A 57,671-nucleotide genomic window follows, 5' to 3' on the forward strand; every position below is an offset into this window, starting at 1 on the left:
GGCATCACCACACCACAACTCGCCACCACCTAGCCACACCACAACCCCAACCACCACCCAGACAGGAACACCCTTCCCGAACGACATCACTCACCACCAGCCGCCCCCGTAAAACGCAACAGGCTGTATAGCGACGTGAAACCGGCAACGATCACCGGGGTGGGAAGCGACTCGAACAAGGGGGAGGAACGGGGGAGGAGGGGTCCGTCGGCGAGACCATCATCGGACCATCAGCCGATCGAAAGCCGTTGCCTGCATGGTGGATCCAGGAGTCCGACGTCACCGAGGAGGATCTCGAATGGAATCCGCCACACCAGTCTTCACAGTCGACGAGACCACCCGTGCACGTATGGATCGGCGACTCACGACGGAGTCGATCATCTGGCTGACGACGGTCCGACGCGATGGGCAGCCGCAGTCGTCACCGGTTGGTTACCTGTGGGACGGGGTGAACATCCTGATCATCAGCAAACCGCAGGATCCGAAGGTCCGCAATGTGCGTCGCAACCCGAAGGTCTCCCTCCATCTGGAGCTCGACGAGAACGCCACCGAGGACGGTGGGGTGCTGTCGCTTGAGGGTGAAGCTGTGCTGACGGAGGGACCCCTCAGTGGTTCGGAACGGGTAACCTACCTGGACCGATACAGTGACGAGATCAGCGGCTTCGGGGTATCTCCCGACGAGCTACTGGCGATGTATTCCGCTGTGCTCCGGGTGGTGCCTACTCGGGTTCGACTCTACTGACGTCACAACGGTAGGCGGTGCCCGTGCGCCTCGACGAGCGCCTCGGGTGCGGTCAACCGCCACGCCTCGAAGGTCAACTCGGCCAGTTCGTCTACCTCGATGCCAGCTAGATGGACGACGACCCAACCGAACTGGCCGGCCGTGAACTGGATCTCGAACACGGCCGGCCGTTCGGCCACGAGGGCGAGTTGTTCGGCGATGGTCTGCTTGAGGCCGACTGTTTCGGTGGCCGGCCACATGTATCCGAAGGTTTTGTCGTGAACCTTGAAGGCGGTGTAGTTGGCTGACTCGGCGTGACCAACATCGGGCAGGCGATCGACCATCTGGACGAATGCGGCAATGGGTACGGCCATGAACCACATCCAATCAGGTCCTGGGAACGCTGGTCGCGGGCGGTTCCTTTGGCCCGCGGCGCCTCCTCCCATCCATCGTGGTGTGTGGTGGGTGTGGGAGCACCCCACACCCACCACGAAACACGGTCCACGTCAGTGTGGTGTGGCGGGTTCGGCGTCCTTCCCGGTATCCGCGGCGGGCTCCGCCTCGGCGTCGTGGCCGATTGGGCGGATGTGGCGCAGCAACACGACGGTTATGGTGGCCAAGGCAATCAGAAGGCCCGCGCTGACGGCAGCCGTGACGTTCATCCCGGCGGTGAAGGCGGCCCTGGCCGCGTCGGTGAGTTCGGCGCGGGCCGCCGCCGGCAGTTGCTCGGCCGCGACCAGCGCGCTGGCCAGCCCCTCCCGCGCGAGCTCTGCTACGTCCGGTGGCAGGCCGTCCGGCAAGGTGTCGGATAGCTGGTTGACGTAGATCATCGTGCCGACGCTGCCGGTAGTGGCCACCCCCATCGCGATGCCGAACTCGCCGCTCACTTCGGGTAGGGCGGCTGCGGAACCCGCCTTCTCCGGTGGGGCGGAGGCGATGACCAGGTCGGTGCCCAGCACCATCATGGGTGCGGTGCCGAGGAAGACCACGAACACGCCGGACAACAGCAGTGCCAGCCCAGGGGCGCTATCCACCTGCGTGAGCACCAGGAATCCGCCCGCCATCACGGTTAGCCCGGTGGCGACGAGGTACGGCGGCGGCAGCCGGCGGGCTACCAGGGGGACCAGGACGGCGACGATCATCTCGAGTACCGCGGCCGGGGCGATCCGCAGGCCAGCTTGTAGTGGTGAGAGCCCTTCGACGAGTTGCAAATACTGAGTGATGAACAGGTACACCCCGGCGATGACCGCCATGCCGACGAGCATGATGCCCAGCGCCGCGCTGAACGACCGGTTGGTGAACAGGCGTAGATCCAGCAGCGGGTCGCGGAGCCGGAGCTGACGGCGGGCGAACACCACCCCGAGCGCTCCACCTGCGATGATCAGCGCGACCGGCGCCAGAGCCAGGCCGTCTTTGGCGAGCTCCTTGAGACCGTAGATCAAGGGCAGGATGGCTCCCAGCGACAGCGCGACGCTGACGACGTCCACGCGGCCCGCGTCCGGGTTGCGGTACTCGGGAAGGAGCACCGGTCCAAGCATGAGGAGCAGCACCATCACCGGTACTCCGAGCAGGAAGACCGATCCCCACCAGAACCATTCGAGCAGGACACCGCCCACCACCGGACCGAGGATCGCTCCGCCGGAGAACGCGGCCATCCACACCCCGATCGCGAAGGCACGCTGCTTGCGGTCCTTGAACATGTTGCTGATCAAGGCGAGGCTCGACGGCATCAACGTGGCGGCGGTGATACCGAGCAGCGCTCGGGTGACGATCAGCATCTCGGCCGATGTCGAGTAGGCGGCGGCGAGGGAGGCGAGTCCGAAGGCCGCGGCGCCGATCAGGAGCAGCCGGCGGCGGCCGATGCGGTCGCCGAGGGTACCCATGGTGATCAAGAAGCCGGCGATCATGAATCCGTAGATGTCCATGATCCACAACATCTGGGGGCCGGTGGGCTGCAGGTCCGCGCTCAGATGTGGCAAGGCGAGGAACAGCACTGTGTTGTCCAGTGCCAGCAGCAACACGGGCAGGAACAGCACGGACAGCCCGAGCCATTCTCGCCGGCCGGCGCGTTCGCCGGACGCTGGCTCGTTGGTGACCGACATGTCGAGACTCCTTCGTGCGGTAGATGGATCCTGGTTCACGACAAAACGAATTCGGCGGTTCGCGGTCCCGCCCGCCGGATTCTGGTTCCGGGGATCGGCGCGGTCGGGTGCTCGGTGCGACCAAGGCTCAGCCGTCGTTGGTCGTGGCGCGATGCTGGCGGAGGATGCCGGCCCATTGCCCGAGCTCTCCGAGCATGGTGCCGACGGCGGCGTCGACACCCGAGGAGATCGAGTCCGGCCGACTGGTGCAGGCGGGGTGGGTGTCGGCGAGGCTGACCCCGGCTCGGACCGGCACGGCACCGACGCAGGTGAAGACGAGGCGCAAGTGGGCGACGGCCCGCAGGCCCTGAGCTGGCCCGCCGTAGGAGATGAACCCGACGGGTTTGTTCACCCACTCGGTGTCGAACCAGTCGATGGTGTTCTTGAGAAGTGCGGGAAAACTCCCGTGGTGTTCGCCGGTCACGATCACGAAGCCGTCGGCCGCGGCCAGCCAGGGCGCCAGATCGCACACGGCGCGTGGACGCTGCTCGCGGTCTTCGGCGATCAGTTCGGGCGTCACGTCTGGTAGCCAGGTGCGGGTCAGGTCGATCACGTCGAGTTCCACGCCGCCATACCGGGTGGCCTGGACGGCGAACCAGTTGGCCACGGATCGTCCGGTGCGTGCACCGCTGACGATGTTCACCAGGCGGATCGTGTCCTCGGACATCGTGACGTCCTCTCATCCGTACGAGCGGGCCTCGACGCGTGGCCGGTGGTGCTTCTTCGGCACCGACTCCAGCGGTCTCCCGATCAGTCTCGACGGCGGGGATGCCGGTTCACTGTGGGTTGGCTGTCGATCCGCGGTAGTGGCCGCGCCAGTCGTCGTCGATCCTGCTCACCGGCTCGGTTAGCGTGATGGCATGCGGTTCGGAATCCTCGGTCCATTGGCGGTGTGGTCCAGTGCTGGGCACCCGGTCACGGTGCCGGAACTGAAGACCCGGGCCCTGCTCGCCGACCTGTTGGTGAATGTCGGGCGGGTGGTGTCCGCCGAGCGGCTGATCGACGACGTCTGGGGTGCGCAGTTGCCCGAGAACCCGGTGAACGCCCTGCACGGCAAGGTGTCCCAACTACGGCGTACGCTCGAAGCCGTCGAGCCCGGTGGGCGCCATCTCGTCGTGTCACGAGCACCCGGGTATCTACTCGACGTCGACGACGAGGTGCTGGACGCGAGCCGGTTTCAGCGGCTGATTTCCCAGGCTCGAGAGCACGTCAACCCACGTGACCGGGCCGCCTTGCTCGCCGATGCGCTCGCGCTGTGGCGTGGCCCGGTCCTGGCCGATTTCGCCGACGCCGAGTTCGTCCGACCGGCAGCGACCGAGCTGGACGAACAACGTCTGGTTGCGGTCGAGGATCAGGCCGCCGCTCGGCTGGAACTCGGCGAGCACCCGCTCCTCGTGGGGGAGCTGAGCGACTTGGTCGACCGCCACCCGCTGCGGGAACGGTTACGTGAATTGCATATGCGCGCCCTTTATCAGTCCGGCCGGCAGAGCGAGGCCCTGGCCAGCTTCACGCAGCTCCAGACTCGACTACGCGAGGATCTCGGAGTCGACCCAGGGCCGGCGGTCACGGGTTTGCACCAGGCGATCCTCAGACAGGACGAGTCGCTCACCACGGCGGCGGTGCCGTCGACGGCGCGATCGACCATTCCCGTGCCCCTCACGGAGCTCATCGGCCGGTCCGACGAGGTCGCCGCGGTGAGTGCGTTGTTGCGGGCACACCGGCTGGTGACGTTGACGGGTCCAGGAGGCGTGGGCAAAACCCGGCTTGCTGTCGAGATCGCCAGGGAGTCGTCGACAGCGTGGACGGATGGTGTTCATGTGGTTGAGCTGGCCGCCGCCGACCACTCCGCCACTGACGCATCGACGCGGGATCCGAACCCGGCCGGGATATCGGTGAGCGAGCTGGTGGCGGTCACCCTGGGCATCCGCGAGGGCGGGACGGCTGGTGGGACTACGCGGGGCAGATCCGGCGGGCCGGTCGACCGGCTGGCCGAGGCCCTGGCCGGGCAGCGGTTGTTGCTCGTGCTCGACAACTGCGAGCAATTGATCGGACCGGTCGCGGAGCTGGCCGAGCGGTTGCTCGCCGCCGCACCTGGGGTACGAATCCTGGCCACCAGCCAGGAGCCGCTACGCGCACACGGGGAGGTGGTGTGGCCGGTGCCGCCCCTGGCACTGCCGGATCCCGCCGAACCGATCGACCCGGCATCGTTGGGCCGCTACCCAGCGGTGGATCTCTTCGTGGAGCGGGCCACCGCCGCCACCCCTGGGTTCACCCTCGACGCGGGCAACGCCGATGCCGTCGTCACGATCTGCCGGCGGCTGGACGGTGTCCCGTTGGCGCTGGAGCTGGCGGCGGCGCGGGTGCCCGCCTTGGGGGTACACGACCTCGCAGCACGCCTCGACGACCGCTTCCGGGTGCTGACCACCGGACGCCGGCAGGCACCGGGCCGTCAGCAGACCCTTCGCGCGGTGATCGACTGGAGCTGGGAGCTGCTGACGGACCCCGAACGTGCGCTGTTGCGGCGCCTGGCGGTGCATCCGGCAGGGAGCACGTTGGCGGCGGCCGAGGTGGTAGGAGCTGGTGGTGACGTCGCCCGGGAGGACGTGGCCGATCTTTTGGCTCGGCTCGTCGACCGATCGTTGGTCATGGTGGTGGATCCGGGGCACGGCGAACGCCGGTTCCACCTTCTGGAATCGGTCCAGGCGTATTGCCTGGAGCGGCTTCTCGAGGCGGGCGAACACCTCGACGTCCGCGGTCGCCAGCTGCGTTACCAGGTTGAGCTGGCCGAGCGTGCGGAGCCGCATCTGTACGGCCCGCACCAGCGCGAGTGGATGGAGCGGCTGGACGCCGAGTCCGCCAACATCCGGATGGCCCTCGACACCGCCGCTCAGATGTCGGCCGCAACGCTAGCGCTACGGCTCGGTAATGCGCTGACCTGGTATTGGGTGGTACGAGGCCGGATTGGAGAGTTGCTGCGGTCGCTGGGGCTCGCGCTGTCGGTGGCCGGACCGGCTCCCGAGGCCATCCGGGCGCGCGCGGTTGTCTGGCGGGCCGCGCTGACCTTCGGCGCTGGCGACCACACCGACTGGGCGGAGCTGAGCCGCACCGCGCTGCCGGCGCTGGAGCAGCTCGACGATCCGATCGAGCGTGCTCGTGGTGAGTGGGCGCTGGGTTACTCCTTGGTCAGTGTTGGCACCGATGCCGAAGCGGAGGGCGCTGAGCTGCTGGAACGGGCGTGGGGAACGTTCCGCTCGGCGGGCGACCGGTGGGGTATGGCGACGGTGCTCGCCGTGCGTGGGGCACACGCGCCGCGCCGGCAGGATCTAACCACGGCTATCCGCGACAGCGAACAGAGTCTCGTGTGGTTCCGCGAGGCGGGGGATCAGTGGGGGCAGGCGATGGCGGGTTCCGCCCTGGGGGACCTGGCCCTGCGGACGGGGGACTATGGTCAGGCGGCACGTCACCTGCGCGCCGCGCTGCGGATCTCCGAAGAGCTCGGGTTGTGGGCGGACGCATCGTTCGTCCTGTCCAGCCTGGGCCGGGTCGCATTGTTGACCGGCGACACCACCACCGCGGAGGAACTGTACGGGCGGGCCCGGCGGTTGGCCGTCGAACATTTCATCCCGGTCGCCGTCGAGCTCGCCGAGGTTGGCCTCGGAGCGGTGGCCCGGCGCAACGGTGATCTGGAGGCGGCCGAAGAGCGTTTCCATACCTGGCTCGGCTGGAACCGCGATGTCCACGCCCACGACCGGGTGGCGGAGATCCTGATCGAACTTGGGCGGATCGCGGTGGCACGTCAGACACCCGACAGCGCGGTAGCGTTCTACGAGGAAGCCTCGACCAGCGCGGCCGAGGCAGCTGATCCGTGGCTACAGGCGCTGGCCATGGAGGGGCTTGCCGGGGTGTACGTGGACACCGGGGCGCACCATGAGGCCGTGCGATGGCTGGCCGAGGCGGCCGCACTGCGGGCAGCCACCAACGTGCCGCCACCACCTGCCGAACGGGACGAGGTGGATCGCCTCGGTGCCGAGGCTGTAGCTGTTCTCGGCACCGAGGTGGTCGCGGGGGCCTACCGTGCGGCAGGTGCGCCGCACCCGCCCGGTGGAGCGTCCGGCGCCCAGATCACCCCTTGACCGCGCCCGTGACCAGGCCGGTGGTCAACCGTTTGTGGACGAACAGGAAGAAGACCACCACTGGCAGGGTGAACAGCAGCGATCCGGCCATGATGGCGCCATGGTCCACCCGCTCCTGTTCGACGAAGAACGCGAGACCGACCGGCAGCGTGCGCAACGATTCGCTGCGCACGAAGGTCAGCGCGAACAGGAACTCGTTCCAGGCGGCGATCCACGCGAAGATCGACACAGCCGCGATGCCTGGCCCCGCTAGAGGCAGGATCACCCTGCGCATGGCGCCGAACCTGGTACATCCGTCGATCAGGGCCGCTTCTTCCAGTTCGTTGGGCACGGAGAGGAAGAATCCTCGCAGGATCCAGATCATGAGCGGGGTGATGAACGCGAGGTACGCGACGACGAGCCCCCACAGGCTGCCGGTCAGCCCTAGGTTGCGCATCACGATGAACAGCGGGATGAGCAGTACCACGACCGGGAACAGCTGGGTGGCCAGGACCACGAGTGCGAGGTACTTGCGCAGCGGGATGCGGAAGCGGGCCAGGGCGTAGCCGGCCATGGTGGCGACGATCAGCCCGATGATCGTGGTGGACACCGCCACCATCAACGAGTTGCGCAGGTACCGGCCGAACCCGCGATCCAGCACCTGGGGGAATCGGTCCCAGACGAACTCCGACGGCCACCAGACCGGTTCCGGGGTGATGATCTCGGACTGGGGTTTGATGGCGGTTACGGCCATCCAATACAGCGGGAAGACCGAGAACAAGGCGACCGCCGCGGCTGCGAGGTAGAGCAGCGTGCGGGTGATGATCCGCCGGCGGCGGACCTGGGCCGCGGTGCGGTACCGGAAGGTGGACGGGGGAGCGCCGGGGGGCGGAGCCAGCGAGGTAGTCATGAGATCTGCTCCTCCTCCCGGATCAGCTTGATGTAGATGATCGTGATGACGATGAGGATGAAGAAGAGGACCATCGCCAGGGCCGACCCCATTCCCCACTGGCTCTGCGTGATGCCCTCCACGTAGGTGCTCACGGAGAGCACCTCGGTTCGCCGTGCCGGACCACCACCGGTGAGGACCCACACCTGGTCGAACATCTTGAAGTCCCAGATGGTGGAGATGACCACGAGCACCAGGAGTAGCGGTTTGAGCATCGGTAACGTGATCAGCCGCAGACGTTGCCACGCCGTGGTGCCATCGAGTTTGGCCGCTTCGATGACGTCGTTCGGAATGGTCTGCAGCCCGGCGAGCAGCGCCAGCGTGACGAACGGGAACGACTGCCAGATCACCACGATGCCCACGACGGCGAAGGCCGTGTAGAACTGCGTGAACCAGGAGAAGTCCTCGAATCCGGAGAAGCCGAGCTTGGTCAATGACCAGTTGACGACTCCGTACTGCCCGTTGAACAGCCACTGCCAGACGAACGAGGCCGCGATTTGCGGTATGGCCCAGGGCAGCAGCACCAGGACGCCGAGCACCTTGCGCCCCCGGAACGGCTGGTTGAGGAGCAACGCCACCGCGATGCCGAGGATCATCGTCCCGACCACGCAGATCAACCCGAAGACCACCGTGGTGATGGCGGAGCGGCGCAGGATCGGGTTGGAGAAGATCTCGATGTAGTTGGCGAACCCGATGAAGTCCATCTCGCCCTCGGTGAGGGCGCGGATGCCGGACGCGTCGGTGAACGACAACCAGGCGGTCCGGACAACCGGATATCCCACCAGGCCGATGATGAACAGCAGCGCCGGCGCGATGAGCAGCAACGGGAATAGCTTGTCGTCGAAGATGCGCCGCCACGAGCGTGCGGGTGGCCGGGCCGGTGACCGGTCGGGAGTGTCGGGGCGCACCGGGCGGGGGACGAGGGAACGGCCTCGGCGCCCGCCCGGCATCGCGGGTTCGGTCAACGCGCTAGTCCTCTACGCGGCTGCGGATCTCGCTGTCGAGGTTCTGTGCCGCTTCCTCGACCGTGAAGTTGCCGGCGATGAGCTCTTGCAGGGTGTCCTTGACCACGGTGGCACCCTCCATCGCTCCCCACCATCCACCAACCGGGTAGGCACGGGCGTGGTTGATGAACTGGTCCGCGGCGACGGGCGAGAGCCAGTCGGACTCGTCGACGGTGGCTTCGGCCTCGGCGACGGTGCCGGGGAAGAACCCGGTGGTTTCGGCGAACGACGTCGCCTGTTCCGGCGCGATCATGAACTCAGCCAGGGCGGCGGCCAGTTCTTTCTGCGGGGAGTCCTCGAAGACGACGAGGTGGCTACCGCCGGCCAGGGTGTCCCGGCTGCCGCCGGGTCCTTCGGGCATGATCACCGCGCCGAGGTTGCCCTCGAGTTCGGGGTTGTTGTCCACGATGCCGGTCACCTGCCACGGCAACGCGATGAGCATCGCGGACTGTCCGTTGGCGAATTCCTCGGCGAGGCTCAACGAGGTGAAATCGTCGGTCTGGGCATCGGCCGGGCTCCAACCGGTCTCCCAAAGGTCCTGGAAGAACTCCAAGGCGGCATGGCCGGCTTCGGTGTCATACCCGGGCTCCCAGGAGTCGCCGTCCTGTGCGGCGATCTCCCCGCCGGCCTGCCAGACGAGTGGCAGGAAGTAATGCTGGTTGTTGGCCGCGACCTGGAACGGCGCGATGTCGCCGACCTCGTTCTCGATGGCCTGGCCGACCTCGAAGAGTTCGTCCCACGTCTGCGGTGGCTCCACTCCGGCCTGGTCGAGGATGTCGGTGCGGTAGAGAAGCACCCGGGAACCGCCGTACCAGGGGTAACCGTAGGCGGCCCCATTGATGGTGGCCGACTCCTCCAGCACGGGTACGTACTCGGCGCCGCTGAGGTCGACCGGAGCTAGCACCCCTTCCTCGGCGAAATCGGCGGTCCAGGTGTTCCCGGATTCGGCGATGTCGGGCATGTCACCGGCGATGATCGCGCTGGTGTAGTGGTCTTTCCCGGCTGTCCACGGCACGTATTCGACGGTCACCGAGACGTCCTCGTGTTCGGCCTCGAAGGCGGCGACCATCTCGTTGACGCTGTTCCCGACCGGGTCTCCCGCGTCTCCCATGATCCACATGGTGACCTCACCGGAGTACTCGCCGTCGGGGTCGGGAGCCACCGCGCCATCGCCGCCATCGTCGGTCGCGGCCGGACCGTCGTCGTCGCTGCCACACGCCGTGGCCACGAGGGCCAAAGCCGCGGCGACCGGGAGCCACCTGAGGGCCTTCGTGGTGCCAGTTCTCATGTCCTTGACCTTCCGTTCGCTGGTGTACGTATCGTCGTTGATGTACGTATCCGGGGGCCCGGTGGTTCCGTGGATTCACCTGCACCGACCGCGGTGGCCGGCCGGTTCTCGGGCCGCAGGTGTCGGGTGCGATCGGCGACGGGGCCGGGTAGGTCCCGCCAACGAGGCGCGGCACCGCATTGGCCGGTGTGCCGACGTGGCGTGCCCGGCTGGTGGTCGGGACCACGACACAACGTCGGCCAAACGCCCACGAGGCCGCAACCTCCACATGTCCGACGGGTAGTCATCCTAACGAAAGGTACTCCCTTTGGAAGGGATCGTGATGTAACCGCAACGTGGCGGTTGTGCCGGGGCTGGGCGGCCGCTGCCGCCCCCACCGCGACAGCGGCTGCCGCGCCCGGATCCGAGCGTGGTGAGTATGGAGGCTGGTGACCTCCGGGGCGGGTGGGGCCCGCGGTGGGCGCCGGGTCACGGTGACGAGCACGTCCGAAAACGCCGGTCGGAGGCGGTGTGACGACACGGCTCGGGGGCGGGTGCCAGGCACCCGCCCCCGAGGGTCTCCCCGGACTCGCGGCATTCCTCCTTTGTTTCTCTTGTCGGGTCGGTGTTTCGAGCTGCTACTGGGTGACGAGCCTGAGGTTCCAGCTGCTCAGCATCGGGTTCACCGGCTGGAAGTACGTGCGCGGTGTTTGGCCGGAGCCGCAGAAGCCGGAGCCGCCGGAGGTGACACCCTGAGCGTTGATGCCGGCTGCGATGAACGAGCCGCCGGAGTCACCCGGGCGGGCGCACGCGCTGGTCAGCGTCAGGCCCCGCACGGGACCCTGCGAGTAGTTGACCGTCTGGTTGTAGGCCAGGATCTCGCCGCACTGGTAGCCGCTGGTTCGGCCGGACCGGCAGGTGGCGGCCCTGAGCGGCGCTACGGCCGAGCCGTTCACCGGCGCGAACGTACCGTTGTATCGGGAGACGAGGGCGCGCGGTGTCCAGTTCGCGTTGACCGAGACGTACGCTGCATCCGCGCCCGGGAACACCGAGCGCTCGAATACACCCTGCTGGGCGCCATTGTGGCCGGTGGTCCGGGCGCCGACGCGGCCGCAGTGGCCGGCGGTGACGAAGCCGCGCGGCTGTACCGCGAAGCCGACCGAACATCCGGACCCGGGGATGTTGTATGCGTAGCCGCCGATCACGTCATACAGCGTCTCGGGTGCTTGGTTCGAGATCTCCAGGCGCACCGAGCGAGGGTCGATGCCGGCCTTGGCGACCCACGAGCGCGCCTTGCCCAGCGAACCGCGGGCGGCTTCGACGACGACGGTGTTGTCGATGAGGTCGACGTGCCAGCCGTGGACGTCGGACGCGTCCGGCGTTGGTGCCGCGTTCAGCGTGTCGACGACGTCGTTGAGCTCCGCTTCGCTGTGGGTGACCAGTGTCGGGGTCGCGCCCGCGGCGCGGACCTCGGCGGCTTGGCTGCTGTCGGTGATGCCGACGACGAGGGTGCCGTCTTCGATCCAGCTGCCGCCTAGGGCGTCGCCGAAGGTCTCGTTGAGCTCCTCATTGATCTCGATGGCCTCGAGGTCGCTCTGGAACAGCTCGATGGCTTCGGCCCTGGTCAGGTCGAAATCGCGCTGCGCGGCCTCGAGCATCTCCGGGGTGGCCAGGCCGGCGAGGTCGACGTCGTCGGCGGCGTCGTTGGCGCCCGCGCTCGAGGTGGTGGCGAGGGTGACGGCCAAGACCGCGGGCAGGGTAGCCACGGCCAGTCTGGTGATGCGTCGATCCATGTGGATCTCCTCATGGGGGTGTGATGGTAGGAGGCGGAACCTCCAAGGGGGTATCCGTACCGTAGGAGCGACCGCGGCTTTTCGGGTACATAACAAAAAGGTCATATCACCGATATGACTAGTGTTATACGAGAGGTATTACGGTACGTACCGGCATGACAAGCAGATGTCCTGACAGTCTGTTATCACTCTGGCGATCAACTATTTCAGAAACAATGTCCGCCAGAGCAGGTCCTGGTTCGACGCTTAGGACCCCGGCGACTCCCTATTCGCAGGGGTCCTTAGGGTCGACGTCGGTTTTGGTCAGGTGTGTTCGGAGATCAGGACGGCGGTCGAGCTGGATTCGAGCGCCCGGAAGATATGTGGCATGTCACCCGGATAGGCAATGTAGTCACCCGGTGAAAGTTCGACGGGATCGTCGGCCAGGCCGACATGGGCCCGACCGGAACTTACGATGACATGTTCGATGACCCCCGGCATATGGGGGTCGGAGCGGCGTGGTTCGCCGGGCTGGGCAGTGATCAAATAGATGTCCCTGCGCGCGTGCGGCGGGCATGACGCCAGCAGTGTGGCTGTGTAGTCGGCGTGTTCGGCCGCGATGGCCGGCCCTTCCCCGGCTCGGATGACCTGGACCTTGGGCCGTGCCGGCTGGACCAGTTGGGCGAACGGTACGTCCAGGGCCACGCTGAGAGCCCAGAGGGTTTCGACGCTGGGGTTGCCGGTGCCCGACTCGAGTTGCGACAGAGTCGATTTGGCGATGCCGGCCCGCCGGGCCACCTCGGTGAGCGACTGCCCACTGCGGCGCCGCTCCCGCTGGAGGGAGCTGGCGATCACGTCGAGTGGTGCTCGATTCTCAGCCGGCATCGTTCGCTCCATGCGTCGACTCGTTCGTCTTGACGAACACAGCGTACGCCGTTCATTCTAGTAACCGATGCGTTCGATATGGCGAACACTGGGGCCTGGGCTGATGCGGGACATCGCCCTGCTGTGTGCTGCCGTCACCGTCGTCGGTGTGTCGTTCGGGGCTATCGCCGTGGCATCGGGGCTGGCGGTCTGGGTGCCCATGCTGTTGTCGGTGGTGGTCTTCGCCGGTGCCTCGCAGTTCATGTTCGTGGGTCTGATCGCCTCCGGCGGGCATCCGGTCGCTGCGATGGTGGCCGGCCTGCTCGTCAACGCCCGACATGTGCCGTTCGGGTTCGCCATCGGCGATGCGATCGGGTCTGGGTGGCTGCGACGCATCGCCGGTAGCCATCTGATGGTCGACGAATCGGTTGCTTTCGCCCTGGCTCAGCCGGACCCGGCCCGCCGTCGAGCCTCGTTCTGGGCCTGTGGTGTGGGTTTGTTCGCATCGTGGAATGCCGGAGTTGTGCTGGGAGCCCTCGGCGGCAGCGTGGTCTCGGACACCGATGCGTTCGGTCTCGATGCCGCCTTCCCGGCGGCCTTGATGGCCTTGGTTCTGCCGTCTCTGCGTGACCCCGACACCCGGCGAGCGGCGTTGTTGGGGGCCGTCATCGCGGTGGCCGTGACGCCCCTGGTGCCACCCGGGGTCCCCGTGCTCCTCGCCTTGGCCGGGTTACTGGTCGGTCGGGTGTGGAGTACGCCGCGCACGAAGTCCGAGGTGGTGTCGTGACCATTCTCCGTGGCGTGACCAGACTCGATGATGGATCCGGGCCGAGGACGGTGCCCTCTTGACCACACTCGTGCTGGCCATCCTGGTTCTAGGTGCGGGCACCTTCGCGTTCAGGTTCGCCGGCCCGGTGCTTCGCGCCCGCATCGAGCTGTCCGCGCGTATGGAGCGCCTGATGGCGATGTCGGCCGTTGTGTTGTTGGCCGCGCTCGTGGCCACCGCGGACGTGATGGAGGGCCAGGAGCTCGCTGGGGTCGCTCGCCCCGCGGGAGTGCTGGTGGGTGGGGTGCTCGCATGGCGGAGAGTGCCATTCGTGGTCGTGGTTGTTGGTGCCGCGGGTACGGCGGCAGTCCTCCGTCTGCTGGGAGTGCCGTGACGACTGGCACGTTTTGTTCGGGTTGAGGGACGACGGTTATCGTGGTGAGGTGCCGAGAGCAGGACACTCGTGCAGGAGCACACCGTGCGGCAACGCTGAGTCGCAGATGTCAGCGGAGCAGGAGTACGTCGATGTCGTGTATCGCCGCTTCGACGTCCTGCGGGACACCGCATTCGACCATTTCGTGTCCGGAATCGGTGCGCCCCGGTCCTCCACCCACCAGGGGCGGCTCGAACGAGACGAGATGGCCGAACACTTCGCCGGGCGGGCGGCGCGGTTGTCCGCGGCCGAACACGGGCTGGTCATCGGCCGCCTCGACCCCGACGACGACGATCCGCTGTATATAGGTCGCGTCGGGCTCTACGACGCCGACTACGATCCGCTGCTCATCGACTGGAGAGCGCCCGCGGCCATTCCGTTCTACCGGGCCACGCCGGCCGCACGGCTGGGGATGCGCCGACGCCGGCACATCCATCTGCGCGGCCGTCGGGTGATCCGTCTCGACGACGACGTGCTCGACTTCGACGCCATGGATGACGACGAGCGCAGCCAGCTCACCGGTGAGGCCGCGTTGTTGGCTGCACTACAGTCGGCCAGAACCGGCCGGATGAGCGACATAGTAGCCACCATCCAGGCCGAGCAGGACCAGGTGATCCGCTCCGCGGCGGACGGCGTGCTCGTCGTGGAAGGCGGCCCCGGGACGGGCAAAACCGTCGTGGCGCTCCATCGCGCTGCCTACCTCCTCTACACCCACCGGGAGCGACTCGCCCGCCACGGGGTACTCGTCGTCGGCCCCAACACCACCTTTCTGCGGTACATCGACCAGGTGCTGCCCGGGCTGGGCGAAAGCGACGTGGTGCTGGCATCGCTGGGTGACCTCTACCCAGGCGTGGCCACCGACCGCGCCGAGCTCCCGGCCACCGCGGTGGTTAAGGGAGACCTGCGGATGGCCGATGTGATGCGGCAAGCGGTGGAGAACAACCAGCGCGCCCCCATTGGCGGGTTGCGGATCGTGACCGGGCGAGATGTCTATGTCCTCGCCGATCAGACCTGCCGGCGGATCCGCGATGGCGCTCGTGAACTCGCCCAGCGCCATCAACTGCCACACAACCGGCTGCGCCAGTACGTCGTGAGTGAGGTGCTCGACGAGCTGACCCGGCAGGCACTCGAAACGGTGGCCGCCGTCGTGGACGGCGTGGAGGTGCCGGAGCAGAACGACGACGAAGACGACCGCGACCTAACCGACCTCGTCGACGAAGACGCCCTGCGCGGGGAGCTGCGAGCCGCTCCAGCGGTGGGTGAGGCGCTCGACGTGTTGTGGCCGGAGCTGACCCCCGAAGGCCTGCTCGGCGATCTCCTCACCGATGCCCGCCTACGCGCCGACGTCGCACCACAGCTGAATCCCGACGAGCGGGACGCGCTTCAACGGGCCGATCCCCGCGCCTGGACCGTCGCCGACGTTCCGTTGCTGGACGAGCTCGCGACCCTCGTCGGTGCGCTGGATGCGACGCTGGACCAGGCCGCCGGACAACGCGAGCACGCGGCCGCCGAACTGGCGCGGCACGCTGAGCAGGAACGCCAGCTCGTCGCCGACGCGTACCACGTCGCCATGGACATGGCCATCGACGAAGAGGTCGCGATGCCGGTGGATGCTTCGCTGGTGTTGTCCCGGTACCACGACACCGGCGGGCCGGACACACTTGCTCGGCGGGCCCGGCGCAACCGGGAGTGGGCCTACGGCCACGTGATCGTGGACGAGGCGCAGGAACACTCCCCGATGGCCTGGCGGCTTCTGGCCCGTCGGTGCCCGTCGTTGTCGATGACCGTCGTGGGTGATGTTGCGCAGACGGGGTCGGTGGATGGCGTGTCGGCATGGGCAGACGTGTTCGATCCAATAGCTGGGCCGCGTTGGCGGCGGGCACGCCTCAGCGTCAACTACCGATCGACCGAACCCATCATGAGCCTTGCCGCCGACGTGCTCGCCGCCGGTGGACTCGACGCCACCGCACCACGCTCGGTCCGGGCCGATGGAGCACCGCCGGTGTCGTGGCTCGTCGCCGCCGATGAGCTGGTGGACATACTCCCGCTGATGGTGAAGCGGGAACGAGAAACCCTCGGCGACGGAACGCTGGCCGTGATCGTGCCCGAGGGCCGGCTTGCCGCCGCCGCGGCGAGTGTGCGGAGCAGCTGGCCGCAGATGAGAACCGCCGCCGACCACGATGTGCTGGATTCGACCGTTGTGGTGCTGACCGCGCAACAGGCAAAAGGGCTCGAGTTCGACGGTGTAGTCGTGGTGGCTCCGGACGAGATCGTCGCCGCGTCGCCCCGTGGATACTCCGACCTCTACGTCGCTGTCACCCGGCCGACTCACCGGCTGGCCGTGGTGCACTCCGGACCTCTGCCAGCCGGGTTGGCCCGCCTCGAGCCGGCGTGACGGCACCCCGCCGACCCGTCGTGATCATTCGGGTGGGGAGTGATGGTATCGCGCGCGCAACAACGCCGCGGCGGTCAGGACGACACCGCCCAGAGCGGCCGCGAACAACAGCGCACCGCGTTCACCGAAGCCGTCGATCACCAGCGCGTACAACAGTGGTGCACTGGCAGAGAACATAAATCCGGGGACCAGCAGCCGCCCGACGAAGGCACCATAGGTTCGGTGGTCGAAGAGGACCAGCGGCAGGGCACCGCGGGCGATGGTCAGCAGACCGTTCCCCGCTCCATACAGGGCGGTGAAGACGACGGCGAACAGGAGAACCTGCCCACCCCACAAGCCGGCGACGAAGCCGGCCGGCAACAGGCTCGCCGCGCCCAGCGCGAGGGTGAGCGGAGGGATCCGCCGCCCGAACACCACGTCGGCCAGCCGCGCGGTCGACTGCGAGATGCCACGCAGCGTCGATACCCAGACGGCGGTAGCCGCCGCCAACCCGAGCCCGGTGAGCAGATTGAACAGATGGGCCGACATGCTGGCCCCAAGGAACGCGATCGAGGTGACCATCACGGTGTAGAGGGCCCCCGCGATTCTGCGCTCGCGCGCAGTGATGGCCAACGGCGCGGGGATGTTCTGCCCGTCCGCTGGTATGTGGTCGGCGAACCGGGTATCCGGTAGGGCCATATGCAACGGCAAGGTGAGCAACGCGAATCCGGCATAACAGAACACGGCGCCGCGCCAACCGAGCTGGTTGGCCAGCGCGTGTCCGATCGGCCAGAACGCGGTCGAGGCGAGCCCACCCAGGAGAGTCACCTGCGACATCGCCCGGCGTGCCGTCGGGCCGCCGATCCGCGCCACGGTGGCGAAGGCGGCGTCGTAGAGAGTGCATCGCATGGACACACCGAGGCAGATCCAGGCGGCCACGTAGGTGATGGGGTGATGTGCGACGGCGACCAGGGTGCAGCCGAGTGCGGCGAGCACCGAGCCGGCACTCATGATGCGGCGTCCACCGTGCCGATCGATCAGCCGTCCGGCCAGAGGTGAGAGCAGACCCATCACCACCAATGCCACCGAGAACCCGCCATAGACGAAGGCGGAGCTCCAGTTCAGGTCGTCGGCTATGCGGCCACCGAAGACGCCGATCAGATAGTAGGTGACGCCCCAGCAGATCAGCTGCGAGGCGCCCAGGTGGTGGACGGTGCGGCGCGGTATCAACGGTTCAGCGCATCTGGCCGAGTGCTCGCGCCCGGCCCGAGTGCACGTTGCATGAGGACCGAATCGATCCACCGGCCGAACTTGTACCCGGCGGCGGTGAGAGTGCCAGCGTGATGGAACCCGAGCCGCTGGTGCAGCGTGATGGAACCCGTGTTGGTGCCGTCGCCGATGACAGCGATCATCTGTCGCCACGGTCCGGCGGCGCAGCGTTCGATCAGCGTGTCCAGAAGTGTCCGCCCGACGCCGCGACGATGTGCGTGCGGGGCGACATAGACGGAGTCTTCGATCGTGTACCGGTAGGCGGGACGAGATCGGTACGGAGCGGCGTAACAGTAGCCGGCGACATCTCCGTCGAGCTCGGCCACCAGGTACGGCAGCCCCGCCGCGGAAAGCGCCGACCAGCGCGTCCGGAGCTCGTTCACGGTAGGCGGTACCTCCTCGAAGGTGGAGGCGGTGTGGAGCACGTAGTAGGCGTAGATGGCCTGGACAGCCGGCAGGTCGGCGTCGGTAGCCGTCCGGATGAGTGGTGCCTGCGACGGGGAGTGTCGAGGATCGAGGGTGGAAGTCATGTCGGAACCGTCACTGCATTGGCCCTCCGCTCTCCTGCCGCGCCGGATATCCGCGACCGGACCCCGCCTAATACGGTGCCGTCCGGGATGGTGTTCGCTGCTCCGGCAACGACATTCATTATTTCAGTTGCTGTCGAGCCGGCCGGGTGCGGCTAGGCACGGGAGCGACGGCGTGTATCTACCTACAGCCGCCGGCCCTACGAGATCTGCGTCGCCGGCATCCGAGGTTGCAGATCGAGGTGCGCACCGCTAACACGAAAGACATCGTCCGAGCCGTCGAAGAGAACCAACTCGACCTGGGGCTGGTGACCATGCCGATCCGGGGCCGAGCCTTCGCGGTGACTCCCCTCATCGAGGATGAGCTCGTGGTGATCGGCCCCGCCGACGATCATGCACTACCGGCAGTGGTGACACCGGGCGCCCTGGGCACGCTTCCCCTCGTGTACTACGAGTCCGGTGGCGATACCAGGCATCTGGTCGAGGAGTGGTTCGGGCAGGCGGGTGTCGCCGTGCGCCCCATCATGGAGCTGGGGAGCGTCGAAGCCACCAAGGAGCTGGTAGCCGCGGGCCTGGGCTACGCGATTCTGCCTCGCATGGCGGTCCCGCCCGGCATGGGGCCCATGATGTCTGGCGGGCCGCCGAGACACGGCTGAATCTCATGAGTGGACCTGGGCGGTCTTACCCGTCCCAGTCCAGCGTGCGTGGGAGTACCCCTTCCAGCCCGAGCAACCAACGTTTGACCTCTAACCCGTCGCCATTGCCGCCGCTGTAGCCGCCCAGGCCGTCGTGCGCCACCACCCGGTGGCACGGCACCACGATGGGAATGGGATTGGCGCCCATGATGCCGCCGATGGCCCGGGCCGGGATCGCGCCGCCGTGCCGTTCGGCCAGCTCCGCGTAGGTGAGGCTGGCGCCGTACCCGACCGTGGCATGCAGGACGTGGAGAACCGAGCGGCCGGCGCTGGAGGTGAAGCGCCAGTCCAGGGGCAGATCGAACGTGCGGCGGCGTTCGGTGAAGTACTCGGATAGCTGACTGACCGCGTCGCGGGTGCGTGCGGTGTCGTCCGCCATGGGCAGCTTGTATCGTCGTCGGAGTTCATCCGGTTCCGACCAGCTCACCGCGGCGACCCCGATCCGGGTGACGGCCACACTCAGGGTGCCGACCGGGGTGGCTAACCCGGCCACGCCGATATCGTCCGGCGTCGGCCGCTCCTGCGCTCCGGCCGGCTCCGGTGGGGATACATCCGGGTCCATGCGGTCATTCTGCCCGGGGCCAGTGACAACGTCGGCGGTTGCGCCCTGTTCCACGGTCCGGTGACGACGGGTCCACCTATCTATGCCCGGGGTGGTGGTGTAGCGGATGCCCCGGCACCGGGTGGTGGGATCGTCGACCTCGCGCAGGTCAGGTGCGAAATTTCCGGAGAACGATGATTTCTCGGCGCGGCTCCGGTCTGAGTAGGTGGCACGCCGATCGGTGTGCCACTGGGTGGCGATGGAAGGACGTCGATGAACGCGAACACCTTGACTGATCCCGCGATCCGAGCGAGCCGGCGGGAGTGGATCGGGCTGGCGGTGCTCGCGCTGCCGACGCTCCTGCTGTCGATCGATATGAGCGTGTTGTACCTGGCGCTGCCGCACCTGGCCGCGGATCTGCAGCCGAGCAGTAGCCAGGTGCTGTGGATCATGGACATCTACGGGTTCATGATCGCCGGATTCCTCGTGACCATGGGGACCTTGGGCGACCGGATCGGACGCCGCCGGCTTCTGTTGATCGGTGCTGTCGCCTTCGGCGCCGCCTCGGTCTTCGCCGCCTATGCGAACAGCGCGGAGATGCTGATCGCGGCTCGCACGCTGCTCGGTGTGGCTGGTGCGACATTGATGCCGTCGACGCTGGCCCTGATCAGCAACATGTTCCAGAACCCGAAACAGCGGGCGTCCGCGATCGCGGTGTGGATCAGCTGCTTCATGGGCGGCACGGCGATCGGGCCTGTGGTGGGCGGTGTGATGCTGCAGTGGTTCTGGTGGGGATCGGTGTTCCTGCTGGGAGTCCCCGTGATGATCGTGTTGTTGATCACCGGTCCCATCTTGTTGCCTGAGTACCGTGACGGCAGCGCCGGCCGGATCGACCTGACCAGCGTTGGGCTGTCGCTGGCGACGATCTTGCCCATCATCTACGGACTGAAGGAACTAGCGAAGGCGGACTCCTACGTCATACCGGCTGTGTCGATCGCTGTAGGCGCCGCCGTAGGTGCCGTCTTCGTCCGTCGCCAACTGCGCCTGAGCGACCCCTTGCTCGACCTACGCCTGTTCCGTCACCGCGGGTTCCGCGCGGCGTTGATGACCATGCTGGTGACGGCGTTCTTCATGGGTGGGCTGTTCCTCTTCGTCAGTCAGTACCTCCAGTTGGTCAGCGGTTTCACCCCGCTGACGGCCGGGTTCTGGCTCGTACCACCAGCTGTCGGCATGATCGTCAGCACCCTCGCCGCGCCCCGCGTCGCGCAGCGGATCGGAGCGTGGCCGGTGATCACCATCGGCCTCGCGATGGCCGCCGTGGGGATCACACTGCTGACCCAGGTGGGTGTCTCGGAGCGACCCGTGCTCGTCCTCGCCGGCTTGATGATCGTGACGTTGGGCCTAGGCCCAGGGGCGGCGCTGGTGACGGACATCGTCGTAGGCTCGGCGCCACCGGAGAAGGCCGGATCAGCGGCCTCGATGTCGGAAACCAGCGGAGAGTTCGGCATCGCCACCGGTGTGGCGGTGCTCGGCAGCCTTGGTACCGCGATCTATCGCAGCAGGGTCGAAGTCCCGGAGGAAACACCGGCCGAAGCCGTCGACGCCGCCGGCGACGGGTTGAACGGCGCCGCCGCGGTAGCCGGTCAGCTCCCCGACAGGTTGGGGGCCGAACTGCTGGACAGCGCTCGTGAGGCGTTCACCAGCGGGTTGAACATCGTCGCCGGCCTCGGTGCGGTGGCCATCACCATCGTGGCGCTGATCCTGCTGCGCACGATGCGCAAGTTCAAGGAGGACCACACAACCGACGACGAGCGCACCGGAGAACTAGTGTCCTGATTCAGGACACTAGCGGGAGCCACCCCGGACGCATCCTGCCGGGAGCACGACGATCCGACGGTCGCCCGGCGAGCAGAGCCGCTGCTCGCCGGGCGACCTACGTCCACCCGGAACCGGCACGGCCCATGGCTGACCTGGCGCCTGCACTATCCGGGTACGGGGAGCCCGATTTGTGGGAACGCCCTAATTACGCCGATCCTGACTGGTGTAAAACGTGGCTGCGCAGGAGCGACCAGTCCGACATCGTGGTGAGCAGGGATCGCGGAAACGACCGCGGCTCCGATGCCTTTCGGGCCGGTGCGCCGGCCCAGCCGGTCGAGTTGGAGGATCTCGATGACCGAACCCGATCACAGCGCAGCGGCACGTCTTCGGCGCAGGTTGTCCGCTGCCGACATGGCGCGGGTGGCCATGTTCGCCGCCCTGATCGCGGTGCTCGGCCTGCCCGGATCGTTCAGCCTGTTCGGCAACGCGGTGCCGATCACCCTCCAGACGCTCGGGGTTCTTCTGGCGGGAGCCATCCTGGGTGCCTGGCGCGGCCCGCTGGCCGTCATCGTTCTGCTTGCTCTCGTCGCGGCCGGTCTTCCGCTGCTGGCCGGCGGGCGCGGTGGCCTGGGGGTCTTCGCCGGGCCGTCGGTCGGGTATCTGATCGGCTGGGTGGTCGGGGCGTTCGTCGTCGGCTGGATCATCGAACGGGGCGGCCGCCGCCCCGGACTGCACTGGGTGTTGTCCGCCTGTCTGCTCGGCTCGGCACTCATTCTGCTCATCGGGGTCCCGATCCAAGCTCTGGTCACCGGAGTACCGCTGGCCACCACCGCGAAGTTGTCGCTGGCCTTCGTGCCGGGGGACGCCATCAAGTCGGTGCTCGCGGCCGTCGTTGTCAAGGGAGTGCAGCGGGCCTACCCCGAGGCGTCACCTGCGGTCCGCCGGGCCCGGCAGGCTGGTGACAGCGGGCTTCCCGTTCACGGCCCCAGGTAGGTTGCCTCCGTGCCCGTAGCAAGAGACGTCCTTGATCATGCTGCCCGTCGTCCCGGATCGGTCGCCGTGCGCACGCCCGCGGCGGATCACACGTTCGCCTCCCTGGGGGCTGACGTCGTCACCGCGGCCGACGCGCTGTGGACGCGGGGCGTGCGGCCCCGGAGCGTGGTCGCCATCGATCTTCCAGACCCGGCACAGTACCTGGCCGCGCTACTAGCCACCGACCTGATCCGGGCGATACCCCTGGTGTGTGACCCGTCGTGGGGTGTCGAGCAGCGCAGCGCCGTCCTCGGCGCCGTCGCCCCCGATGTTCACATCGACGGGTGGCCGATTGCGGCGACCTCTCAGCCGTCCGATACCGATACCCGACGCGGCCCGGAGCTGGACACGTTGGCCCGGCTAGCCGCCCAGGGGCTCGGCCGCTTCACCGACCGGGTCGGACCAGCTGCCCCTGACGACCACGCCTGGGCGGGTTTCAGCTCCGGCAGCACCGGGCGGCCCCGGGCCATCGTCCGGACGCGTGCCTCGTGGACCGCGTCGTTCGGCGCGGCCGCCAAGCTCACCGGGCTGAACGGCGGCGTCGACACCGTCCTCGTGCCCGGCCCCCTGGCGTCGTCGCTGTACTGCTTCGCCGCCCTGCATGGGTTGGCCGAGGGCTGCACGGTAGTGCTGACCGGCCGGTGGTCCGGCCGGCTGATCCGCCCGCACCTGCCGCACGTCGACCTCGTCCACGTCGTCCCGCATCAGCTCGGTGTGCTGCTCGACGACCTGGAGGTGTCCGGTCCGGGTCGGCTGCGTACCGCCGTCGTCGGTGGCGCCGGACTACCTGCCGGACTGCGAGAACGGGCCGCCCGCGGTGGCGTCGACGTCGTCGAGTACTACGGCGCCGTAGAACTGTCGTTCGTCGCCGTGGACCCCGACGGTTCCGGACTACGCCCGTTCGATCAGGTGGAGATCGACATCCGCCCGGTACCCGGCGGGACCGACCTCGGCGAGGTATGGGTACGTTCCCCGTGGGTGGCACACGATTACCTGGCTGGCGCCCGGGGCCCGTTCCGCAGCGACGGCACTGGTTGGGTGTCCGTTGGCGACCTGGCCGAGATCGGCGCTCCCGGTGCGCCGCTGCGCCTGCGTGGACGGGGTGACGGAGCTGTCCTCACCGGCGGCGCAACCGTGGTACCCGAAGATGTCGAGGTGGTGCTGGCCGGTGTCCCGGGGGTCAACGGGGTTGTTGTCGTCGGCACGCCACACCACCGATTGGGCGCCGTCGTCACCGCCGTCATCGAGACTGGCGCGGAGTCGGTACCACGGGTAGCGCTGGAATCGGCGGCTCGCCGCGGCCTGATGCCGGCCCAACGGCCCCGGCGCTGGTTCGAGATCGATCAGCTGCCGCGCACCGGCTCCGGGAAACCCGCACGCGCCGCGATCACCGAAGGGCTCCTCCGCGGCGGCCTCGGCGTGCGGCCGGTGCGGTGACGGCATGGACGCCCTGACCCCCGTTGTCGTCGCCGCCCGGCGCACCGCCATTGGTACGGCTGGACGGGCCCTGTCCGACGTGCCGGTCGACGCTTTAGCGGCCCCAGTGCTCGCTGCCGTGGCCGGCGATCTCGACGCGGCCGGAGCGGCGGCGCCGGTGAGTGCCTCCGCGTCGCGGACGATTCCGGACCCGTTGGGGATCGAGCCGGCCAATGAACTGGCGCGGGGCGAATTGGCGCGGTGGATCCGGGTCGACGACGTAGTACTAGGCAACTGCATGGGGCCCGGAGGCAACATCGCCCGGGTCAGCGCACTACGGGCGGGACTCGGCGTCGACGTTCCCGGAGGCACTGTAGACCGCCAGTGTGGCAGCGGCCTGGCGGCTATTCTGCAGGCCGCCCAGTCGGTCCAGAGCGGCGCGGCCCAGGTGGTCGTCGCCGGTGGTGCCGAGAGTGCGTCGACGGCTCCGCTGCGCGCACACCGCGGATCCGAACCGGACGCGGCGCCCACGCCGTACAACCGCGCCGCGTTCACCCCACCGGAATTCGGTGACCCCGGTATGGGGGAGGCCGCCGACGCGCTGGCCTCCGTGTGCGGGGTGAACCGCGAACGTCAGGACGCCTACGCCGTCGCCAGCCATGCCAAGGCCCGCGCCGCGCGATCCAACGGCCGGTTCACGGCCGAAACGGTGGTCGTCGCCGGGCTCACCCAGGACGAACGCCCACGGACACTACGAACCGCGACCCTCGCTCGGATGCCGGCGGCATTCGTCCCCGGCGGGACGGTCACCGCCGGCAACTCCTGCCCGATCAGCGACGGTGCGGCAGCCGTGGGAATCGTCACCGAGGCGGCCCGGGTCCGCGCCGGGATCCCCGGTCTGCGCCTGGTGGCCGGAGCCGTGGTCGGGTGTGACCCACGCTGGCCCGGCTGGGGGCCGGTACCCGCCGTCGAACGTGTCCTCGCCGCCGCCGGCGTCAGCATCACCGACGTAGCCGCCGTCGAGATCGTCGAAGCGTTCGCCGGCCAAGTGCTGGCCGTCACCGACGCGCTGGGGCTCGATCCACTCGACCGGCACGGCGACGTCGTGTGCGCGGACGGAGGCGCCCTGGCTCTCGGCCACCCGTGGGGCGCCACCGGCGCCGTCGTAGTGGTCCGATTGTTCAGCCGGCTGGTCCGCGGGGGCGCGCCGACCGGCACCCTCGGCCTGGCCACCGCGGCCGTCGGCGGGGGGCTAGGCGTAGCGGCGCTCTTCGAGGTCGTCGGATGTTGACCGGCGCCTACGTCGCGCGCCCGTCGCCGCTGCACCACCTGCCCGCCGGAGGAAAGCTGGCGGCGCTGGCCGTCGCGTGCACCGGCCTGCTGATGGTGCGCACCCCCGCCGGGGTAGGGGTCGCCACGGCGGCCGTCGCCGGTCTCTATGTGGTTGGCCGGATCCGTCCGGCGGAGGCATGGGCGCAGGTACGTCCGCTGCGCTGGTTCGTCGCCGCCATTCTCACCGTCCAACTGCTGATCACTGATGTGCCCGCGGCGATCTCGCTCACCGCCCGCATCGTCCTGGCAGTGGCCCTCGCCGGGCTGGTCACGTTGACCACCAGGACAACCGACCTGATGGCCGCCATGGAACGGGCCCTCCGACCGCTGCGCCGGCTCGGCGTCGACCCGGCACGGGTCGCGCTGTTGATGTCGCTGGCCATCCGGAGTGTGCCCGTCGTCGCCGGGATCGCCCGGCGGGTCCGGGACGCGCAGCGCGCCCGCGGCCAGGAACGCAGCATCCGCGCGTTCGCCGTGCCCCTGGTGGTGGGGGTGCTGCGACACGCGGACACCCTGGGCGAGGCCCTGCAGGCCCGCGGTATGGACGACTGACCGATCACGCGGCAACAATCGGAGGTATACACATGTATGTGGCCAGGCTCGGCCTGACGCCCGTCAAAGGGATGACACATACGTCGTTCGCACAGCTCGACTTGGACGCCGCCGGGCCCCGGTACGATCGCGAGTTCTGCGTCGTCGAGGCTGCCACCGGGCGGGTATTGCGTACCGTCGAAGACGACATGGCGATGGCGTGCCACGCCGTCTGGAAACCCCCGGTGCTCATGATCAGCACGCCGATCGGCGATGTCACCGACGAAGTCCCGGCGGCGACACCCGCGCCCGGGCTGGTCGGCTACTACTGGGACCGCGAACTGGCGCTGGTGGCCGTACCTGGACCGTGGACGGAGCTGCTGAGCCGCTACTTCGGCCGGCCGGTCCGGCTGTGCCGGGTGCGTGGTGCCGCCCGGCCGGTGTGGGCCGGCCCCGTGTCGCTGGTGACGTCGTCGGCGCTGGCCGAGTTGGCACACCGGCTCGGCCGTCCGGTGGACGACGGGGCGAGATTCCGCGCGACGATCGTCGTCGACACCGGCGAAGATGCGCCGTTCGTCGAAGACGCGTGGGTCGGATCCAGGCTGCGGATCGGTAGCGCCGTGATCAGCATCGACGAACACCTGCCGCGCTGCGCCGTGGTCGACCGGCGGCCGGGGGCGGGCGGATTCGACGCACGTGTACTCGCGGCCCTGGCCAGCGACCGCCGGTTCGGGGGCGAGATCGTATTCGGGGTGGCCGGCAGAGTGGAGGTGCCGGCGCGGATCACCGTGGGCGATGAGGTGGTGCTTCTGCCAGCCCAGCCCAAGGGCTGACGTCAGACCCGATCCCTGTGCGACGTCGCGCACTCCGCTACCGCCAGATGGCGTTCAAGCCCGAATCCGGCCCTTAACGCCATCTGGCGGTAGCGGAGTGCGGGGCAGGGCGGCGTGGTCCTCGCCGTAAGGGAAACCGTGCCGTCGCCACGACAACAAGGAGGCTTACTGCACACGGCGGCGTGCCCGGTGGAGATGATGAACAGGCACCCATCCGACGGCTGGATCGTCGGTCCCGGAACTACCGTCGAGGGGATAATCGACGATTACCGACGTGCGTGCGGGCAATCCCGGCAGGTCGCCGCTGGGCTGACCCTTGACGACACGGCGCCGCATCCACGGATGGGCTGGGTCTCGTTGGGCTGGGTGTACGTGCACATGATCGAGGAGACCGCGCGGCATGCCGGTCATGTCGACATTCTCCGTGAGCAGATCGACGGTTCGACCGGCTTCGACGGTTGATAGCCGGATGGTGCGCCGCCATCTGGTGGTAGCGGAGTCCGGGGTAGGGCGGCATGAACCTTGTCGTCGCCACAACAAGGAGGCTTACTGCGGCCTCCGCCTGGGCATAAGGACGCTTACTGTCGCTGGGGCGACAACAAGGAGGCTTACTGCATATGGCGGCGTGCCGTAAGGAACCTTGTTGCAGCCAGCGCGACGGCCCGTCACCCGTTCAGGTGTGTTGACGATGGCCAGAGCCGCGCGGTGGCGGTGTTGGGCTGGATGAGTGTTGGGTCCCGGTGCGACATTGCGCACTTCGCTACCGCCAGATGGCGTTAAAGCCCGAATCGGGGCCCTAACACCATCTGGCGGTAGCGGAGTGCGGGGCAGGGCGGCATGAACCATGTCGTCGCCACAACAAGGAGGCTTACTGCGGCCTCCGCCTGGGCATAAGGACGCTTACTGTCGCTGGGGCGACAACAAGGAGGCTTACTGCATATGGCGGCGTGCCGTAAGGAACCTTGTTGCAGCCAGCGCTGAGGGTGGCAGCGTCACGCGCCGATGGTGATACACGTCAACAGATGGTGAGCAGACACGGCGCGGTGGACGCCCTGACGATCAGATGCGTGTCTTGCTATCGCACACGTTTGTCCCGCATCTGATCGCCGAGCATCCGCATCGTGAGACGCGATCAGATGCACCAACGGCGCCGCCCACCGCCGTCCGCACACCTGATCGTCCCCGTGGAAATGATCAGGTGACATAACGGAGATCAGGTGCGGATCTACCTGTGGGCGGGGTGGGGTTGGGGTGGGGTTGGGGCGCGGCACGGCGCCGGGGCGCCCCTAACCTGTTGGCTTGTCCAGCGCCGGTCGGCTAGACAGGATGTCATGAACCCTGAACTCGACGTGCGGGTGGGCACGGCCGCGGATAGCCGGGCCCGGTCCGAACTTCTCGCCGGCCTCTTCCTGTCGGACTTCGACCAAGCCATCTCCGACCGACGCCAGATGGTCAACGAACCCGAGCGTTCGTTGGTGGCCACTGACGGGGAGCAACTGGTCGGCACGGCGGCCATTTTGTCGCGGGAGATGTCTGTGCCCGGCGCCTCTCTACCAGCCGCCCATGTGACGGCGGTTGGTGTCGCCCCGACGCATCGCCGCCGTGGTCTGCTGCGCCGCCTCATGGAGACCCAACTCGGCCAGATACGCGACCGGGGCGTCGAGCCGATCGCCGCGTTGTGGGCCAGCGAGAGCGGCATCTACGGTCGTTATGGGTACGGACTGGCTTCGTCACACGTCAGCTACTCGATTGCCACCGCTGAGACGTCGGTCCCTGGGCAGACGCCGGCTGGCCGGTTGCGGATGGTGCCGATAGAGGATGTCCGAGACCAGCTGGCCGACCTCTTCGAGCGGGTCCGGCTGGACCGGCCGGGTATGTCCAACCGGCCGGGTCGCTGGTGGGAGTACCTCGTGCTCGACCCTGAGTCGAGGCGCGACGGCATGAGCGCCCGGCGATGCGTCGTGTACGAGGATGACGGGCACCTTCAGGGTTACGCGCTGTGGCGGGTGAAGTCGGAACGTAACGCGACCGGACCGGCGGGTCGAGTGCACGTATCCGAGTTCATCGCGGGTACCTCCCAGGCCTACGCGGCACTCTGGCGGTTCCTGCTGGAGATCGACCTCACCAGGACGGTCACCTATCATTTCGCCGCCGTCGACGAGCCACTCCCGCATCTCGTCACCAATGCCGAGGCCGTGGGTGTCGAGACGAGCACCGCTCTGTGGGTCCGGGTGGTAGATGTCCCTACGGCACTAGCTGCCCGGTGCTACGCCGCACCGGTCGACGTCGTCCTGGAGATCGGAGACCCTTTGCTGTCCGGCAACTCCGGCCGGTGGCACCTCGTGGGCGACGCGACGTCGGCCACCTGCAAACCAACGGACGCCGAACCGGCGCTCTCACTCGACGTAGCCACCCTGGGGGCGGCGTACCTGGGCGGCACATCGCTGACGTCGTTGGCGGACGCCGGCCGGGTGGACCAGCACCAGCCCGGTGTCTTGGCGTCGACGAGCGTCGCGTTCGGATGGCACTGCGCACCCACCGCTGTCGAGATCTTCTGATCCAATGACACCCACCCGGCCAGCGGAGCGCCAGATTCCGGTCCGCGAATCGGGGGGTGTGGCCAGGCGGTCAGGGACCTAGGCTGTTGGCGTGCCTAGCAACGACGACCATCACCCCAACACCCCTAGCCGCATCGAGCAGGCCGCTCGCCGGTTGCGTGAGGCAGCCGTGTCGGGTGTGCCCTGTCAGCCGGTCCGCGATCTCATCGACGCCGGTGACCTCGCCGGCGCGTACGCCGTGCAGAGGCTCAACATCGACGCCGCCTTGTCCGCCGGCGCCCGGCGATGCGGCCGCAAGGTCGGGCTGACGAACCCCGCCGTTCAACGTCAGCTCGGGGTAGATCAGCCCGACTACGGCACCATCCTCGACACCATGGTGTTCACCAGTGGTGCACAGGTGCCGTTTCGTGGGCTGCTCCAGCCACGCGCCGAGGCCGAGATCGCCCTGGTCCTGGGCCAGGACTTAAGCGGAGGGCAGGTCACCGCTGAACAGGCGGCCGCCGCCGTCTCCGGTATCCGGCTGGCCATCGAGGTGGTCGACAGCCGGATCGCCGGCTGGGACATCACCTTTGTAGACACCGTCGCCGACAACGCCTCGTCGGGCCTAGCCGTTCTCGGTGCGGAGTTGTCGCCGCCCGACGGGCTGGACCTGGCCGCCGTCGAGATGACGCTGAGCCGCAACGGAGTCGAAGAGTCCACCGGACGTGGTGCGGCCACCCTCGGGCACCCGATGAATGCGCTGGCGTGGCTGGCCGCGGCCGCCGACAAGCTCGGCGATCCGCTCCAGGCCGGTGAGGTGGTGCTCACCGGAGCCCTGGGGCCGGTGGTCGACGTGCGGGCCGGCGATGTCGTCACCGTGGAGTTCACCGGTCTGGGCACCGTCCACGCGCACTTCGAGTGACACACCCATAGCGGGGTTGGCCGGGGTCGTCGGTCGCCGGCGGGGAAGTGATCACCCGAGCAAGGCGTCAGCGTCTCGCATGATACCTTCACCCTCGTCGTCGACTGGGAGGTCGTGCCGATGGGGCGCTCGGACTTCGTGGGGCGGACCAGGGAACTCGGCGTATTGGCCGAGGAGTTCGCCGCGGTCCAAGTCGGTGGTGGTGATCGCCCTGGGCGCTGTGTTGTCATCGGCGGGCGCCGGCGCTCCGGCAAAACCCGGCTGGTGCAGGAGTTCATCGAGCGTGCGCATGCTCCGAGTGTCTTCTTCACCGCCGCCGGTATCTCTCCCGTGCAGGAACTGGCGAACCTGGTCGAGGCGATCACCATCTCCGGTCTCGCCGACGGCAGTGCCGAGCAGCAACCCTCGACCTGGGACACGGCGTTCCGGACGTTGGCTGACGTGTTGCCGACGGACCGGCCGAGCATCGTGGTCATCGACGAGTTTTCCCATCTGATCGAACGGGTCGACAATGTGGAGCCGAGTCTGCTGGCGGTGTGGGACGAGGTGATGGCCGCCAAACCGGTTCTTTTGCTGCTGGTGGGTTCCGACCTGCTGAGAGCTGGCGAGCAGAGGCGGCCCGGACAGCGCCTGCGGCAGAATGCTCGCCAGTTGGCGGTCGACCCGTTGTCGCCAGCTGACGTCCAAGACATGACGGGCCTCACCGCGTCCGAGGCGTTGGAGGCCCGGCTCGTGACGGGTGGTATGCCGCTGTTGTGCCGTGAATGGCGGCCCGGCCGCAAGCTGACGAGCTTCCTTCGCTCTGGTCTGGTCAACCCGGCCACCCCGCTCGTGTCGTCCGGACAGACGTTGATGGGCGTCGATGTGCCGGACGAGGCCCACGGCCGGATCATGCTCCCGGCCATCGCCACCGGTGAGGGCAGTTTCACCGCGATCCTTCGGGCCGCCGACGTGAACCGTATGACGTTCAACCGGTCACTGGAGATCCTCACCCGCAAAGGTGTCGCCGTCGGTGATCGGCCCCTGTCCACCTGGCCGTCGAGGGAAAGCCGCTATCGCATCGCGGACTCCTACTTCGGCTTCTGGTTGCGCTTCGTTATGCCGTATCTCGGGGAGATCGAACGTGACCGGAGTGACCTGACGCTGCGCCGGATCCAGGCGGCGTGGCCGGCGTGGCGGGCCTGGGCTATCCGGCCGCTGGTGCGGGCCTCGCTCGACCGGCTGCTGCGACGGCTCGATGCCCCGTGGCTCGACCATGGGTCGGCCACGGTGATCGGGGGTTACTGGACCAGGTCCAACAGTGTTGTCGTCGACCTCGTCGGCGCCGACCACGCACCAACAGCGAACCGGATAGGCCTCGTGGGCGCCGTCCATTGGGAGAACTCCGGAGGGTTCGACCCGATGCGGGTAGCAGCGTTGGCCGAGGCGCGAGAGCGGATTCCGGGCGCCGAGTTGTACACACCGATGATCGTTGTGTCGCGTGAACCCACTGAGGTCGTTGGGGTCGACGCCACCTTCTACGCCGACGATCTGGTGGCCGCCTGGCGGCCCTGACCCGGACCGTCAGATCAGCGGAGCTCGGGCGGGGGACACTAGGCTCGCTAGACCGCGTCGAGATCGACGAAGCGACGCACCGTGGCATGGTCCAACGGGTGCGTCAGGAGCTCGAAGGCATCCTCGGGGCGCAGCCAGCGCAGCTCGTCGACCTCGTCGTGCGGGACGAATGTGCCACCGAGGGCCTGCATCGACCAGAACCGGACCACTTTCGGCCGCGCGGGCCGCTTCCCGTTGCGACCCCGGTCGGAGTATTCGACCTGGTCGACGAACGGGCCCAACGTCACCTGCAACCCCGTCTCCTCGAGGACCTCCCGGACGGCGGCTTCCTCCCATGTTTCGCCCGGGTCGAGCTTGCCTTTCGGCAGCGACCAGTCGTCGTACTTGGGCCGGTGAACGACGACGATCTCCACACCCGGATCGGCATCCCGCCAGACCACGCCGCCGGCTGCCCGGACCACGTCACGTGCCCGATTGCTCATATCGCCTGCCTCGTCACTCTCACATCATCGCCCACACCCCCGCCGTCGGCGAAGCGCGGCCGCGCATCGGCCCGCACCCCATGGGAGTCCCGGGGCGGTGCAACCATCGCCTTCGATGGTCGCGGCCCGGTCCAGGTTTCTCCGGCGGGGCGGGTGACTACCCTCGAAGGGTGGTGACTCGCGCTGCCGGATCGGATTCCCCCGAACCGGCCCAGACCCAGCCGGCGGGCCGATCCCGGCGCCGGCTGGGTGTTGAGGTGTGGATCGTGCTGGGCCTGTCGCTCGGCCAGTCCGGCGTGTACGCGATGGTCCGGCTCGTGGATCGGTTGACCCGAGAGGAGCGGCTGTCCCAGCAACGGGCCACGATGAACACCTCGCGGCATGAGCGCGAGTATCTAGACCTGACCTACCAGCTGCTCGGCATCGGGTTCGCGCTGGTGCCGGTGGCCCTGGCGTTGTTCCTCCTGTCCGAGCCGGGTCAGTCGGCGCTGCGCCGGATCGGGCTGGAGCTCAGCCGACCCTGGCGGGACGTGGTTATCGGCGCCGGACTGGCCGCCGTCATCGGTATACCCGGCCTTGGCGTCTATGCGCTGGGCCTTGCACTGGACTGGAACGTCAGCATCTCCCCGAGCGGCCTCAACGACCACTGGTGGACGGTCCCGATACTGATCCTGGCCGCGCTCAAGAACGCCCTACTGGAAGAGGTAGTGGCGGTTGGGTATCTCATGACCCGGCTGCGTCAGCTGGGCTGGCAGGTGCCGGCCATGATCGCGGCTAGCGCGGTCTTGCGTGGCTCGTATCACCTGTACCAGGGCTACGGCATGGCCCTGGGCAACGTCGCCATGGGTGTGGTGTTCGGTTGGTGGTATCACCGAACCGGGCGCGTGATGCCCCTGGTGATCGCGCACACCATCATCGACGTCGTGTCCTTCGTCGGCTACGAACTATTCGGCGAGCAACTCGGCGTGTCTTCGTAACCGCGCCGGGCGTCAGCAGCATCAGTCGCCGACGGGGATGCTCGACAGGTGTGGCCACAGGTCGCGAAGCGTGCGGAAGTCTACGTCCGGCAGGCGGTCGAGGGTGGCGAGGACCTCGCTGCGGGCGTGATTGGCGTTGGCACGGTCCAGGAGTTCGGCCTTCGTGGCCGGCCGTCGGCCGAAGGCGTCTTCGACGAGGTCGGCGATCTCGATTCGGGTGACGTTCACGGGGGTCTCCGGTTGGCGAGATGGGAGTGTGATCGTGATGGCGCGGGGCGTGCCACCCAAGCGCCGTCGCGCACTCTACGCCGGCGAATCAGCGTGCGCTGCCCTTTTGGCCAAATCTGGCAGAGGATGTGCACGGACGGCGCGAGGATGCCGTCGACGCTCCAACCGAGGCAGCGGGGGACCGGTAGTGCCGCTGGCTCCGGGTAACAGGCGGCGGCCAGCGACACCTCGGCGTCGGGACCGCACAGAAGAGCGCCGCCGGCATCTGTCGCCGGCTGGCTCAGCGGAGACCTGAGGGCATCGTGCCCGGCCGATATGGGCCACCGATGAGCACAGGATGAGAACGGTCTCATCGATGACTTGATCACTTCGGTGGGTGGATGGGCAGGATGGTCTGTATGACCTCGAACGAGCCCATCGCTGACGCAAGCGCCATCGATGCCCTCGCTGGGGAGTACTGGGAGGCCTACCTCGACGCCGAGCCACTCGTGGCATCTCTGCTCGGCGACCATCGCCACGACCTACGGGTGGCCGATCGCAGCGTCGACGCCGATCAGGAGCTTCGCCGGCACTGGCTCGATCTACGTGCCCGGGTGTCGGCTATCGACCGGAGCGGGTTGGATGCCACCCGGCGCGACACCCGTGACCTGCTGTTGGCCGAGCTCGACCGGGCTGTCGGCTGGATCGACCTGCGTCTGGTCGAGCTCACCTGGGACCAAACACAAGGCGCCCATGCCGAGTTGCTGCACGCGGCCGGCCGGCTGCGGGCGCCGGATCCGGAGGACGCGTTTCACGCTGTGCTGCGGATCGACTCGATGGCGACGATGTTGCGGCAGGCCGTCGACCGGTTCCGCGCGGGGATAGCGGCCGGCCGGACCCCGGCCCAGGCCAGCATCGTGCGCAGCTGCCGCCAGATCGACGACTACCTGGCGACACCATTGAGCAGCGACCCCTTCGCCAACCTCCCCGGGCCGGACGACTGGCGGCACACTCCTGCCTGGCAGCGCGACATGTTCCAGGTGGTCCGGGATCGGTTGCGTCCCGCGTTCGCGATGTACCGCGAAGCCCTGGCCCAGCACCTGCAACCGGTAGCCCGCCCGGATCGACAACCCGGCCTGGTGCACCTGGCCGACGGTGAGGAGATCTATCAGGCTCTGGTCCGGCACCACACCGGCCTGTCGATCTCTCCGGAAGAGCTCCACGCGGCCGGGCTCGATGAGGTCAGCCGGATCGTGTCGGGCGAGCTGGTCGAGATCGGTGCTCGCGCGGTGGGCACGGGGCAGCTGCCGGAGATCCTCAAGCGGCTCCGGCATGACCCCTCACTACGGTTCCAGACCGGCGGCGAGATCCTCGACCGAGCCCGTGACTATGTGGATAGGGCGTCCGCCGCCGTCGCCGACTGGTTCGGGATCCGCCCCGAAGCGCCCTGCGCCGTCCGCCGAACCCCGTTCTACCTCTCCGACGCCCCTCCTTCCTATTACTGGCCACCGGCAGCTGATGGCAGCCGGCCCGGGGAGTATTACGTCAATCTGTGGAACCCGCAGCGGACCGGCCGCTTCCTGGGTGCGTTCACCGCCTACCACGAGGCGATACCTGGCCATCACCTCCAGCTGGGGATCGCCGCGCAGCAGTTCGACCTTCCCGCTTTCCGGCGTTTCAGCTTCAGCCACACGGTGTTCGTTGAAGGCTGGGGCCTGTACGCCGAGCGGCTGGCCGAGGAGATGGGGCTCTACGAAGACGACCTGGACCGCCTCGGCATGCTCAGCGCCGACGTCTGGCGGGCCAGCCGCCTCGTGGTCGATACCGGTCTGCACGCCCTTGGGTGGACACGGCAGCAGGCGATCGACTACATGACCGACCACGTACCGCTCGATCCGGGCACCATAGCGGACGAGGTGGACCGCTACATCGGGATGCCGGCGCAGGCGCTGGCCTACAAGGTTGGGCAGAGGGAGATCCTGGCGGCCCGGCGAGAAGCGAGCGCGGCCCTGGCCGACAGCTTCGACGTCAAGGCGTTCCACGACGTCGTGGTGGGCGCCGGGACGGTCAGCCTGCCGGTATTGCGTCGTCGACTGGCCTCATGGCTGGCGGAGTCGAAGGAGGCTGGCAGGATGGGCCCATGACAGCAGACCAGACCAGCACCACGCTCCAGTCGATCGCCGACGAGTACTGGGATGCTGTGGTCGAGTCTCGCCCCCTTTATGCGTCTCTGCTAGGTGACCATCGGTTCGACGATCGAGCCGACGACGTCTCCGCCGACGCTGAGCAGGCTCGACGGCGTTTGTGGACCCAACTTCGCGAACGCGCGGCCGCGATCGCCCCGGACAGTCTCGACGAGACCGACACGGTCACCCGCGAGCTGCTCATCGGGGAGCTGGACGACACCATTCGTGCCATCGATCTCCGGGTCGCCGAACTTACGTCCGACCAAATGCAAGGTGCCCACGCGGAGTTGCTCATGAGCGCCGGGCAGTTGCAAGCACCCGAACCCGACCACGCCCGGATGGCGCTGGCCCGGATCGATGAGTTCGCGCGGCATCTCGACCAAGCGGCGCAGCGTTACCGAGAAGGGCTGGCCGCTGGTCGTACCCCAGCGAGGATCGTCGTGTCCCGGTCGCGCAGCCAGGTTGAGGGTTATCTCGCCACTGACCTCGGCGCTGATCCTTTCGTGTCACTGGCCGGGCCCGACGCGTGGGATGGCGAGGCGGCGTGGCGCGCCGATCTGGCCGCCGCGGTGCGGGACACGCTGCGTCCGGCGTTCGCCCGCTACCGTGACGCCCTGACCACCGAGCTCTACCCGGCGGCGCGGGATGACGACCACCCAGGCTTGGTGCACCTTTCCGATGGGGCGGAGCTTTACCAGGCGCTCATCCACCACCACACCGGTCTGCCACTGACCGCCGACGAGTTGCACGAGATCGGTCTGGACCAAGCGACCCGAGTGCTGCCTGCGGAGTTCGCCGAGGTGGGCGAGCGCGCCTTCGGCACTCCGAAGGTCGCCGAGATCTTCGACCGGCTGCTGACCGACACCGCCTTGCGGTACCAGACCGCGGACGAGATCCTCGACGACGCGCGGGGCTGCCTGGCCAAGGCGACCGCGGTGATGGGTGCCTGGTTCGGCATCGTGCCGGAGGCGGCGTGCGAGCTGGTCGCGGTGCCCGATTACCTCGCTGCCGATGTCCCCCCGGCGTACTACATGCCACCGGCCACCGACGGCAGCCGGCCCGGCACCTACTTCGTCAACCTGCGTGAGCCCACTGAACGCAGCCGTCCCCAGACCGCGTCGGTGGCGTACCACGAGGCGATTCCCGGGCACCACTTGCAGCTGGCGATCGCCGCGGAGCGGTCCGATCTGCCGGCGTTTCGTCGGCTGTCGCTCGGCCACAATGCCTACATCGAGGGCTGGGGTCTGTATGCCGAGCGGCTGGCCGACGAGATGGGCCTGTACGAGGACGATCTCGACCGCCTAGGCATGCTGGCCTCCGACGCGTGGCGAGCGTGCCGGCTGGTGGTCGACACCGGGTTGCATGCCCGGGGATGGACCCGCCAGCGGGCGATCGACTTCATGTCGGAGTATGCGCCGTTGGAGCCGGACACCGTTGCGGTCGAGGTTGATCGTTACATCGGGATGCCGGGCCAGGCACTGTCCTACAAGGTCGGGCAGCGCGAGATCTTGACGTTGCGGGAGCAGGCGCGGACGGCGTTGGGTGCTCGGTTCGACATCAAGGCGTTCCACGACGTCGTGCTCGGCGCCGCGACGGTGAGCCTGCCGGTGCTGCGGCGCCGGGTGACCGATTGGGCGGGTGGCACTGCCTGACCCTCTCCCCGGCGACGATCACCGGGCGCGGCGGTATGGTGGTGGTATGTCCTCTGGTTGGTTCGTGACTCGCACCCGCACCGGCTCCGTCCGGGCGCGAGTATCCGTGCGCCACTGAGCGCCGCCCCGACCACCCCAGATCCGCACCGGCCCCGGCGGGTTCGCTGTGTTGACCCCGGCCGCCGGCATGAGTATCAGTGGAGCCACCTATGCCCCGTCCGATGCCCGACAAACCGACCCTTGACGGTCTCGACACCCACTGGCCCATCCGTTGGGCGCAGAACAACACCTACGGTTTCGACCGCACCGCGACCCGCGATCAGGTCTACTCCATCAACACACCACCACCAACGGCGTCCGGCGACCTCCATGTCGGGCACGTGTTCTCCTATACCCACACCGACATCGTCGCCCGTTACCAGCGCATGCGAGGGCGGCAGGTCTTCTACCCGATGGGCTGGGACGACAACGGCCTGCCCACGGAGCGCAGGGTGCAGAACCACTACGGCGTGCGGTGTGATCCGTCGCTACCGTACGACCCCGAGTTCACCGTGGCCGAGCCGGAGCCGGGTGCCCGCCCGGTGCCGCCCAGGGACCAACGGCCGGTGTCGCGGCGTACCTTCATCGAGTTGTGTGAACGGCTCACCGCTCGCGACGAGCAGACGTTCGAGCAGTTGTGGCGGCGCCTAGGTCTGTCCGTCGACTGGTCGTTGACCTACACCACCATTGGTGCGGCCGCGCGGACCACGTCGCAGCGTGCCTTCCTGCGCCAGGTGGCCCGCGGTGAGGCGTACCAGGCCGAAGCGCCGACCCTGTGGGACGTGACCTTCCAGACGGCGGTCGCCCAGGCTGAGCTGGTGGATCACGAACGGCCGGGGGCGTCGCACCGACTGGTGTTCACCGGTCCGGATGGCCGCTCGATCCAGGTGGATACCACCAGGCCCGAGCTCGTGCCGGCGTGTGTGGCGGTGGTGGTGCATCCGGACGACGAACGCTACGCAGCCATGCACGGCTCCACCGTGCGAACCCCGCTGTTCGGCGTGGACGTGCCGGTGCTGGCGCACCGGTTGGCCGAACCGGACAAGGGCACGGGTGCGGTGATGGTGTGCACGTTCGGCGACACCACCGACGTCACCTGGTGGCGGGAGCTGGCGTTGCCGACCCGGGCGGTGGTTGGTCGAGATGGCCGGCTGCGGGCCGACGCACCGGATGGGGTGCCCGCCGCGATCTATCGGGAGCTGGCCGGCCGCACCGCGGCTTCCGCCCGAGGCCGGATCGTGGAGATGCTGCGTGCCAGCGGCGAGCTGGTGGGCGAACCACACCCGATCCAGCACGCGGTGAAGTTCTACGAGAAGGGCGACCGGCCCCTGGAGATCGTCACCAGTCGCCAGTGGTACGTGCGCAACGGCGGACGCGACCCCGATCTGCGCACCCGGATGATCGAGCGAGGCCGGGAGCTGATGTGGGTCCCCGAGCACATGCGGCACCGCTACGAGCACTGGGTGGACGGACTCACCGGAGACTGGCTGATCAGCCGGCAGCGGTACTTCGGTGTGCCCATTCCCATCTGGTACCCGCTCGATGCCGCTGGTGAGCCGATGTACGACGAGCCGCTGCTCCCCAGTGAGGACGACCTGCCGGTCGATCCCAGTTCCGACGCGCCGCCCCGGTACGTCGAGGAGCAGCGCGGGCGGCCCGGTGGGTTCGTGGGTGACCCCGACGTCATGGACACGTGGGCGACATCGTCACTGACGCCGCAGATCGTGTGCGGCTGGGAGCGTGATCCCGACCTGTTCGCGCGGACGTTCCCGATGGATCTGCATGCCCAGGCCCACGAGATCATCCGGACGTGGCTGTTCAGCTGCGTGCTGCGGTCCCATCTGGAGCACGGCAGCTTGCCATGGCGCCGGACCGCCATCTCCGGTTTCGTCGTCGACTCGGACCGGAAGAAGATGGGCAAGTCCGTCGGCAACGCGACCACGCCGGTGGGTGTCATCGACCGGTACGGGGCCGACGCGGTGCGCTGGCGGGCGGCGGGCACCCGGCCGGGCCGCGACACGCCGTTCGACGAGGCGCAGATGAAGGTCGGGCGACGCCTGGCGGTCAAGGTCCTCAACACCGGCCGGTTCGTGCTCCGCCTGCCGGACGATGGACCGCCGGACGGCGTCGCGACCGATGACGGCGCGGGGGCGACGATGCTCGAACCACTCGATCAGGCGATGCTGGTCGAGTTGGCCGGTGTGGTCCACGCCGCCACGGCTGCCATGGACACCTACGAGTACACCAACGCCCTGGATGTCACCGAGCGGTTCTTCTGGACCTTCTGTGACGACTACTTGGAGCTGGTGAAGAACCGCGCTTACGGCAACCACCGTGACCCGGCAGCGGTCGGAGCCCGCACCGCGCTACGTGCCGCGCTGTCGGTGCAGCTCAGGCTGCTGGCGCCGGTCATGCCGTTCGTCACCGAGGAGGTGTGGTCCTGGTGCTCGGACGGTTCGATCCACCACGCGTCCTGGCCGGAGCCGGCGGAGTTGATGGCGCTGGCCGGCCAGGCCGACGCCGGTATCTTCGCGGCTGCGAGCGAGGCATTGGGCCGCATCCGTGCGGTGAAGCACGAGCGGCGGCTGTCCGTGGGGGCACCACTCGACCGGTTGGTCATCCAAGCCGCACCCGCCGATGCCGAGCTACTGCGACTGGTCGTCGACGACGTCGCGGCGGCCGGGCGAGTGGGTGAGCTGGATCTGGTGACCGGACCGGCGGACACCGGCATCGTCGTCATGGCCGCCGGCTGAACCGCAGGTTCGTCGGCACTCCGCGTCCGCCACATGGCCTATCGGCGCCTATTCGCACCGGAATGCCATCTGGTGGACGCGGAGTGGCGCCGTCGGGCCGTGATCTCGCGCACCGGCGCGACACACTAGTGGCAGGTTGGCTCCATCAACCCGCCAGGACGGCGCTACGCTGGTTCCCTACGTCCCAACGTCTGGGGCAATGTGTTGGAAGGAGCTGTGTCCGCCGTGTCGGACGCTTCAAGTTGTCGATCCGCTGAACCCCGCCCGCCCGGGCCTTCCGCGCGGAGCGCCGGTGGTCCCATCTGGCCGGAGCCGGGTGATCCGCGATGACCGCGGTGCTGGGGATCATCGCCGTTTTCCTCCTGACCTTCGGCACCGCCTACTTCGTCGCGCAAGAGTTCGCGTATGTCTCCGCGGACCGGATCGAGTTGTCCCGGCAGGCCGCCGCCGGCGACAAACGCGCGGCGTCCGCGGTACGGGTGATGAAGCGGCTATCGTTCATGCTCTCCGCCGCCCAGGTCGGTATCACCGTCACCGCGCTGCTGGTGGGTTTCCTCGCCCAGCCCGCCTTCTCGCAGGTGTTGCGGCCGGTGTTGGATTGGATCGGGTTACCGGGCTCAGCGGTGACGGGTGTGTCGATCGCCGCCGCGTTTATTCTCGCCACGGTCATCCAGATGGTGTTGGGCGAGCTGTTCCCGAAGAACCTCGCACTGGCGAAAGCCGAGGCCATGGCCAAGGCCTTGGCCGCGTCCACCCATGTCTACCTGGCGATCAGCGGCCCCGTCATCCGGATGTTCGACAGTTCGGCGAATCGCCTGCTGCGGTGGGTTGGAATCCAGCCTGTCGAGGAGTTGCATCACGGCGCCACGCTCGAGGAGTTAGGCCACATCATCGATGAGGCCGAGGCACAGGGTTCACTGTCTCCGCAGCTCTCGGACGTGCTTGGCCGGGCCCTGAGTTTTTCCGAGCACACGGCTGGGGAGGCCATGGTGCCACGCCCAGACGTCATCAGCGTGTCCGCCAACGCCCCGGCGGCCTCGGTGATCGACCTGATCCGCGCACACGGCCACACGTCGTACCCGGTCCTGGGGGCCACCACCGACGACATCGTCGGAGTGGTGGGAGTACGGGAGCTGATGCGGGTGCCGGAGTCGATGGTGACCGACTCCATGGCCGGCGACATCGCGCGGCTGCCATTGCTGGTGCCCGACAGCCTCGCCCTGCTCCCGCTGATCCGGCGAATGGGCGAACACGACGACGAGTTCGCCTGTGTCCTCGACGAGTACGGTGGACTCGCCGGGATCATCACTCTTGAAGACATCGCCGAGGAGCTGGTGGGTGAGATCGAGGACGAGACCGACCAGGAGTCGGTGCCAGCGACCCTCGTCGACGGCTGGTGGTTGCTTGACGCCGGCCTGCGGGTCGACGAAGCCACGACCTATACGGGAATCGAGCTGCCCGAGTCCGAGGACTATGACACCGTCGGTGGACTGATCGCGGCCCGTCTCGGCCGCCTCGCCGAGCCCGGCGACGTCGTCACCATCGACCTTCCAGGCACTGACGATGAACACCGCGGGGTTGTCATCGAGGTCCAGTCCGTGGACCGCCGGGTGCCGGAACGGATCCGGATGCGGCACGCGGTGGAGGTGCAGCAGTGAGCCCCGGTCTTGCCCTGTTGATCACCGGGCTGCTCTTCGTGGCCAGTGGGTTCTTCGTCGCTGCTGAATTCGCGCTGGTCGGCGCGGCCCGGCACCGGTTGGAGCGAGCCGTCGCGGAGCGTCGGCGCGGCGCCCAGGCGGCATTGAAGGGTGTACGGGAGTTGTCGCTGATGCTGGCCGGCGCCCAACTCGGCATCACCATGGTGATGATCGGCTTGGGAATGGTGTCCGAGCCGGCGCTGCACCACCTGCTCGAGCCCCCGGTGGCGGCGTTGGGTCTGCCGGACTCGGCGGTGCGGGTGGTGGCGCTGATCATCGCCTTGGCCATCGTCACCTACGTACACGTCGTCGTCGGCGAGATGGCGCCGAAGTCGTGGGCCATCACCCACCCGGAACGGTCGGCGATGCTGCTGGCGCCGGCCTTCCGGGCGTTTACCTGGCTGGTGCGGTGGCTGCTGCTCGCGCTCAACGCCCTCACGAACGTTTTGGTGCGGATGGTGCGGGTTCAGCCGCGTGACGAGATCGTGACGGTCCGGAATCGCGAGCAGATCCACCAGTTGGTCTCCGAGTCGTCGCGCCTGGGCCTGATCCGGCCCGACGACCACGGCGTGCTGACCCGCACGCTGGGTGCGCCCGGCGCGGCCGTCGGCCGGATCATGGTGCCGATGGAGCAGATGGTGACCGTCGACGCGTCCGCCGGCCCGCAGGAGGTGCTCGACGTCGCGGCGAGCCACCGGCGCACCAGATTGGTCGTGCGAGACGGATCCGGCGCGGTGGCCGGAGCGGTGCATGCCCGTGAGGCGTTGGCCGGCCGCGGGCTCGACACGCCGTGGACGGCGGGCGAGATGGCCCGGCCCATCCCGTCCGTGGACTCCGGCGCCGATCTCGTGACCGCGGCCGAAACGTTGCGCCGCGCGAGGTCGCAGCTGGGCCTGGTGCGCGACAGTGAGTACCGTACGGTCGGCCTGGTGAGTATGGACGACCTCGTGACCAACATCCTGGTGAGCGAGACGTGATGGCGCGGCCGGTCTTCTTCTTGACCGATTACGGTCGCCGCGACGGCTTCGTCGCCGCCTGCCACGGCGTGATGCTGCGGATCACGCCGGGGGTGCGGATCGTCGACGTCACCCATGACGTGCCAGCACAGGATGTCCGGCACGGGGCAGTGGTGCTCGCCCAGACGGTTCCCTACCTGCCGCCGGCCGTGCTGGTCGCGGTGGTGGATCCCGGGGTGGGGGCGGCGCGCCGAGCCGTGGCTATCGAGGTTGGCGACCATGTGCTGGTCGGCCCGGACAACGGCCTGCTGCCGTGGGCGGCCGGTGCGGCCGGTGAGATACGCCGCGTGGTGGAGCTCACCAATGCCGCTTACCTGCTGGAGACCACCGCGGTGACCTTCCATGGCCGGGACGTGTTCGCACCGGCCGCGGCGCATGTCGCCGCCGGAACACCCGTGTCCGCCCTGGGCCCAGCCGTGGATCCCGCCGACCTCGTCCGGTTGCCCGAGCCACGAGTGTCGGCCGGTCCAGGTGTCGTGGACACCGAGGCACACGTCGTCGATCATTTCGGCAATGTCGCGCTGGCCGCCCGCGCGGACCATCTGACCACCGCCGGACTGTCCGCCGGACAGGTGGTCCGGGTGCAAGCCGGCGACACTGGCCAGCCACTGGAGGCGAGCGTCGGCCGGATTTTCGCCGACGTCGCCCCCGGCGAGCTGGTGCTTTACGTGGACTCACACGGCTACGTGGCGTTGGCCGAGAATCACGGTAACGCCGCGGCCCGGTTGGGGGTGGCGGCCGGAGATCCGGTTGTGGTCAGCGTGGCGCCTCCTCGGTGACCGGAGCCGCACGCCGGCCGTTCAATGCCCAGGCCAGGGATGGGCCGAGACCCCCGACCCGGAGCGGGCGACGACGTGCCGAGTCGGTCACCGCGAGCCGGCCTCGGGGTCTCCTCCCTCGTGGATGCCGTGGTAGATGCGTTCCCGCAGGCTATTCGCCTCGTCGCTGGTCATGGTCCGGTCGGTGGGCCGCAACACGAGCCGGACGAGCAGGTTCACCTGGCCGGGCCGGATGCCGAGACGTTCGCGGGCAGCCTGGGGGAGCACGTCGTACGTGGTGCGGGAGAGGATGGTGACGTCCTCGACGAGGTCGGCGTGTGGCCCGAGGAGCTCCCGGATCCGGTCGCCGAGTGTCTCCACGTCGGCCTCCGGGGTGACGGCGATCGAGATGTCGCGGATGGCCGGCGGCAAGTCGGAGACGGGCCGGTACGGTTCGAGATCCCTCATCTGCTCTGTCACCCGAGGATCGGCGGAGCGCAGCAGCCGGATGTCCGGTATCCCCTTGCGCAGCATCAACATCCGGTCCAGCCCCATCCCCAGCGCCAAGCCGCTCCATTTAGCCGGCTCCAGCCCGGCACCAGCGAGCACGTGCGGGGCCGCGAGGCCGCATTCGGCGATCTCGACCGGCTCGTTGCCCTGGATGACGTCCACCTCACGGCCGTCGACGGTATACGGGTGGTCGGCGGTGGACCACCGCCAGTGGGCACCCGGGAGGAGAGCGTCGACGATCGTGGTGACCATGGCGTGCAGATCGTCGTGGTCGAGCCGGCGCCCGCCGCGGCGGAGCAGCCACAAGTCGAGCTGGTGCGGAGTGCCGGTGTGGATTCGATCGATGGCGTCGCGCCGGTGGCAGATGCCGGGTAGCACCAGCAGCGTCTGCCAGCTGTTGTGAGCCGGCCCGGCCCCATGTGGCTGGGCTGGAGCGCCGGCACGTGGAACACCATGGTGTTCGCGGGAGATGCGGCGCAACGCCGGCGGGACACCAGCCGATGTATGGCTGCGCAGCATGGTCGTCTCGCTGACGTAGCGGGTATAACGAGCTTCACGGGAGACCGCATCGGGGGCGTAGCCGAGCCGGTCGTAGTTGTCTTCCAGGCTCACCAGAGGCCGAGCCAGCTCGCGTCGGATGGGGGTGGCCCACCGTCGGGCCAGCGCGGTCGCGGCGGCGTCGACGAGCAACTGGATGGCGTGTTGTCCCTGGTCCGGGTCGGTGAGATCGCGGACTGACAGCGCGTCGATCAGAGCCGGCAGGGGTAGTGGTGCGGCGGCGGTGTGGTGCTGAGGCACGGGGCCGGCGATGTGCCTCGGCGCCGCTGATGTAGTGGGATGACCCGGCATGTCCGGGTGAGTACGGGTGTTCACGGTGGAACCTACCTTCGCGGTACGCGGATAGCCGATGGGGGAGACTCCCCCGGTCGGTGCGGTGGCCGCGAAGGGTGAAGGCTAGGTGCGCGAACCCTCCGGGCGGCGAACCGTCGCCGACCGGGGGCACATAAACAGGCGCTGACCTGGCATAAAACTGAGCGTATCCCGCCGCACCCGCCGATGCCAACCCGGCCGGACCGGGTCAGCTGATGGGGGAGTCCTCGAGAAGTCCGCGCTGGTAAGCGATGGCTACCGCCTCGGTGCGGCCCGCGGCCCCGAGTTTGGCCATCACTCGCGACAGATGGACGCTCACCGTCTTCTCGCTGATGAACAGCTCCTCGCCGACGCGGCGGTTGGTGTAGCCACGTGCGACCAACTCCAGGACGGCGGTCTCGCGTGGGGTGAGGACCTGGACACCCGACACGGGTGCACCCGGCAACGCCAACCTGGCGCGACGAGCGAGCGACCGGACGGACTCGGCCAGGGGAGTCGCGCCGAGGTGTTGCGCCGCGGCCAGCGCCTGGCCGAGTTCGGCGGCAGCGTCGTCGCGGTGGCCGCCGGACAGCAACGTCTCGGCCAACCGCCGGCGCGCCACTGCCTGCTGATAGACGTCTCCGTAACCGAAGGCCTCGACGACGGCGCGCCAGGGGCCCGCGTCGGTTGAGCCCGACAGCCGGGCGTACTCGGCCCGGGCCCGCAACAACCAGGCTTGGCCCTCAGGGCCCATCTCGGCGGAGCGGGCATCACCATGCTGAGCCGTTTGCTCGGCACGTTCGAGCAGTTCCTTGCCGGCGGCGAGGGCGTGTTCGACGGTGGCCGGATCAGGGGGCGGGCCGACGGGGCGGGCGTGGTCGGCGTGGGCGGCCAGCGCAAGCGTAGACAGCCGGATACCACCCATCGGCCACTCTTCACCCGAGGAGGCCCGGACGGCCTTGAGGGCTTCCTCGCTGATCCGGATGGCGTCGTCGTGGCGACCTTGCCAGCCGGCCAGCTCGGCGCCGGCGATCCCGGCGAGCAGCGCGATCTGCTCGTCCTGGTTTCGGTACCACGCCGAACGCAGCTCGTCGAGTGTGCGTTGGGACTGCTCGAACTGTCCACGTCCCACCTGCACCAGCGCGGCCGCGGCAGCGAGCAGGCCGGCGATGACATCGGAGACGCGTTCGCCAGGCGGCGCGGCTGCTTCGGCGGCAGCGTCCCAGTCTCCGCGGGCGTAGTGGATCACGCCGCGCAACCACCGGATGTTCCGGCCGTACATACTCCAGGTCAGGCCGACCTCGGCGGCCCGGGCGGCCGCGGCGTCGGCGATCTCGGCCGCCTCGTCCAGGCGGCCTCGATCGAAGGGGATGAAGATGAGATTGAACCGGGCCCGCAGCTCGACGTCCAGCGCACCAGCCTCGACGGCGAGCTGCTGCGCCCGCCGGAGCAGCGCGGCGGCCTCATCGGAGTGTCCTTCGCGTTCCTCGCAGAACGCCAGCGAGATCAGCGCATCCGCTTCGGCGGACACCGCACCGGACGCGCGGGCGTCGTCGGCCGCCGCCACCGCCAGGGAACGGCGCTCCGCGTCGGACGTGCTGACCCTCGACCACAGCCCGAGCACCCAGGAGCGTGCGGCGCTGGCGGGGGTGTCCTTGATGAGTTCCCAGGCGGTGCGGATGGTCTCTTCGGCTTCGGTCCAGTGACCATTGGCAAGCAGTACCTGGGTGAGTTGGCGGCGAGTATCGGCCGACACGATGGGATCGTCGCCCGCATCGGCCAGCGGCACGGCCGCCCGCATGTAGGCCAACGCTCGGTCGGGTAGACCCGCGGAGCCAGCGGCCGTGGCCGCCTTGCGGGTCAGCTTGAGTTCGGTGATGCCGGCGTGCGACTCGGGATTCTCGACCGCGCCCCACAACTCGAGTGCGGTCTCGACCTGTTGCAGCGCGAATCCGACCGCACCCTTCTTCCATGCGTGTTGAACGGCGCGGACCGAGGCCGCCAGCGCGGTGGGGAGATCGTTGGCGTTGCGGCTGTGATAAGCCAGTGGACCCGCCATACCCGGGTCGTCCATCCTGGCTAGCCGCTCGGCATAGGCCGCGTGCAGCCGGACCCGTTCACCCGGTAGGAGGTCGGCGTAGATGACCTCACGCAGCAGGGCGTGTCGGAAGGTGTAGGCGTCTTTGACACCCGGGACCAGAATGCTGTGCTGAATGGCTTCGCGTAGGGCGACGTCCAACTCCCCTGCGTCGATGTCGACGATGGCGTCGAGGGTGGGGTGTCGAACGTGCCATTGCCCCGATACCGAGGCAGCTCGCACCACTCGCTGGGTGGTCGGCGAGAGCTTCTCCAGCCGGGCCAGCAGGACATCGGCCAGCATCGACGGGATGCTGTTGGTGCCGAACGAGCTGGCCGCGAGAAGTTCTTCAGCGAAGAAGGCGTTGCCCTCCGAGCGGCTGGCGACGTTGGCGATGACGTCCTCCGGGGTGTTGCCCTGTCCGAGGAGCCGGACGAATTCCTCGGCTTCGGCGGGGCCGAACGGGGCGACGTCCAAGCGTTCCACCGCGGGCAGCCGTACCAGCTCCGCGAGAAGTGGGCGCAACGGATGCCTGCGGTGGAGGTCGTCGGACCGGTAGCTCGCGATGATGAGAAGCCGCTGCCGGGCCAGCCGCGAGAAGAGGAAGGAGAGAAGATCGCGGGTGGAGGCGTCACTCCAATGGAGATCTTCGATCTGCAGCACGAGGGTGTTGCTCGCCGCGAGATCCTGCAGCAAACCGAGGATGGCATCGAACAGTTGAAGTTGGTCGAAGTTCTGCGCGGTGCTGGAGCCGGTTGGGGCCTCATCGGCGCCGCCGTCAGCCGGCAGCGGCGGGGTGGTATCGCGTTGGCCGCCCAGCATGGCCAGCTGCGGCCGGGCCGCCAGAAGTTCGGGGGCGGACCCGCGTATTTGGTCGATGATCTCGATGAAGGGGAGGTAAGGAAAACTGGCCTGGTTGATGTCGACACATCGGCCGACCACAACTTGCGCCCCCGCCGTGCGGGCGACGTCCGCCATCTCGGCGAGAAGTCGGCTTTTGCCCACCCCTGCCTCACCTGACACGAGCACGGCGCCGGCCGTACCAGCGCGGGCGCGATCCAAGGCGGCCCGCAGCTGTTGTACTTCGGCGCCGCGGGCGTAGAACGGGAAAGTGGATCCGAGCCTGGGCACGAAATCCATCCTTGCATGCGCCGCTGACAACGTCGCGGGTGTTTTTGTGCTGACGCCCGAAGGGGCGGGATGTTGTTGATCGGCTGGAGCCGCCGTCCCTCGTGCCGGCATCGACATCTCCCATCGATCTCACGGCGCTGCCCGGTGGACGATTCTCTGCGCGCCGTCAGGCGGTCCCAGTGGGTGTTGGCCGCTGTGGGGTGGACCCACCTGACGGCGCCGGACCGAACGGGTCAGGCGGCAGTGGTGCGTTCGGGGGTGTGTGCACGCGCGTCCCGGCGCCGACCCGGACGGGCCTGGCAGGTGGCCGACGACGTTGAGGTCGTGGCGCTGGACGCACGATCGTGTTGCGTCGACGTGCCCTGTTCAGGAATGTGTCGCGGCTGCGTGGTGCTGGCGCTCGCCCGGTCGACGCTGCTAACCGCGGCCGGGCCTCGCCGCATCGCCCGGCGGGCCCGCGCCCGCAGCCCACGCTGGCCGAACGACCGGCGCAGCTCCTCGCGCCGGTAGGCGACCTCGGCGTTGATCGAATCGTAGGTGTAAAACATGATCACTCCCCGTCGGATGCGGCCCTTTCGTGCTCGTACAAGAAAAGACTCGTCGTGAGGGGTGAGCTGGCACATCAGCGGTTCACGTACTTCCCCGCGATGAGGGGCGACGGCGTTGGGTAAGGCCCGCGTAAGGGTGACCTGAGGTGCCTTACCGTCGTCGATCGATGCATCCACCGACCACCAACGTCAGTCGCGGAAGATCCGTAACCCGGACCCTAGGGTGGACCAGTCCGCAGGTGACCGCACCAGGATCCTCTACGGTGGTCGTGCCCACTCGCGTGTAAGGAGGCCGCCGTCGTGACCAGTGTGCCCAGTGTGTCCTACTCGATCACGGTTCGCCTGGAGGTACCGGCCGGAGGTACCGCGGTCAGCTCGCTGACCGCGACGGTCGAGAGCGCCGGTGGACTCGTCACAGCGCTGGATGTCACCGCCTCCGGGCACGAGCGTATCCAGGTCGATGTCACATGTGCGGCCACGTCGGCGGCCCACGCCGACCAACTCGTCGAGGCGCTGCAATCGGTCCCCGGTGTGATCATCGGCAAAGTCAGCGACCGCACGTTCCTGGTCCACCTGGGTGGCAAGATCGAGGTCAAGTCGAAGGTGCCGATCCGGAACCGAGACGACCTGTCGCTGGTCTACACGCCAGGTGTGGCGCGGGTGTCCCAGGCCATTGCCAAGAACCCCGAGGATGCCCGTCGGCTGACCATCAAACGGAACACCGTGGCGGTTGTCACCGACGGCTCGGCCGTTCTCGGCCTCGGCAACATCGGCGCCATGGCGGCGCTGCCGGTGATGGAAGGCAAAGCCGCGTTGTTCAAACGGTTCGCCGACATCGACGCCTTCCCCATCTGCCTTGATACGCAGGATCCCGACGAGATCGTCGAAACCGTCCGGCACATCGCCCCGGTGTTCGCCGGGATCAACCTCGAAGACATCTCGGCGCCACGTTGCTTCGAGATCGAGGCACGCCTACGGGAGATCCTGGACATTCCGGTGTTCCACGACGACCAACACGGCACCGCCATCGTGGTGCTGGCGGCGCTGATCAACGCTTTGAAGGTGGTCGGCAAAGAGATCGGCTCCATCCGGGTGGCGATGGCGGGAGCCGGCGCCGCCGGCCATGCGATCGCGCAGTTGCTGCACGCGGCCGGGGTACGTGACCTCGTCGCCGCCGATGTCCACGGCGTCATCCATCCCGACCGGCCTGACCTCACCGGGGTGCCAACGTGGTACCTCGAACACAGCAATCCCCGGCGGATCACCGGCGCCTTGCGCGACGCGGTGGCCGGTGCGGACGTGTTCATCGGCGTGTCGGCGCCGAACGTCCTCGCTGCCGCCGACGTGGAGTCCATGGCCCCGAATGCCATCGTGTTCGCGTTGGCCAACCCGGAGCCGGAGATCCAGCCGCAGGAGGCGAGCCGGTTCGCCGCGGTAGTGGCCACCGGCCGCAGCGACCACCCGAACCAGATCAACAACGTCCTCGCCTTTCCCGGCGTCTTCCGCGGTCTGCTCGACGCGCACAGCAGGAGCGTCACCACCGAGATGCTCTCCGCCGCGGCCCGCGCGTTGGCGGCCACCGTGAGCGATGATGAACTCAATGCCGCGTATATCGTGCCGAGTGTGTTCCATCCGGGGGTTGCCGAGGCGGTGGCCATGGCGGTGCGGGGCAGTGTAGAGAGCATTAGGAAGGTAGCCGAGGAGACCGGCGAGTTCCCTGCGGTTCCGGTCTGACGGACACGAGGAGTCGCGGAGATCATGGCCGAGGCCAGGTTGGTGGGGCGGTTGCTCGTAGCGACGCCGCAACTGCGCGGGTCGACTTTCGAGAACAGCGTCATTCTGATGCTTTCACATGACGGCGACGGTGCCCTCGGTGTCATCGTCAACCGGCCCACCGAGGTGCCGGTGGGCAATCTACTGCCGACCTGGCAGCACGTCGCCTCCGAACCGAGTGTGATCTTCCAAGGCGGACCGGTCGAGACCGACAGCGCACTCGGTCTGGTGCGCCTGGGCTCCGGGGGAGAACCGCTGGGTGTCCGCCGGGTCAGCGGGGAGGTCGGCGTCGTCGACCTCGACACTCCCACCGAGGTGGTCGAATCGGCCGTTGGTGGGATGCGGGTATTCGCCGGCTACGCGGGATGGGCCGCCGACCAGGTGGAAGGCGAAATCGACGAAGGTTCCTGGTACGTGGTCGACGCCGAGCCCTCCGACGCATTCCGGGTCGACGCACAGGTTCTGTGGCGTGCGGTGCTGCGTCGGCAAGGTGGAGAGCTGGCCCTGATGGCATCGTTCCCGGCGGACCCGACGATGAACTAGTGCGCCCGCACCGAACCCGGCGCGCTCTTCCGGCCTTGTTCCAACCAGACGACGCCGGCGTTGTACATGACCACGGCTGGGCCGAGGGCACATGGGTGCGTCCAGGAGTTCCGCGCGATCCAAGCGCCAGCTTCGTCTCGGCGGTGCCAGCCCGGTATGAACGGCGTCCCTAGGCTGCTACCGGAGGGGTTGGATTTGGTGAACGGAGTGGAGTTGGTGCAGTAACGGAGTGGCGGAGGTGTTGTTCTGGCGACACTGATGGCACTCCGTTCACGCACCAACTCCACTCCGTGCGCTAGCTCCACCCCGTGCACTAGCTCCACTCCGTGCACTAGCTCCACTCCGTGCACTAGCTCCACCCCGTGCACCAACTCCACTCCGTGCGCTAGCTCCACTCCGTGCGCCAACTCCACTCCGTGTGGCGGGCGTCGTTGGGTTGCGGGTGCCTCGCGTCGTGCGTGAGCTCCACCTGGGCGACAACACGCTTCCTTGTGGCGCACTCCGGTCTGCCACAAGCCTCCTTACTGTGCCTATAGCGACAACAAGCCTCCTTGTGTCGACGTGGAGGGTGCAGTAAGGCGCCTTGTGGTGGCCATGGTCGGTCCGTCTGGGCGGCGAATGGCTCACCCCGTGCGGCTGCCCATTGCGGTCGACCACAAGGTTCCTTATGGCTGCTGCCCTGGGGGTCGCGATGGCTGCTGCCCTGGGGGTCGCGATGGCTGCTGCCCTGGGGGTCGCGGCGAACGGAGCGGAGTTGGTGCCGCAACGGAGTGGCTGAGGTGTGGTTCTGGCGACACCGCCGTCACTCCATCACGCACCAACTCCACTCCGTGCGCCAACTCCACTCCGTGTGTCGGGCGTCGTTGGGTTGCGGGTGCCTCGCGTCGTGCGTGAGCTCCACCTGGGCGACAACACGCTTCCTTGTGGCGCACTCTCCGGTCTGCCACAAGTCTCCTTACTGTGCCTATAGCGACAACAAGCCTCCTTATGTCGACGTGAAGGGTGCAACAAGCCTCCTTGTGGCGGGCGCCTGCGGCGCGGTGAGCGTCGTCGTGGCCGGGTGTGGCCTGGCCGAGAGGACATCCACCCCGATCTTTCCGGACGTGACACATCAACCAACTCGATGTACCGTCACATCAGTGTCCTCTAGTCACATTGATTGACACGCTTAACAGGATTGGGGGAGGTCGGCATGGACCGGAAACCCACTCGCCGCACCATCCTGGCCGCGAGCGCGGCCCTACTCGCCGGCCCAGTCCTGCCGGGTATGGCGCACGCCGGGAGCAGCCCGACCACCTCGGCGCGATCGCTCGGTCCAGCCTTCGGGGACGCCGCCGACGGCCACGACGTCCCGCGGGATCTGCTCGTCGCGATGTCCCAGGCCCTCTCACATGGCCAGGACAGGTCGAGTGCTGATGGCAGGCGGGGGGTGATGCAACTCGCCGATGGCGCGGCGGGCCTGCTCACCCGAGCCGCTGAGCTCGCCGGACATCCCCCAGACGACGTCCGGACCACCCAGCGAGCGAACATCGACGCCGCCGCGGCGCTGCTGCGCTCGTTCGCCGCCGACGCGGGGCTCGGCCCGCGGGAGCGATCCCAACCCGAGTCCTGGTACGAGCCAGTGGTGCGCTACACCGCCATCCCCGACGTGATGGTGGCCCGATGGCAGGCTGACGCGGTCTACGCCGCGCTGACCCGCGGGGTGCCGGAGCTGAAGAGTGGTGGGGAGCCGGCCGCCACGCCGCGGCACCCGGTCGCGCCGGTGGTCACCACGGCTGCACCGATGCCTGAGCCGCGGCGGTCCGACTACCCACAAGCGCGCTGGGTAGCAGCACACTCCAGCAACTACCGGACCGCCGACCGGCCACGAGAACACGCCATCGACCGAGTGGTCATCCACACCGCGCAGGGCACCTACGCCGGAACCATTTCCTGGTTCCAGAACCCCAGCTCGAACGTGTCCGCACATTACGTCGTGCGATCGTCGGATGGGCAGGTGACCCAGATGGTCCGGCACAAAGACGTCGGCTGGCACGTGGGTAGCTCCAACAGCCGGTCCATCGGCATCGAGCACGAGGGCTGGGTCGACGACCGATCGTGGTACACCGAGGCGATGTATCGCTCGTCGGCGGCGTTGACCCGGTTCATCTGCGAGCAGCACGGCATCCCGCTGAACCGGACACATATCGTCGGACACAACGAGATCCCGGGTGCCACTCATACCGACCCCGGCCGGCATTGGGACTGGGACCGATACATGAGCTACGTGCAGGGTGACTCCGGCCGATGGAGAACCGTCGTCGACAACGAACACTCGGGGTTCGCCGCGAGTAGCCGCTGGGTGCGCGCTACCGCGTCGGGGTACGAGGGCACCCATCACCATGCGCGACCGGTGCAGGAGAGCGACGTCGCGTGGTTCAAGGCCCGGATCCCGTCCACCGGCAGCTACCGCGTCGAGGTCTGGTATCCGGAGCATCCGACGAACAACTCGCGGGCACCGCACCTGGTCAACACCACACGCGGCTACGAGGTCACCTATCTGGACCAGCGTGCCGGTGGTGGCCGATGGACCGACCTCGGGGTGTACCAGTTAGCGTCGGGCACCCGCCCGGTGCTCGGCGTCAGCCGCTGGACCGGTACCGACGGATGGATCGAGGCCGACGCGGTCCGGATCAGCTCGACATGATCGACACGGTCCGGGTACAGCTAGTGCACGACACTAGCTGTACCCGGCCACCTCACATCTGATCCAAGAACCAGCGCTGACAGCTGCCGGCCCAGTACGGCCAGATGATCACGCTGGCGCCGCGGTTGGGTGAACACCCGGCCACGTCGAGCGACTTGCCCGTCATGGGGGCGAGAATGCTGTAGGTGTTGTTGCCGCTCGGCTCGATCCGCCAGACCTGACACGGTGAGTCGCTGGCGGTTCCCAGGTTGACAGCCGCGCCGTCGGCTTCTGAACATCCCTCGATATTCAGCGCTCTGCCACTACTGGGGTCGACGATGCGGTAGAGATCGTCGCCATGTGGTTCTACCCTCCATCGTTGGCAGGGGCTGCTCTCGATCCAGTCCCAGATGCGGATGTTCCTTCCGTCGCAATGATTCACATCGAGGACGCGACCCTGGCTGACCATCGCATGAACCTTGAAGCGGCCGTCTAGCTGCGGGATGCTCGGTGGGCGCAGGGTCCATTGCTGGCTGCGGGCGGCGCCGCATTCGCGTTGGACCAGTAGGCTTCGATCATTGGTGGAGCCACCGCTGATCGACGCACATTTGTCGCTGTGGGCGAAGCGGACCCGGACGACCGTCTCGTAGCTGCTGCCGTCGACGTACTCCAAGGTGACCTGTTGGTTCGCACCCCCATGACAAGGAACGAGTGAGACCGGTTCGTCGTCGTGGAGCCGGGCCTGGGCGACCTCGGCACACTGGAAATTCTGCACCGACCGGATCTCGTACCGGTCCGTACCCGCCACCGGGACCAGCCGGAACCGGCCACTCAGTGAGCTGGCGGAGCAGGATGCTTGGAACAGCGTCAGGCGTAGCCCAGGCTCACCGATGCCCGTGACGGCGTGGACACACTTGTTGCTGTGCCGGGCGATGAGTTCGTATGTTCGATGTTCGAGGTGATAGGCGGGTCCGGCCACCGCCTTGGTCGGCTCATGCGCGGCGACAGTCCTTCCGCCGAAGGCACCGCCGGTCGACTCGAACGTCCACACTTCCCGGCTGCCGTCGGCACAGCAGGCATAGAGCACGGCGATGTCGTCTCGGCCGCTCAGATTGAAGTCGCCCGGGACGAGAGTAGCGCGGCCGAGGTCGAACTCGTCGCCACGCCACCACGACTCCTCGGTCAACGTGGTCCCGGTCGACCGGAATACCCGGAGCTCAACGTCGTCGGGTTCGTGTTCGTAGGCCAGCACGATGTCGCTGCGGCCATCACCGTCCACGTCGCCCACCGCGGTTTTGATGTTGTCCCAGCACAACCGCCCATCTCCGGAGTCGTGCAGCACCGAGGGCGTGGGATCGAACCGGTCCTCGGCTGACGGGTTGACCTCGAACACCAGCCGGCACGAGGCATCGCCTCGAACGGTCACCAGATCGGCGGTGCCGCTACCGTCGACGTCAGCCACCAATGGGATGGCACGCTGGTCCGGGTCGGGCCGATCGTCGCTCAGCCAGACCTGGGGTTTCGACAGATCCGCACCCGGGAAGACCAGGATTTCTCGGGTGCGGTCGGCGCTCCAGCGCTGAACGACGATGTCCGCGCGCCCGTCACCCGTCACGTCACCGGTGTCGAATCTGGTGGTGTGCAGCGACCAGGGCGACTGACTGGTCCACTGTGCGGGTTGGGCGTTGTAGCGGTTGCCGTCCGAGAACAGCGGATACAACCCGACCCGACGACCTGCCTCCTCGCGGAAGAGCGCGATGTCGGTGCGGCCGTCGCCGTCGAAATCGCCGACCACCGGGCGGACGCGGAACAGCGGGAAACCACCGTTGGCTCCGGTGTCCCATGCGACGGTGCCAGGATGAAACCCGTCGTCATGGGCGATGAGGTTCCACACCGCCGTGCGGCCGAACCCCTGATCCAGGACCGCTGTCACGTCCGGGCGGCCGTCCCCGTTGATGTCTCCGCGCACCCGGGTGGGCTCCGCCGGATTTCTCTCCACCGCGAGATCCCAGGCCGAGGTGGGGTCGCTGACGTTTCCGGCCCGGTCCACGGCCTGCACGTAGAGGCGCCGGCCGGTACGTTCGGCCACTGTGATGGGGACGGTGGCCGAACCATCCGCCCGCGCGGGCACTCGCATCGTGATCCGGTCGTGCTGAAAGCCGTACAGATACTCGGCGACGTCGGTCTCGCCGGTGGCCGGTTCAAAAGTCACCGAACCAGTCGTGCGGGCGGGGATGACCGGCTCGCCATCCGGGTAGTCCTCCGACCGGACGCTGGGCACGGCTGGTTTCGTGGTGTCGATGACGAAGTAGCAGCGGTCCGTCCAGGGTCCGTTGTCCTCTCCGTCGGTGCTGTAGGCCCGAACTGAGTAGACTCGATCTTCTTCGAGAGTGCCGGCCGGGATGGCCGGCCAGGAGAAGGCCGCCCCGGACGTGGTGATGCTCGACCACACCGAGTGCACCGGCGCCGTGTGCGCGATCTCGAGGAGGGTCCGGACGTTCTGGTGATCCGGGTCGCTGGCCACACCGGAGAACTGCGGCTGGTCGGTGGCGATGGGGGTCGGGGCGTCCGGGCTCCCGCACGTCTGAGGGCGGCGGAAGTTGAGATAGCTGGGCTGCCGTGGCGGGTTGTTGTACTCGATGACGATCTTGGCCGTGTCTGGTTTGAAGCGTTTCCACAGATGAGGATCAGATTCGTTCGGCGCACGCAGGCCCAGCGCGATGTGATCGGTCCCGGCGTCGGCGATCCGCTGTACCACCGTGGTCAGCGTGGGGGAGGCGAACTCCATCCCCATCGCCGGCTGGCGACACGAGGAGTAGTTGGCTCGCCCGGCTGCCGTGGCCACGTGGCCGATCCAATGTCCACCCGAGTTGTTCCAGGTCAGCGGGTGGGCGGGGTCGATCGATCGGGTGTGCCAGAGGTGGACGTCGGTCATCGCGCACGATGCCGAGTGCTCAAGGACGACAAGAAAGGACACCTTCTTGATCCGCGCCCCTGCGATCGGGCCGCTGCTCATCTGGAAGAACGAGCGATACGTCACCACCGGCGGTCTCCAGTCTGAGTACCCCACCTTGGCGCCCTCGTTGCGGTCGTAGTTCCAGTACGACGTCGTGGGCGACGACCGGTTGACGTGGGTCCACCGATACTGGGGGCCGGCGAACGACGGGTCGATGACGACGGGGAACGTCGTCTCGTCGGAGGTCAACATGTCCTGGTCTGGTACTACCGTCAGGACATAGTGACCGGAACCGTCCGCGGTCAGCTCGACGTCCATGGCGACGTGTTCGCCGGGCACGGGTTGGTCACCGGCGACCGCGGTACCGTCCGCCGTGCCGGTAGGGCCGGGTGCTGCCGTGGCGTCGTCAACGGCTTCGGCCGCGGTGTCCCACATCAGCGGCGTCCCGCCGAGGTACACGACCTCGCCGTCGGCATCGGTGGCCAGGGTCACGCCGTCATCGGTGACCTCCAGCTCCAGATCCACCGCGGCCAAGGGGTACTCGATCCGTTGGAGGTCGGCCTGCTCGGCAGCCTCCCGGTCGTGCACTATCAGCAGCTGGGTGAAGCCGTCGCGCTCCGCGGTGACAGTGAGATCTACGCCCGGCATGACCTCCGGGTAGACGGCCGTGGAGCCGTCCAGAGTGGGCTCCGGTAGCGGGGTCGCCCACCCCAGGGTCAGGTGCGCACCGTCGGGGTCGCCAAGGATCGCCAGGTCGGTGTCGCCGCCACCGGAGAGCCTCAACTGCCCGACGGCCGCGACTGGCTCGACGGAGCCACCAGGGCCGATGTGGAGTGTGGTGTCGACCTCGGCCCACTCTCCCTCGTCGTCCTGCACCCGGACCGGCAGGGCATGTTGTTCGAGCGTGAGTGTCCCCGTGGGGTTGGCGAACACCTGCGCCGTCTCGGTCCGCAGTTCGTCGATCTCGACGCGTTCACCTGACTCGCGGGCCGCTGCGCCGGCAGCGGCCTCGGGCCCCGACGCCACGTCGTGGTCGATCTCGTCGGTTGTCGGTTCGACGCTGCGGTGGGTGTTGTCTGAGCTGGCATCGGCGATGAGCGGATCGGATGACGCCTGACCGGGGCCCATGGCCGTGAGCGGAAATGCGATCAGTGCCGCCAGGCCGGTCAGGAGCGTCGTCTTCAGCGGGTGGGAGCTGGCTGGTGCCGCCATCAGAAGACGTCCATCTCTTTGAATACCTTGATGATGCCGAGTGCGCTACCGGCCAAGAAGCCGAAACGCGCGGCCCGCCCTAGGCCACCGGTTGGGTACCCAGCGGTGCCAGGGTTCGGATCTCGGCTCTGCCAGTTGTTCTTCGGAAGCTGGTGGGCCCACTCCGGGTCGCGTTCCACCAAGGGGGTCGTGTCGCGCCACGGATCGAAGTTCGGACGGCGCGTGGCATC

At 68.1% G+C, this 57,671-nt stretch carries 45 protein-coding genes (1 of these 45 running past the window's edge); 26 read left to right on the forward strand and 19 right to left on the reverse strand.

Annotation, left to right across the window (positions count from 1 at the left end; genetic code table 11):
• Nucleotides 1–298 precede the first annotated feature (298 nt).
• Complete coding sequence (locus G8760_RS27080; RefSeq protein WP_207782784.1) at nucleotides 299–742, forward strand: nitroreductase/quinone reductase family protein; 444 nt, start codon at nucleotides 299–301, stop codon at nucleotides 740–742.
• A 2-nt stretch (nucleotides 743–744) separates the two neighbouring features.
• Here G8760_RS27080 and G8760_RS27085 read toward each other — a convergent pair whose 3' ends face one another.
• The 3 genes from G8760_RS27085 to G8760_RS27095 form a co-directional block, all read right to left on the reverse strand.
• Nucleotides 745–1,095 (reverse strand): MmcQ/YjbR family DNA-binding protein, encoded by a 351-nt coding sequence (locus G8760_RS27085; protein WP_166355971.1) that lies wholly within the window; start codon nucleotides 1,093–1,095, stop codon nucleotides 745–747.
• A gap of 132 nt (nucleotides 1,096–1,227) precedes the next feature.
• Nucleotides 1,228–2,823 carry an MFS transporter gene (locus tag G8760_RS27090; protein ID WP_166355972.1) on the reverse strand — a complete coding sequence of 532 codons (1,596 nt, stop codon included), beginning with the start codon at nucleotides 2,821–2,823 and terminating at the stop codon, nucleotides 1,228–1,230.
• 127 nt (nucleotides 2,824–2,950) lie between these two features.
• Nucleotides 2,951–3,529: an NADPH-dependent FMN reductase gene (locus G8760_RS27095; protein WP_166355973.1), complete on the reverse strand. Its 579-nt coding sequence runs from the start codon at nucleotides 3,527–3,529 to the stop codon at nucleotides 2,951–2,953.
• Between the two features lie 193 nt (nucleotides 3,530–3,722).
• Here G8760_RS27095 and G8760_RS27100 point away from each other — a divergent pair, with 193 nt between their 5' ends.
• Nucleotides 3,723–6,995: an AfsR/SARP family transcriptional regulator gene (locus G8760_RS27100; protein ID WP_166355974.1), complete on the forward strand. Its 3,273-nt coding sequence runs from the start codon at nucleotides 3,723–3,725 to the stop codon at nucleotides 6,993–6,995.
• Here the strand turns inward: G8760_RS27100 and G8760_RS27105 are convergent.
• The 5 genes from G8760_RS27105 to G8760_RS27125 all read right to left on the reverse strand — a co-directional run bounded on the left by G8760_RS27105 (nucleotide 6,985) and on the right by G8760_RS27125 (nucleotide 12,851).
• Nucleotides 6,985–7,884 (reverse strand): carbohydrate ABC transporter permease, encoded by a 900-nt coding sequence (locus G8760_RS27105; RefSeq protein ID WP_166355975.1) that lies wholly within the window; start codon nucleotides 7,882–7,884, stop codon nucleotides 6,985–6,987. The two genes, G8760_RS27100 and G8760_RS27105, sit on opposite strands and share 11 nt — an antisense overlap.
• Nucleotides 7,881–8,888, reverse strand: coding sequence for a carbohydrate ABC transporter permease (locus G8760_RS27110; RefSeq protein ID WP_166355976.1), 1,008 nt, complete (start codon nucleotides 8,886–8,888; stop codon nucleotides 7,881–7,883). Before G8760_RS27110 ends, G8760_RS27105 begins: the two co-directional genes overlap by 4 nt.
• Before the next feature lie 4 nt (nucleotides 8,889–8,892).
• On the reverse strand, nucleotides 8,893–10,215 hold the full coding sequence (locus G8760_RS27115; RefSeq protein WP_166355977.1) for an extracellular solute-binding protein: 1,323 nt from the start codon (nucleotides 10,213–10,215) through the stop codon (nucleotides 8,893–8,895).
• A 617-nt stretch (nucleotides 10,216–10,832) separates the two neighbouring features.
• Nucleotides 10,833–11,987, reverse strand: a complete 1,155-nt coding sequence (locus G8760_RS27120; RefSeq protein WP_166355978.1) for a S1 family peptidase — start codon at nucleotides 11,985–11,987, stop codon at nucleotides 10,833–10,835.
• A gap of 303 nt (nucleotides 11,988–12,290) precedes the next feature.
• Nucleotides 12,291–12,851: a helix-turn-helix domain-containing protein gene (locus tag G8760_RS27125; protein WP_166355979.1), complete on the reverse strand. Its 561-nt coding sequence runs from the start codon at nucleotides 12,849–12,851 to the stop codon at nucleotides 12,291–12,293.
• Nucleotides 12,852–12,918: 67 nt separating this feature from the next.
• Here G8760_RS27125 and G8760_RS27130 point away from each other — a divergent pair, with 67 nt between their 5' ends.
• The 3 genes from G8760_RS27130 (at nucleotide 12,919) to G8760_RS27140 (ending at nucleotide 16,424) form a co-directional block, all read left to right on the forward strand.
• A complete protein-coding gene (locus G8760_RS27130; RefSeq protein ID WP_166355980.1) occupies nucleotides 12,919–13,617 on the forward strand; it encodes an AzlC family ABC transporter permease in 699 nt (232 codons plus the stop codon).
• Between the two features lie 58 nt (nucleotides 13,618–13,675).
• Nucleotides 13,676–13,990, forward strand: a complete 315-nt coding sequence (locus G8760_RS27135; protein ID WP_166355981.1) for an AzlD domain-containing protein — start codon at nucleotides 13,676–13,678, stop codon at nucleotides 13,988–13,990.
• A 106-nt stretch (nucleotides 13,991–14,096) separates the two neighbouring features.
• Nucleotides 14,097–16,424 (forward strand): HelD family protein, encoded by a 2,328-nt coding sequence (locus tag G8760_RS27140; RefSeq protein WP_166355982.1) that lies wholly within the window; start codon nucleotides 14,097–14,099, stop codon nucleotides 16,422–16,424.
• Nucleotides 16,425–16,448: 24 nt separating this feature from the next.
• On the opposite strand, the gene G8760_RS27145 is transcribed toward G8760_RS27140, so the two are convergent.
• Nucleotides 16,449–17,633: an MFS transporter gene (locus tag G8760_RS27145; RefSeq protein WP_166355983.1), complete on the reverse strand. Its 1,185-nt coding sequence runs from the start codon at nucleotides 17,631–17,633 to the stop codon at nucleotides 16,449–16,451.
• Nucleotides 17,630–18,202, reverse strand: coding sequence for a GNAT family N-acetyltransferase (locus G8760_RS27150; RefSeq protein WP_166355984.1), 573 nt, complete (start codon nucleotides 18,200–18,202; stop codon nucleotides 17,630–17,632). Before G8760_RS27150 ends, G8760_RS27145 begins: the two co-directional genes overlap by 4 nt.
• Before the next feature lie 146 nt (nucleotides 18,203–18,348).
• Between G8760_RS27150 and G8760_RS27155 the strand changes: the two genes are divergently transcribed.
• Nucleotides 18,349–18,855 carry a LysR family transcriptional regulator substrate-binding protein gene (locus G8760_RS27155; RefSeq protein ID WP_207782785.1) on the forward strand — a complete coding sequence of 169 codons (507 nt, stop codon included), beginning with the start codon at nucleotides 18,349–18,351 and terminating at the stop codon, nucleotides 18,853–18,855.
• 25 nt (nucleotides 18,856–18,880) lie between these two features.
• Here the strand turns inward: G8760_RS27155 and G8760_RS27160 are convergent, their stop codons facing one another.
• Entirely contained in the window at nucleotides 18,881–19,456 is a 576-nt protein-coding gene (locus G8760_RS27160; RefSeq protein WP_166355985.1) for a methylated-DNA--[protein]-cysteine S-methyltransferase, read from the reverse strand.
• Between the two features lie 252 nt (nucleotides 19,457–19,708).
• Here G8760_RS27160 and G8760_RS27165 point away from each other — a divergent pair, with 252 nt between their 5' ends.
• The 10 genes from G8760_RS27165 (at nucleotide 19,709) to G8760_RS27210 (ending at nucleotide 31,410) form a co-directional block, all read left to right on the forward strand.
• Nucleotides 19,709–21,271, forward strand: coding sequence for an MFS transporter (locus G8760_RS27165; RefSeq protein WP_166355986.1), 1,563 nt, complete (start codon nucleotides 19,709–19,711; stop codon nucleotides 21,269–21,271).
• A 333-nt stretch (nucleotides 21,272–21,604) separates the two neighbouring features.
• A complete protein-coding gene (locus G8760_RS27170; RefSeq protein WP_166355987.1) occupies nucleotides 21,605–22,246 on the forward strand; it encodes a biotin transporter BioY in 642 nt (213 codons plus the stop codon).
• 9 nt (nucleotides 22,247–22,255) lie between these two features.
• Nucleotides 22,256–23,722, forward strand: coding sequence for a class I adenylate-forming enzyme family protein (locus G8760_RS27175; protein WP_166355988.1), 1,467 nt, complete (start codon nucleotides 22,256–22,258; stop codon nucleotides 23,720–23,722).
• Nucleotides 23,723–23,726: 4 nt separating this feature from the next.
• Nucleotides 23,727–24,992 carry a thiolase family protein gene (locus G8760_RS27180; RefSeq protein ID WP_166355989.1) on the forward strand — a complete coding sequence of 422 codons (1,266 nt, stop codon included), beginning with the start codon at nucleotides 23,727–23,729 and terminating at the stop codon, nucleotides 24,990–24,992.
• Nucleotides 24,986–25,585 (forward strand): energy-coupling factor transporter transmembrane component T family protein, encoded by a 600-nt coding sequence (locus G8760_RS27185; RefSeq protein WP_166355990.1) that lies wholly within the window; start codon nucleotides 24,986–24,988, stop codon nucleotides 25,583–25,585. The genes G8760_RS27180 and G8760_RS27185 overlap by 7 nt, the downstream gene beginning before the upstream one ends.
• Before the next feature lie 32 nt (nucleotides 25,586–25,617).
• Nucleotides 25,618–26,397 (forward strand): MOSC domain-containing protein, encoded by a 780-nt coding sequence (locus tag G8760_RS27190; RefSeq protein ID WP_166355991.1) that lies wholly within the window; start codon nucleotides 25,618–25,620, stop codon nucleotides 26,395–26,397.
• A 189-nt stretch (nucleotides 26,398–26,586) separates the two neighbouring features.
• Nucleotides 26,587–26,859 (forward strand): mycothiol transferase, encoded by a 273-nt coding sequence (locus G8760_RS30055; RefSeq protein ID WP_425502399.1) that lies wholly within the window; start codon nucleotides 26,587–26,589, stop codon nucleotides 26,857–26,859.
• An 869-nt stretch (nucleotides 26,860–27,728) separates the two neighbouring features.
• A complete protein-coding gene (locus G8760_RS27200) occupies nucleotides 27,729–28,955 on the forward strand; it encodes a GNAT family N-acetyltransferase (RefSeq protein ID WP_166355992.1) in 1,227 nt (408 codons plus the stop codon).
• 91 nt (nucleotides 28,956–29,046) lie between these two features.
• A complete protein-coding gene (locus G8760_RS27205; RefSeq protein ID WP_166355993.1) occupies nucleotides 29,047–29,856 on the forward strand; it encodes a 2-keto-4-pentenoate hydratase in 810 nt (269 codons plus the stop codon).
• Nucleotides 29,857–29,976: 120 nt separating this feature from the next.
• Nucleotides 29,977–31,410: an ATP-binding protein gene (locus G8760_RS27210; RefSeq protein ID WP_166355994.1), complete on the forward strand. Its 1,434-nt coding sequence runs from the start codon at nucleotides 29,977–29,979 to the stop codon at nucleotides 31,408–31,410.
• A gap of 47 nt (nucleotides 31,411–31,457) precedes the next feature.
• Here the strand turns inward: G8760_RS27210 and G8760_RS27215 are convergent, their stop codons facing one another.
• Nucleotides 31,458–31,892 (reverse strand): NUDIX hydrolase, encoded by a 435-nt coding sequence (locus G8760_RS27215; RefSeq protein WP_166355995.1) that lies wholly within the window; start codon nucleotides 31,890–31,892, stop codon nucleotides 31,458–31,460.
• A 173-nt stretch (nucleotides 31,893–32,065) separates the two neighbouring features.
• On the opposite strand from G8760_RS27215, the gene G8760_RS27220 reads away from it, so the two are divergent.
• Entirely contained in the window at nucleotides 32,066–32,869 is an 804-nt protein-coding gene (locus G8760_RS27220; RefSeq protein WP_343074464.1) for a CPBP family intramembrane glutamic endopeptidase, read from the forward strand.
• Between the two features lie 21 nt (nucleotides 32,870–32,890).
• On the opposite strand, the gene G8760_RS27225 is transcribed toward G8760_RS27220, so the two are convergent.
• A complete protein-coding gene (locus G8760_RS27225; protein ID WP_166355997.1) occupies nucleotides 32,891–33,097 on the reverse strand; it encodes a DUF2795 domain-containing protein in 207 nt (68 codons plus the stop codon).
• Nucleotides 33,098–33,495: 398 nt separating this feature from the next.
• On the opposite strand from G8760_RS27225, the gene G8760_RS27230 reads away from it, so the two are divergent.
• From G8760_RS27230 to G8760_RS27255, 6 genes are all read left to right on the forward strand, one after another.
• On the forward strand, nucleotides 33,496–35,220 hold the full coding sequence (locus G8760_RS27230; RefSeq protein ID WP_166355998.1) for a DUF885 domain-containing protein: 1,725 nt from the start codon (nucleotides 33,496–33,498) through the stop codon (nucleotides 35,218–35,220).
• A complete protein-coding gene (locus G8760_RS27235) occupies nucleotides 35,217–36,914 on the forward strand; it encodes a DUF885 domain-containing protein (RefSeq protein WP_166355999.1) in 1,698 nt (565 codons plus the stop codon). Before G8760_RS27230 ends, G8760_RS27235 begins: the two co-directional genes overlap by 4 nt.
• Nucleotides 36,915–37,135: 221 nt before the next feature.
• Complete coding sequence (gene valS, locus G8760_RS27240) at nucleotides 37,136–39,706, forward strand: valine--tRNA ligase (protein ID WP_166356000.1); 2,571 nt, start codon at nucleotides 37,136–37,138, stop codon at nucleotides 39,704–39,706.
• 326 nt (nucleotides 39,707–40,032) lie between these two features.
• The gene (locus tag G8760_RS27245; protein WP_166356001.1) at nucleotides 40,033–41,364 is read left to right on the forward strand and encodes a hemolysin family protein; all 1,332 of its coding nucleotides are present in this window, start codon (nucleotides 40,033–40,035) and stop codon (nucleotides 41,362–41,364) included.
• Nucleotides 41,361–42,380, forward strand: coding sequence for a hemolysin family protein (locus tag G8760_RS27250; RefSeq protein ID WP_166356002.1), 1,020 nt, complete (start codon nucleotides 41,361–41,363; stop codon nucleotides 42,378–42,380). Before G8760_RS27245 ends, G8760_RS27250 begins: the two co-directional genes overlap by 4 nt.
• Nucleotides 42,380–43,198, forward strand: coding sequence for an SAM hydrolase/SAM-dependent halogenase family protein (locus G8760_RS27255; RefSeq protein ID WP_166356003.1), 819 nt, complete (start codon nucleotides 42,380–42,382; stop codon nucleotides 43,196–43,198). Before G8760_RS27250 ends, G8760_RS27255 begins: the two co-directional genes overlap by 1 nt.
• 87 nt (nucleotides 43,199–43,285) lie before the next feature.
• Here G8760_RS27255 and srmL read toward each other — a convergent pair whose 3' ends face one another.
• The 3 genes from srmL to G8760_RS27270 all read right to left on the reverse strand — a co-directional run bounded on the left by srmL (nucleotide 43,286) and on the right by G8760_RS27270 (nucleotide 48,292).
• Complete coding sequence (gene srmL, locus G8760_RS27260) at nucleotides 43,286–44,560, reverse strand: PheS-related mystery ligase SrmL (protein WP_207782790.1); 1,275 nt, start codon at nucleotides 44,558–44,560, stop codon at nucleotides 43,286–43,288.
• Between the two features lie 205 nt (nucleotides 44,561–44,765).
• Nucleotides 44,766–47,753 (reverse strand): AAA family ATPase, encoded by a 2,988-nt coding sequence (locus G8760_RS30675; RefSeq protein WP_166356004.1) that lies wholly within the window; start codon nucleotides 47,751–47,753, stop codon nucleotides 44,766–44,768.
• Between the two features lie 224 nt (nucleotides 47,754–47,977).
• Nucleotides 47,978–48,292 carry a hypothetical protein gene (locus tag G8760_RS27270; protein ID WP_166356005.1) on the reverse strand — a complete coding sequence of 105 codons (315 nt, stop codon included), beginning with the start codon at nucleotides 48,290–48,292 and terminating at the stop codon, nucleotides 47,978–47,980.
• Nucleotides 48,293–48,592: 300 nt separating this feature from the next.
• On the opposite strand from G8760_RS27270, the gene G8760_RS27275 reads away from it, so the two are divergent.
• Together G8760_RS27275 and G8760_RS27280 are read left to right on the forward strand one after the other, a co-directional pair.
• The gene (locus G8760_RS27275; RefSeq protein ID WP_166356006.1) at nucleotides 48,593–50,026 is read left to right on the forward strand and encodes an NAD-dependent malic enzyme; all 1,434 of its coding nucleotides are present in this window, start codon (nucleotides 48,593–48,595) and stop codon (nucleotides 50,024–50,026) included.
• Between the two features lie 24 nt (nucleotides 50,027–50,050).
• The gene (locus G8760_RS27280) at nucleotides 50,051–50,608 is read left to right on the forward strand and encodes a YqgE/AlgH family protein (protein ID WP_166356007.1); all 558 of its coding nucleotides are present in this window, start codon (nucleotides 50,051–50,053) and stop codon (nucleotides 50,606–50,608) included.
• Here the strand turns inward: G8760_RS27280 and G8760_RS30465 are convergent.
• A complete protein-coding gene (locus G8760_RS30465; RefSeq protein WP_246222701.1) occupies nucleotides 50,605–51,015 on the reverse strand; it encodes a hypothetical protein in 411 nt (136 codons plus the stop codon). The genes G8760_RS27280 and G8760_RS30465 overlap by 4 nt on opposite strands.
• A 785-nt stretch (nucleotides 51,016–51,800) precedes the next feature.
• On the opposite strand from G8760_RS30465, the gene G8760_RS27290 reads away from it, so the two are divergent.
• Nucleotides 51,801–53,294: an N-acetylmuramoyl-L-alanine amidase gene (locus G8760_RS27290; protein ID WP_166356009.1), complete on the forward strand. Its 1,494-nt coding sequence runs from the start codon at nucleotides 51,801–51,803 to the stop codon at nucleotides 53,292–53,294.
• 52 nt (nucleotides 53,295–53,346) lie between these two features.
• On the opposite strand, the gene G8760_RS27295 is transcribed toward G8760_RS27290, so the two are convergent.
• On the reverse strand, nucleotides 53,347–57,441 hold the full coding sequence (locus tag G8760_RS27295; protein WP_166356010.1) for an RICIN domain-containing protein: 4,095 nt from the start codon (nucleotides 57,439–57,441) through the stop codon (nucleotides 53,347–53,349).
• Nucleotides 57,441–57,671: the end of an RHS repeat-associated core domain-containing protein gene (locus tag G8760_RS27300; protein ID WP_207782792.1), read on the reverse strand. The gene runs 6,072 nt beyond the window's last position; 231 of the gene's 6,303 nt are visible here — the last part of the coding sequence; its start codon lies off the right edge, out of view; it ends in the stop codon at nucleotides 57,441–57,443. Before G8760_RS27300 ends, G8760_RS27295 begins: the two co-directional genes overlap by 1 nt.

This window comes from Phytoactinopolyspora limicola (genome assembly GCF_011320225.1).
GTDB lineage: Bacteria > Actinomycetota > Actinomycetes > Jiangellales > Jiangellaceae > Phytoactinopolyspora > Phytoactinopolyspora limicola.

Bases quoted from the DNA above. Each gene is read 5' to 3' on its own strand.
- G8760_RS27080 (WP_207782784.1), top strand. From the start codon at position 299: ATGGAATCCGCCACACCAGTCTTCACAGTCGACGAGACCACCCGTGCA.
- G8760_RS27085 (WP_166355971.1), bottom strand. From the start codon at position 1,095: ATGGCCGTACCCATTGCCGCATTCGTCCAGATGGTCGATCGCCTGCCC.
- G8760_RS27090 (WP_166355972.1), bottom strand. From the start codon at position 2,823: ATGTCGGTCACCAACGAGCCAGCGTCCGGCGAACGCGCCGGCCGGCGA.
- G8760_RS27095 (WP_166355973.1), bottom strand. From the start codon at position 3,529: ATGTCCGAGGACACGATCCGCCTGGTGAACATCGTCAGCGGTGCACGC.
- G8760_RS27100 (WP_166355974.1), top strand. From the start codon at position 3,723: ATGCGGTTCGGAATCCTCGGTCCATTGGCGGTGTGGTCCAGTGCTGGG.
- G8760_RS27105 (WP_166355975.1), bottom strand. From the start codon at position 7,884: ATGACTACCTCGCTGGCTCCGCCCCCCGGCGCTCCCCCGTCCACCTTC.
- G8760_RS27115 (WP_166355977.1), bottom strand. From the start codon at position 10,215: ATGAGAACTGGCACCACGAAGGCCCTCAGGTGGCTCCCGGTCGCCGCG.
- G8760_RS27120 (WP_166355978.1), bottom strand. From the start codon at position 11,987: ATGGATCGACGCATCACCAGACTGGCCGTGGCTACCCTGCCCGCGGTC.
- G8760_RS27125 (WP_166355979.1), bottom strand. From the start codon at position 12,851: ATGCCGGCTGAGAATCGAGCACCACTCGACGTGATCGCCAGCTCCCTC.
- G8760_RS27130 (WP_166355980.1), top strand. From the start codon at position 12,919: ATGCGTTCGATATGGCGAACACTGGGGCCTGGGCTGATGCGGGACATC.
- G8760_RS27140 (WP_166355982.1), top strand. From the start codon at position 14,097: ATGTCAGCGGAGCAGGAGTACGTCGATGTCGTGTATCGCCGCTTCGAC.
- G8760_RS27150 (WP_166355984.1), bottom strand. From the start codon at position 18,202: ATGACTTCCACCCTCGATCCTCGACACTCCCCGTCGCAGGCACCACTC.
- G8760_RS27160 (WP_166355985.1), bottom strand. From the start codon at position 19,456: ATGGACCCGGATGTATCCCCACCGGAGCCGGCCGGAGCGCAGGAGCGG.
- G8760_RS27165 (WP_166355986.1), top strand. From the start codon at position 19,709: ATGAACGCGAACACCTTGACTGATCCCGCGATCCGAGCGAGCCGGCGG.
- G8760_RS27170 (WP_166355987.1), top strand. From the start codon at position 21,605: ATGACCGAACCCGATCACAGCGCAGCGGCACGTCTTCGGCGCAGGTTG.
- G8760_RS27180 (WP_166355989.1), top strand. From the start codon at position 23,727: ATGGACGCCCTGACCCCCGTTGTCGTCGCCGCCCGGCGCACCGCCATT.
- G8760_RS27185 (WP_166355990.1), top strand. From the start codon at position 24,986: ATGTTGACCGGCGCCTACGTCGCGCGCCCGTCGCCGCTGCACCACCTG.
- G8760_RS27190 (WP_166355991.1), top strand. From the start codon at position 25,618: ATGTATGTGGCCAGGCTCGGCCTGACGCCCGTCAAAGGGATGACACAT.
- G8760_RS27200 (WP_166355992.1), top strand. From the start codon at position 27,729: ATGAACCCTGAACTCGACGTGCGGGTGGGCACGGCCGCGGATAGCCGG.
- G8760_RS27210 (WP_166355994.1), top strand. From the start codon at position 29,977: ATGGGGCGCTCGGACTTCGTGGGGCGGACCAGGGAACTCGGCGTATTG.
- G8760_RS27215 (WP_166355995.1), bottom strand. From the start codon at position 31,892: ATGAGCAATCGGGCACGTGACGTGGTCCGGGCAGCCGGCGGCGTGGTC.
- G8760_RS27230 (WP_166355998.1), top strand. From the start codon at position 33,496: ATGACCTCGAACGAGCCCATCGCTGACGCAAGCGCCATCGATGCCCTC.
- G8760_RS27235 (WP_166355999.1), top strand. From the start codon at position 35,217: ATGACAGCAGACCAGACCAGCACCACGCTCCAGTCGATCGCCGACGAG.
- valS (WP_166356000.1), top strand. From the start codon at position 37,136: ATGCCCGACAAACCGACCCTTGACGGTCTCGACACCCACTGGCCCATC.
- G8760_RS27245 (WP_166356001.1), top strand. From the start codon at position 40,033: ATGACCGCGGTGCTGGGGATCATCGCCGTTTTCCTCCTGACCTTCGGC.
- G8760_RS27255 (WP_166356003.1), top strand. From the start codon at position 42,380: ATGGCGCGGCCGGTCTTCTTCTTGACCGATTACGGTCGCCGCGACGGC.
- G8760_RS30675 (WP_166356004.1), bottom strand. From the start codon at position 47,753: ATGGATTTCGTGCCCAGGCTCGGATCCACTTTCCCGTTCTACGCCCGC.
- G8760_RS27270 (WP_166356005.1), bottom strand. From the start codon at position 48,292: ATGTTTTACACCTACGATTCGATCAACGCCGAGGTCGCCTACCGGCGC.
- G8760_RS27280 (WP_166356007.1), top strand. From the start codon at position 50,051: ATGGCCGAGGCCAGGTTGGTGGGGCGGTTGCTCGTAGCGACGCCGCAA.
- G8760_RS27290 (WP_166356009.1), top strand. From the start codon at position 51,801: ATGGACCGGAAACCCACTCGCCGCACCATCCTGGCCGCGAGCGCGGCC.
- G8760_RS27295 (WP_166356010.1), bottom strand. From the start codon at position 57,441: ATGGCGGCACCAGCCAGCTCCCACCCGCTGAAGACGACGCTCCTGACC.